The sequence below is a fragment of the Ignavibacteriales bacterium genome (assembly GCA_026390795.1).
Taxonomy (GTDB): Bacteria; Bacteroidota; Ignavibacteria; order Ignavibacteriales; family Melioribacteraceae; genus Fen-1258.
In genome coordinates this window covers 1-57,671 of record JAPLFG010000002.1, presented here as the reverse complement: position 1 = coordinate 57,671, position 57,671 = coordinate 1, and the positions used below count along the sequence as shown (strand labels likewise).

Genomic DNA, 57,671 nt, shown 5'->3' with positions numbered 1-57,671 from the left:
GCCGCCGATCTTTGTAACGCCGTCGACAATTTCAGAAATTTCTTTACTGAATTCTTTGGTAATAAAATCAAGTTCTATGTCGCTGTCTTCAACAACATCATGAAGCAACGCGCTTATAACCGATATATCATCAAGTGGAATTTCCCGTGCTACAATCATTGCAACTTCATACGGGTGGTTAAAATAAGGTTCGCCGGAAGCTCGGAAATCATTTTTGTGCGACTCATAGCTCAACTGAAACGCTTTTTTTATAAGCGCTTCATTAACGGTAGGAAGATTTGTTCTGCAAATCTTAAGCAGATCTTCCAGCATCCGCTGGTGTTTTATGCTAATTGTCATTTCCATAATTTTTACTTTAGCAGCATTTTCTATCTTTTTGAATCGGCGGACATTTTACTGTTCCATAAGAACAGAAAACACAGCAATCCCCTTCAAGTGGTTTAATAATTTTGTTGCAACCGGAGCAGAGATAAAAATGTTGACATGCATTCTCCGGCATGATTTCTATTCTTTCGAATCCGCAATTTGGACACTTAATTTTTGATTCAAGTATAACATTCATTTGATAAACATTCCAAAATTCTAGAGTGTTCCAAAAGTCCTATCGCCAGCATCACCGAGCCCGGGCAAAATATATCCAACAGAATTAAGCTGCCTATCTAAAGCTGCTGTATAGATTGAAATTTCCGGATGATGTTCATTCATTTTTTTTATTCCCTCCGGAGCGGCAATTAAACATGCAAGAATACATTTTCCGACACCTTTTTGTTTCAGTGAATTGAAAGATGCAACTGCACTTCCTCCGGTTGCAAGCATGGGATCAAGTACAATGGTAATAGACTCATCAAGATTTTTTGGTGTCTTGTAATAATAATCAACCGGCTGCAATGTTACTTCGTCGCGCTGTAATCCAATATGCCCGACTTTAGCATCCGGGATCATTGCTAGAAATGAGCTTACCATACTGAGTCCCGCACGTAAAACCGGAATAAGAACAATCTGTTTTTTAAAAATGTATCCTTTTGTTATTTCGAGAGGAGTCTCGACGTCGAATTGAGTCAGTTCGAACGATTTGCTGATCTCAATAGCGATTGAATGGGAAACTCGATCCATCGCCAATCGAAATTCATTTTGATTTGTATTCTTATCACGGAGAATTGTTACATCTCTTTTTACAAGAGGATTTTCAACCAAGAAAAAATTTTTCATTTAAGTTCCCTCTCAATTTTTCTACCTAGAACCGAAAGTATATTTATAAAAGGCGAAAGCGGCGGAGTATAGTTGAAATTAACGTTCGCCAATTCTGTTGCTTTTATTTTATTGTGAATGAATGACGAGATTAAATCGCCGTAACCAACCGTTTCAGGTCCGCCAAAAAAATTTGCACCAAGAATGAGTTTTGTGTTTTTGTCGAAAATTATTTTGCCAAATACTTGTTCAGATTGCGGCATCACTTTAACAAGATTTGGTATTACAGTATGTACGGAGGAAAAATTAAAACCATGCTTCTTGGTTTCAACCGAATTTAACCCGACCGACACCAACGACTTTTCGAAAAATTTTACAGCAATATTTTTAATTACCGGCTGAAATGTTACGTTACCACCGGCAGCATTTTCTCCTGCAGTGTGCCCGGATTGATGCGCAATTGTTGCTAATGGTAAATATTCCGATTTATTTACAATTCGGTTTATTACTTCAATGCAGTCACCCGCGGCAAAAATGTTTGGATCGGAAGTACGAAGTTTCTGGTCAACTTTAATTCCACCGGAGTTCCCAATAGCTAATTTAGAAGAAAGTGCCAGATTATTGTTCGGCTCGAATCCAACTCCTTGAAGCACCATATCATATTCTAATACTCTTCCTTCCAGTTTAATACTGAGAAATTTCTGTTCATCTTGATTAAACTTTACATCTTTTGAGCCGCCGTAAAATTCTATTCCATTTTGTTTAAGAAGCTCAGAGATTAAATAGCGCGTTTCATCATCCACACCCGGCATGGGTAAATTTTCTTTCTCAATGAGAGTAATTGAATAACCGAGTTTTTTGAATGCATCTGCAACTTCCAAACTTATATATCCGGCACCTACTATTAGAATATCACGAACTTTATTTTTTTCTAGATAAGATTTAATTGCGATTAGATCGGCAACAGATTTAAGAACGAATTGATTGGAAAGATTTTTTGGAAGAAGCGGAACCGATTTTGCATTAGAACCGGTACAGAGAATTAGTTTATCAAATTCTTGTTCAAATTTGTGACCGGTTTTTACATTTTTGACAATAATAATTTTTTTAGAACGGTCAATCTTTTCCACCAGATGTGAAATTAAAACGTTTACACCTTTCTCTTTTTTGAAAGATTCAGGAGTGAAGAATACAATCTCTTCAAAATTCTTAATCTCTCCCGAAATTATGTATGGAAGTTCGCAAGTCCCGGTAGATATAAAATCTCCCGCTTCTATCATAAGCACATTTGCATCCGGGTCCGCGCGCTTTGCTTTAGCCGCGGCAGCGGGTCCGGCTGCGTTTCCGCCGATGACGATTATATTTTTCCGCGGGTTTAACGGGTACATTTATCTCAAACCATTTTTACAGTAATAAATATAATTAATTTAGAATTCACTCACCCTTTATCCCTCCCCTTTTTGACCACCCACATGATCTCAAAAAAGTTAAAATATTCCGTGATTCTTAGTGCCATCGTGCCTTAATGGCAAATGATGTTTTCCGAAGACTTAGCCACAAAGTCACCAAGTCTCAAAGTAAACGGATTATTAGAAAACCATTGACTACAAATTTCTTTTGGGCTAAGTTGAATCCATCTCAATGGAAATCATGTTTATGCGTAATAATAAAACCGGCAGAAATTCATTTTTAAAATTCTTTTCACTTTTACTTTTAATTCTATTGACAGCATGTTCAAGCTCCGGGTTCTTTCATATATCACCGGTGCGTCCCGTTGATGAGTTAATCGTTGAAGCCTTACGATCAAAACCACCAGTAGAAACGGGAGCATTTAGAAATGCGTCGCTAACGGAAATAATAAGACTTGATTCAACGATTCATCTCGATATTGGCTATGCGACAAAAAATAATTTTTTGAGTACTCCTTTATATAGTCAAGCGCGTGCGTTCTTGCAGCGTCCAGCAGCAGAAGCTTTAGTACGTGTCTCTAAATCGTTAGAATCAAAAGGCTTCGGGCTTTTAATTCACGACGCATATCGCCCATGGTACATCACAAAAATATTTTGGGATGCTACACCACCAGATCTGCATAATTTTGTTGCGGATCCATCCAAAGGTTCCAAACATAACCGCGGATGTGCGGTTGATCTTACTCTCTATGATTTGAAAACCGGCAATCCGGTTACTATGCCGAGTCTGTATGATGAAATGTCTGAACGCGCCTATGCAGATTATAAAGGCGGCACATCCGAAGAAATGAGTTTGCGTGATCTATTACGTTTGGAAATGGAAAAAGAAGGATTCACCGTTTATGAATTCGAATGGTGGCATTTCGATTACAAGGATTGGCAATCGTACGCCGTTCAGAATGTTAGGTTCGAAGATATCACTGGGAAGGATTAAAATCAGCATTTAAATGAAAAAGAACTTGCAGAAGGAAGAAACAGAATAAGAAATTGTGAAAATATTTCTTTTAGAAAAAATAGGAGACACATAATGAATAAAATGAATTTATTATCTAAATGGATTTCTTGGGCACCTCAATTGAAAAGTGTGCTTCGGATTATTTCTGCTTTAATTTTTATTCTTGCAGGAACATCAAAACTATTCGCTTTTCCTGTTGGGATGCCTCCAAACGGCGACACTGCTAAATTATTAACTCAAATTGGAATTGGCGGAATACTGGAAGTGTTCGGAGGTGGTTTGATTTTATTCGGTCTCTTTACACGTCCGGTTGCATTCATTTTGTCCGGCGAGATGGCAGTCGCATATTTCCAATTTCACTATCCTCAAGGATTCTGGCCAACATTAAATGGTGGAGTGGCTGCCGTTCTTTTTTGTTTTATTTGGCTTTACTTTTCTGCAGCCGGTGCTGGACCATGGAGCATTGATGCAATTCGTGATAAAAGAAATGCAAAGATTTCTTAGAACACATGGTTTGAAGAAATCATTAGAGAGTTTAGCAGAAGCAAACTAAAAAACATTTCTTCATTGGTTGTAATTCATTTTTGAGATGAACAAGTGGAATTGTTTTTACTTCTGCTTAAAAGTAAGTGTCATCGGTACGCCCTCGAAACCAAAGATTCTTCTAATCATCTTTTCCAGAAAGCGCTTGTAATGATCCGGTATGTTCCGTGGATCGTTGCAGAAAAACATAAAAATTGGATAATGATCTCCAACCTGCTGAATATATTTTATCTTTACTTCTTTGCCGGTTGGTGATGCAGGAGGCGGCATATTTTCTATTTCTGGAAGAAGAATATCATTAAGCTCGCTGGTCGGAATTTTTTTCTTCCTTTCATCATTTACTTTCTTGGCAACATCAATCAATTTGAAAATTCTCTGCTTCGTCAATGCAGAGACATATACAATCGGCACATAATCAATAGAACCCATCTTTCTTTGAATTGCATCTGTATATTGTTTTGCCGTGTTGGTTTCCTTTTCAATCAAATCCCATTTGTTAACGGCAAGTATTAAACCTTTCCTCCGGCGAACAGCTTCATCAATTATTTTCTGATCTTGATTTTCAATTCCTAGATTTGAATCGAGCAAAAGAATTGCAACATCACAGCTCCATAATGCTTTATATGTTCGAACGTTTGAGAAAAATTCAATATTCTCTTTCACTTTTGATTTTTTGCGTAGACCCGCGGTATCAACAAGAACAACTTCCTCACCGTAATATTTTAAAATGGAATCTATACTATCTCTTGTAGTACCGGGGATGTTAGTTACAATAGTCCGGTCGTAACCGAGCAGCGCATTAACAATAGAAGATTTACCAACATTTGGTTTTCCTATAATCGCAAGACGCAAACGGATTTCGGTATCAAGATCATCTGCAAATGAAAGATGCGCCATAAGGTCATCAAGAAGATCACCGAGATTTCTTCCGTTCAACGCCGATACATCATAAACATTTTTCAACCCGAACGAATAAAATTCAGCGGCATTAACGGCAAAAGCAGGAGAGTCGCATTTATTTACAAGCAAGTAGCTTGGTTTATTCGCGCGGCGGAGTAATTCGGAAACTTCTTTATCGGATGGAGTCAAACCGATTCTGCCGTCAACAACAAAAAGAATGGCATCGCATTCATCCATTGCAATTTCAATCTGTTCACGTATAGCTGTTTCAAAGAGATCTTCCGTATTTGGAACGTATCCGCCCGTATCAATGACGCGGAAATATTTTCCATTCCAATCAACGTCCCCGTAAATTCTATCACGTGTTACACCGCTGACATCGTCAACGATTGCAGTTGTACTATTGGTAAGACGATTGAATAAAGTTGATTTACCAACGTTCGGTCTTCCGACAATTAAAACTAAAGGTGTGCTCATTCTGGTTTGTTGTTCCTAAAATCTATACTGCAAATTTAACTGGGGGTAATATACGGTAATAAAACCATAGTCTCGTCTTTCAATGCTTGCATGCATATCTAAATTTTTGTTGTAACTGTGCGCGGTCCAAGCTGCATCAACGGCGCTGACGATATGGTTTACAACCACAACAAGCACTGCTTTTGCGGCAACGTTGTAAAAATTATTTGCTTTTCCCCGTTCTTCTGCATAATAGAGAAATTTTTGTGTAAGAGGATCGCCGTAAAAATAAGGTGTGTTTACATCTCCAAAATCATCCCAGCCAACATTGAATTGCGGATATTTACCGATAAGTTCAAAATACTGCTGCTCGCCATATTTTGGCAGACGGTGTGAATAATATGTACCGAGATCACCTTCAAGCCGGTTCAACTCAGCCCAATCTACTTTTCCATTTACGAATACATTGTACTTCGTTGGATCAACACTGCCGTTAATTGAAGTCGCATGTTTGATTGTCCATGCCGCATACCGGTCAACAGACCAATGCTGGTCAGCGTAATTTTGGAAAAAATCAGTTTGATCATTCCCCTTTTTATCGTAAATCAACCCAAGCGTTATTGCAGCTGCTTCGACTGCAATGAATGCGGCAGATTTTATATAACTCTCTGAATAGAACTCGCCTGCACCGGGTAACACAGCCGATAAACCAACCGCAAGCCAAACAGATTTTTTTTGATCATCAATATTTGATAAAGACGGTGTTATTATTTTTTCAGATTTATCATACGCAATTTTCGAATCAAGATTTAATGAACCGCTTAATAAATTTCCTACTTCATTCTTAACAACTTGCTGACCGCTGATAACTGACAACTGACAGCCGATTAGAAACAACACAATTATTTTTTTCATTTATACCCCAAATAATTAGAAACTGAAATCGAATAAAATACCGCCGTAAAAACTCCATTCTTTTCCATATGTAACGTCTTCACCTAAAATTTTTCTTGAAAACTTGTCGAATGAATAAGCAGCGTTGAAAAACAAACTTGTTGGAAATAGATAAAACGAATTCATCTTTATTCTGATTTCAGCACCGGCTCCTTTTTTGAATTCGTTCAACGAAGGGAAATTTCCCGTCCACGCGTTGCCGAAATCTCCGTAAACAGATAGAAAAATTTTGTCAACATAGAGTTGACCGATCCGCGTATCAATATCTCTAAAAAGTGGAAACCGGTAAGTTAAATTTATCCAGCCAATTTCATTGCCGCTGACTGAATAGAACGGATAACTCTTCATTCCGATCAAGCCGCCGAGGTAATAATCAAAAAAGTCTGGCACAGCCGGACCTAATATGGAACCGCCTCGAAACTGTGCGGTTAATGTTTGTCCGTTTCCTAATCCGAAATATTCTTTCCAGTTCAATTCGATCCGGTGAAAATTAAAAACATTGTAAAGAGGTTCTAAAAATCCATTCTCAACAGTATAGTTACCTTCATTATTAAACCGGTTGGATTCATAATTGTATTGAAGTGTAACTTTTCTACCAACTGGATTGATATCGGAATCCGTCTCAGGTTGAATTATCTCATGAGTAAATTTGAGTTGAAAATTTTTGCCGATGAAATATTTATCGTCTGAAGCCGGATATAAATAATTACCGCTTTCAGGCAGAATGAAACTGCTTAGCGTTGAAACATACTGACTGAAAATAAACCGTGCTTCAACATTATTCCCATCTGCAAAGATTTTATGATGGGCAAAAAAATCGACTTCAAACAAATTGTAAGTAACATCGGCAGGAATTCTATAATCAATTCTAACCGGGACAAAGGTTGAATCAATACCAAATGGTATATCAATATTACTTTTTCTGCTGATGCTGTAAAGTTCAAATCCGATTTCCGGTTTCAAACCGAGATTATAAATCAAAGGAAGTTTGTTCCGGTAATCGAATTGTAAAAATAGATCGCGTTCCATCCTTCTATTAAGAGAAGCTCCGCCGAAGATTGAAAACCGGTTTAACACATCACTCGATGAGATATACAATCCCGGTTTAATTCTATCCAAACCTGAATTTGATGTATTGTAATTATCGTAGCGGATAAATGGAATTATGCTCAGCTTGGAAAAAAAGCCGGAATACTTTTCGGGTTTGTAATCGGCAAGATCCTTATCATCATAATTCCGGAGTGCATTAATTTTGAAATTTCCAATATCACCGTTTGGTTTGTCTTCTCCTAAAGGAGGATTGCCGATCCAAACATATTTTTTTGTAGTATCAACTTGTACACTTTGATCTTTTGGAAGAAGAAATATTTTATATCCATCAGCTACATAACCGGAATAAACAAGATCACCGTTGGCATTAACCATAGGCATAAAAGCGCCGCCGGTAACGTTTGTTAATTGTTTCTTCTCACCGGTTGAGAGATCGAGCGAATAAATATTAAAGATGCCGGTCTCATCGCTAGAGTAATATAATTTGCCATCCTTACCCTGGAACGGATTACGCTCATCAGCCGGAGATGTTGTTATAAGCTTATACTCCGAACCGTTAACATTGACTCTTGCAACATCGCGGTTATTGCTGTACGAATAATCAAAAATTAAATATGAATCATCGGCTGAAAATCTTGGATTGTAAAGTTGTTCCCCTTTTTCAAAAAATGTAAGCCGTTTGAAATTTTTTCCATCAATATCAACAATTCCGAGATTCACAGTCCCGTCATTTTGAAAAACAAAAACAATTTTTTTGCCGTCATTCGAGACGGAAGGATTGTTGGCTCTTAATCCGTGCGTAAGACGGGTTTCATCGTCTTTATCTATATCATAAATATAAATGTCATGAATGTTTACTAATCGCGGGTTATCGTCGCTTAATTTTGAGTAGATAATTTTATTAGTGCCGGGAATAAAACTCACATTCGACCGGATGGGAGATTCTAATTTTTTCTCTTCCTTTGTCTTCAAGTCCATTAGATATAGAGAAGATAAGGCGAAATAGTCATTCGATTTGTTGGAGATATACAAAAGTTTGGAACCATCCGGGGAAAATGTAGGATAGAAATTTCCAAATCCTTCTTTTACAATCATTTCACCCGTAACTTGATTCGACTCTACATCCGCCATTCTTTTTTTGTAATCTGACTTTAGGTAGCCGGTCCATTCATCATAAATTTCATTACCGTCTTTACCGAGCACATCTTTAAAAGCCGCATCAATTGTAAAGTTAGTAAGTTTGCCTAGTTTATTATTTATAAGCCGAAGTTTGTCTTCACCGTACTTTTGAGAAAGATATCTTACAAGAGCAAAACCTGAATTGTAAACAGATTCATTGCCGAGCGAAGTCTTATCAAATACTCCCATTTGATTCCAGGTAAGCATTTTATTCTTCAGCGCATAACTTCTCAAAATCATATCTCGATGAGTATCCCAATTATCATAGTTAAATTCTTTACGGTTGTATTGAGCTGTTCCTTCTGCAAACCAGGCCGGTACATTAATTCCCGGAATGGGATATGAAGCAATAACATTTGGAAAACCGAAAAGAATATCCGGGCGGCGCTTATCTTCATAATTCATAAACTGAAGATAGAATACCGGAATAGTTCTGGAAAGTTTCATTGATGCTTGAATCTGCACCATATGCGTAAACTCATGTGAGATAACATTACGAAGCCAGTTGTGTGTTCCCCGAAGATCAAAATCGAGCGATGAAGCCCAGATCTCAATCTTATTATCAAAAAAGTATGTGGCGCCGTTGGAGTAATCATCAATGTCTTTAATAACAAAATCAACCACATCCGGTTCGTATTGATAAAGTGATGTTATTGGTCCCCAAACTTCATCTGCAATTTTGGCAACTGTTCTTGCCGTGCGCTCTGCTTCTTCATGGTAATGAACACGCACATGCTTCCCTTTTATTGTCAGCCAATTAAAATCCGGATTGTAATTAAAATCCTGCGCGAAAGTTTTGGATGCAAAAATCAGTAATGATATAAAAATTATTTTTTTCATTTAGAATTTGGATTATGCTGAGAAAAAATTATTTAATGACCGCAATCTTTATAATCTTATTGGCAGAATTTCCACTGACACCTTTAACTTCAAGCCGCGCAAAATAGATACCGCTTTGAACTTTACTTACATCCCAAATTATTTCACTATCAAAGCCGCCGTTAGCATGTCCGTTCAATTCACTGACTAGTTCTCCGGCAAGATCAACAATTTTAATATTCACATCAGCATCTTCCGAAGTGTAATACCTAATGTTGGTTGAATTGCCGTAAACCGGATTTGGCCAGTTGTATGCTTTATCCATAGGAAAAAATTCCGTAATCTTATTTGTGCTGGATGGTCCCGGAACAAATGAGGTATTCATTGCATCTCCGAATTCCCCGCTCCAATATGATTTTCCTTGCATAGGCGAAAGGTTCCAAACATATAACTTGTTTGTTTGATCTAATGCTGCGAGATACGGTTTATATGTTGAGATTGGACCCATTGTTGGCAATTCTTCTGCAAACAAAATTGGATCTACTGAAAATTGCGCACCGGTAGAAATCGGGAATCCATTTTCAACTTTTCCAGTGATTGGATTAATTACATAGATACTTCCCTTGTCTGTAAATGCGATAATTTTAGTTACTCCATCATGATTTAAATCAACTGCTAATGGAGTTCCTATAAAATTTTCTCCGGTAGAAATTGCAAAAGGAAAATTTAATGCACGATTTCCGGCTAGGTTGTATGCATCAATCATATTGCTGTTTGAAAGAAGAATATAATTTTGCCCATCGTTGAACAGATCCGCAACAGAAAAATTATTAATCACGTTGTTCGATTTGATTCCGAACATAAAGTTCTGGGCGCCAAATACACTAAAATAGTTATCATCAAACAATACTATTGATTCATGTTTACCATTAGAGTCCATTGTTAAAATTGATTTTTTCGCATTAGCAGAAAATGTATTTACAATATCCTGAGGTGAGTGAAAAATAAATTTTTTAGATTGAAGTATTGTGTAGTAATTATTATCAATTCCGAATTGAATTATTGCATCATCTCCTTTATAAATTAAATAACTACTGGGAGTAAATTGATTCATCCCTAATATTAGATCAAGCTGAGCCGCATATGCATTACCGTTGCTTGTACCAATAAATATTTTTGGAATTGCGGAAGTGACTTTATCAACAGCGAGAGCTGTTACTTTAGATAATATATCTATCGTTTTCAAAGATTCTTTGCCGGAAACAATTGAATAAATATTCAACAACTGCCCTTTCGATCCAATCAAATAATCAGAACCGTTATAACTGAACGAAACCGGTTTTACTTCCGTAAAATTTGGTAATGTTTTAATCAGCTTACCATTAATATCATACTGATTTAGATTAGTATTCTCAATTACATAAATAAAATTTGTAAACGAATAACTGTTTGATGCAAATATTTTTTCTGATTGACTGAGGTTAAGATTTGTTGAAGAGATCAGCTTAATTTCATTTTGGTTATAGCTCAGATCGAACGACATCTTGTTAGAGATAGCCGAAAAATTTTCAAATGTAATTAAACTGTTTGCGCCGGAATTACTGTTAGTACTTGGTTTTGTATCATGCGAGAATCTGTTTTTGTAAAGCTGAGCTGGATTTCCGGAATACCAAAAATCTTCATTAGTTCCTTCACCGATCGAAGTGCCGAAAATTGAATTAAATATTTTTCCAATATCTGGTATGCCATCGGCTTCTTCAACATAAACACCTTTTTTAGTTGGATCAGCATTTATTTTATTTTCGACAATATTTTGATTTATGATATTCTCATCAATATGCCAAATGACAATCCCATTTCCCGGAACTGCTGCATCGTATTCATCAACATCAACCACAACACCGCCGTGAATTTTTTCTGGAAGAATAGTATATAAGCCGGTTGTATCCGGTAGAATCGTCGTTGTATAAGTCTGTCCGCCTTTCTTGTAAGTAATTTTAACTTTGTCTTTGTTTGCGTCCTGCTGACGGTTTTCAATTAAATAATATTCTGAAGAGTTTATCGGCACTTTCAATAAAGTAGTATCTTGAAACACTGAAGATGATCTTGCGGCAACGCTTTGATGTGAACTTAATTTAGAAATAGTTATGGGTGTCTCCCATCCTAAAAACATTTTTTCCCATGGAGAGGGTTCAGGTGGAAACATTCCATTATTCGCAACGATTGCTTGCCCATCCATCAAACCAAAACGACCGATAGCACTTATACCGGTATCGGTATTAAACAAATCCGGCAGTCCAAGAAAACTTGCAATGTTCGCAACTAAAGCACCGTTTATTGTTATCTGCATCAAAATAGTTGAATTATCAACGGCAGATACTTCTCTCGACTCGGTTTCGGGAAGTATGATTGAGTTTGAAATTTTACCATGTTTTGTTGGGAACCCGGTAAATTGATTTCCGAAAATTTTTTGAAATGAATTTTGCCCCATATAAAGAGACGGCATATTTCTATCGATAGAAAAGATACCCAAATCTAGACCGCTGCTTACCCCGGCATGAAATATTACAAATAGATCGTAATCTGAAAATTTTATATTAGAAAATTTGTTGTCGGCAATTGCCCAAACTTCTTTTGCAAAATTTGCAAGCGGAGTTAAATCTTTAGATTGATATTCCTGAACATAATTTCGTAAGGTTTGTGATACGGTGATTATCTCCGGTAAAACTTTATAATTAATATTCAGTTTACCACGAGAAATTTTATTAAAATAATTTTTCGCAAATAGAAGATGATCCGAAAAATAATTTGCATTATGAGGAAGCGGGTCTAAAATTGTATCACCGTAATCTTGAGTATAATTTGAACCGAATTTACCAGTTCCAATAGTTGCATCATATTTATCTTCTTGAAAATCTACCATCACGGCAAGAATTTTCAGCGTGTCCGAAGACGATAAATTTTTCAGAATCGGAGACGGATCGTGAATTGTCCTTTCGACAAAAGATTGGGCAGATGTACTGCCCAATCCAATAATCAATGCAAGAAATAGTTTTTTCATTTCAGTTTAGATTCCGCGTGGAAAACCGAGTGTTGGTTTTGATACCGATCCCCACCCAACTAGTAATGTGAAACGCAATGTATTAGAAAGAGGATGGTTCTCTGTTCCTTTGAAAATATCAGTTGTTATGTAACTAAAATCGAATCCATATAAATCATAACGGATTCCGGCGCCTAATGTTACAAATTTTCTGTTACCGTGATCCGGATCTTCATAGAAAAATCCCAAACGGAGAGCAAACATAAAATCTGAAGGAATGCCGTACCAATATTCCATTCCCATAGCTGTATTAATAGTCTTTAGAACTTCTGTGAACGGGCGGTCGGTCCATGATGTAAAGAGTGCTTTATAAAATTCCGGACGTCTGCCGGAACTATCCGCAACACCAATCAAGAGTTTACTAAAATCCAAAGTGTATGTAAGCGAATTATATTCATCTTGGAAAATTCTTGCTGCAAGACCAACACGCAGATCTGTTGGAATAGGATCTGATTGCGCCTGATCTATATAATAAATTTTAGGACCAAGGTTGCTCAGATTGAATCCAAGACTAAATGAATTTCCAAGATCGCCAAGGAAAGGAACTTCGAAATGTTCCGGGCGGTACATTGCACCGATATCGAAACTAACAGATGTTGCAACCCCTGAACCTTGCTCGGCTTCAGTCGGTTTATCTGCAAGACGGCTATGTATCAATCTAAAATTGAAACCCATTCCCCAATTATTACTTAACTTGGTTGCGTAACCAAGCGTCAATGCTGCATCGAAAGATTTGAATGTTCCGATCGGATCCGGAGAATTCGAACTCGTTCTAACAAATTCACCAAAGTTCATATATGTTATACTTGCCGTTATACTACCGTTTAAATCGTCCATGTATTCACGGTAAGTTGCATAATCGTAAAATAGGTCGAGTTGAAATTGCGGAAGCCAATTGCTATGCGTAAAACTAAATTCGGAACCTGTTAAGAATGCTATTCCTGCTGGATTCCAAAAGATTGCGGCTGAGTTATCAGCCAAACCGGTTCCGGATTCACCAATACCGCCGGCACGAGAATCTGGTGCAAGAAGGAGAAACGGAACTGCCGATTCGCCTTGTGCTTCAATTCTATTTCCGAACGACATTATCAATGCGCACACTATAAAAAGCATCGATATTTTTTTCATTTTTACTACCTCCAATAAAAGATATTTTTATTCATGATTTATATTCTATCTAACTACTGCTAACTTTCCAAGCACGTTATCTTTAAACAAACCATCCACCGACTCAACAATCAGTTTGTAAAGATAAGTGCCGTTTGCAATTTGATTTCCATCTTCATCGCGTCCATCCCAATCAATCTTTACAAATTTATCCAGCAAGTCAGTTGCTTCAATTTGTTTTATCAATCTTCCGGCAATGGAATAGATTTTTATCTTGGCATTAATCGCACTGCTTATATTATGTTGAAATGTAAATGTTGTATTTGATGAAAACGGGTTGGGATAATTAACTACATCGCGAAGTACAATTCCATTATCAGCCGAAACAACTGTGAATGAAGCATCTTGAGTTGATAAGTTGTTGTAAACATCCCAAGCTTTAATTGTTAATTTATAATCGCCCGGACTCATATTTGTAAATTTGTAATTAATGGTACCCGATTTACCGCCGGAATTAAGATCACCGACAAAATTATTTGAAAAATCTATCGCGTTAGTTTGATCATCATTCAAGATCCCTTCCAGTTTATGCCCAATACCGGTGCCTGTTGTATTCAAGCCGGTTTGATCTGAAAGTTTTGCAATCAATGTAAAATCCGGATTAACCAAATAAGAGCTCGTAAAATTTACATTGTCAAAATAGATTGCGATATCCGGCCCTTTACCATCGCTCTTCGCATCCGGATTTGTTCCACCGACAATAATATTATTTGTAAACCCAACTCCATCAATGCTGCTGTTGGAGATATATGAGACAATCTTTCCATTTTTGTTTTCATATGAAATATCTTTTGGAACAACAAACTCGGATTGGAATTCACCATTTGTAACTGTTGCTCTTCCTTTGTAAATCAATCCTCCGGGAAGAGTAATTGTGTAATTCATTTCTTTTAATTCAAGAGAGCGCTCCGAATCGAATACACTTACAACCGCTTCGCCATTGTATAAATTCTTTGTCCCGTCCGGATTTCTTACAGAACCTTTAATAATCACCGGGCTAAGTGCATTTAACTGAACTAACGCTTTTAAACTTTTACCATTAACTGAATCAATTGCGGTTTTCATCTGAGGTTCATCAAGACGTAATGCAGGATCGCCAAACAAGTGATACTTATCATCATTTTCGTAATTGAGAAATTGTTTTGTAAGAAAATATGCTTTCCCAATTCTTACAGGCAAGTTATTTGCGTCCCGCACTCTGAAAAGATTTGAATATAACGAATCGTTTATCTCGGCATTGGAAGTTGAAAAAACGACTCGTGCCGCAGTAAAAGCTGCTATTGAACCACCATCACCTTTATTATTCATTAATTCGGTTGAACTTTGAGTTGACGGATCATCATATTTTCCGAAGTCGCAGGTTGCTGCAGTTAAGAAAAAATAATTTTGATTTACTAATTGCGGAATTGTTGTTGTTTTTTCAAAGACACTTTCATGCGCCCAAACACCGGGATTACCATGCCCAATCCAATTTAAAATTAGAGTTCCATTATTGACAGCATCAACTATAGCTTTATTAACTCCAGGTTTTCTTCTGCCGGATCCGGTAAAAACAGTTGGATAAGCAGCAAGATAAATTTTATCCAAATCAAAATATTTTGGAATTTTATTGTTAGCTAAATTTTCCGATTGAGCTGTATGGGTGCTGCCGTCATCCTGTCCGGCAGCAGCAGGTCCGTCATCTGCCGCAAGTGTAATTGTATTGCGCCAAATTCCTTTCTCCAAACCGGTTTCGTATTTGATAACTTTAGCAATCACAACATCGGCATCTTGAGTTGTTTGAATATTCATTCTACCGATTGCAAGATCAATTTTTCTATCGTCACCGGAAACACGGGCAAAGTAATCATCCATTGGATATGAAGAAATTTCATCCAACGATTCCGCCGTTTGATAAGTAGGAATAAAATTTACATTTAATTTTTCGCTATTGAGATAATCATAATCACCGTCGCCGAATAATAGAAGGTAAGATGGTTTGATCTGCCAGTTGTCATATGCAAATTTTACGAAATCTCTGATAGCTGTAGGATCAAGCACTCCGCCGGAAAATTCATTCATTATATCATCTACATAAAAAATCTGTGTGGATAATTTATAAGGTGACTGACTTGAACGGTAAGATGCATATTTTTCGGCTTGGGTTTTGAAATCGCGCGGAGCTATAATAATCATTTCGCTGCCGGCCAAATTACCTCGAAGATTCGAGTTGGTAATTTTTATCCCGTTTACCGGTACCTTAAAACCTGACTGCCCGACAGAAAGATATTTGCTCACGTTACCTTTAATTTCGCTTGCCTCAAACTTTAACTGACCGCCGCTGATTGCAGCCCCGCTGATAATTTTAACATTTGCGTAATCGGTCACATCAAATGCCTGAATCGTACTATTCGAAAAGTTACTAAGAGTATATTCAATATTAGTAGTGGTATCTTTGGAGAAAAATAAAAGATTATCCGAAATAGAGTTTAGTGCTCTCTGATAATAAATTTCAAAATAATCCAGATATAATCTTTGCGCATCTGAACTCGATGTAAGTGAAATCTTTAGATTGCTTCTTTCTTGAGAAAGAGTACCACTATATGTTGCAGTTTCTGACCCCGAATCTTCATAGCCATAAATAAAATCGACAGTACCTCTAATAGAAGTATTGTAGATCTGAGTACCACTCTCCTGAACCAAAACTGAAACCGCAGTAGTGCCGCCGTTTATAAGTCTGAATTTGTAATTGATCTTACTTGAAGGAAGAATTCCGGTTAATGTATTAATATAAGTTCTACTTTTTGTAAAGGAATCAAATTGGTCTCCTAAATAGTCTCTACCGGATTTACCAATGTTAGTACTGTCTTTATCGTTACTTACAAATGCAAACGTTGATTGCTGTGGGTATGCGTTTGAAATATTTAACGAAGGTTTTTCAGTCATCCGCTTTCCATTTGTAGAACTGATGTTGAGCAGATAATAATTCTTTTTTGAATATGGCTGTTTCAAACGGATAATTTTTTTCAGCAATGTACTATATTCCCAAAATTCTGGTTGTCTTCCGTAAAAGAGAATGTAATCACTCGCATCAAACTTGCCGTCTTGCTCTCCGGATATATAGATAGCATTTTCAATTGGTCCGCTGCTTTTAGATAAACTAACAGCTTCCGGTAAAGAATAACCTCCATAACCAAATATCTTTATCTTCCTAGGATCAACGTTGTTAACATCAACACCCAATGCCTGCAGATAATTTCTGTCTATTCTGTAAATTCCTTCTCCCGGAGTTTCAATGCGATACCAATCCCCGTCTGCAAAAGCCGAGCTGGATATTTTTTGGAGTTTCTTTTCTGCAACACCCCAATTTTTAGCAACATCCCAATTAAGAACAACTGATTGAAGCAAATCGTCTTTTACTGGTTGAGCGGCTGCACGAGATGATGAAAAGGAAATCTTGAAAATAATTTTCTTATATACTTTAATTGTATTTGATTTACCGTCAAATTGAATCGGGTAAATATTAATTGTTTGTACTGGAAGATTTCTGACTAACCCAAATTCTCCAAAAGAAACTAAATCCGGCTCTGACGTTGAGGAATAATTATCACCTTTTAAATATTTTTCAACTGCACCAACCGAATATTTTTCCAAACGGGGATTTGGCAAATATTTTCCGCTAAGTATAGAAAAATCTGAACTTAGAACCTGAATCGTATTCCCTACTTCAGAAGGAACGCCAATATTTAATGCACGGACTTGAAGCTGCGGTAATCCTTGTTTTGCAAAATTTGCAACAAACCCACCGAGCAATTTTATTTTAAAAAATTGTTCGCCCTGCGATGAAATTGCAGAAGTGTCGCCGTAAACCGGGTGGTACTCTAGGATGATGGAATTTAAATCTGATGAAAGAATTTTAATGTCCTGGGCAGACAAGACCAGATTTAAAACAAAAAAGAGAATCATTAAAGAGAATTTAGTTTTCATCGCGCTATTGAGAATAATGTTAAATTTTTAAAATTTTATTGCTGAATATAGTATTCAAAAGCGGTAGACAAACTCTCTATAATTTTTCTCCATTTTTACGAGGCAAAATTTAGGGAAGATACCATCGCTTGTCAAGTCAATTAAGAATATTCTCACATTTTTATATTGATGTGTGATCTATCCGGTTTTCCTAACCACCCCGGTTAATTATCTAAAATCTCGTTCATACCAAGCAGCAATCAAGCAAAAATAGAAACTGCATACCATTTCGAAAATTTTTATTCACACTTTTACTAGGAAAAATACCGCAATATTTTTTTTATAATCCCAGAGCCATTTTATTATTTTTCATCGCATTAATGCAAAATTGAATATGCGCATCTAGTGCAATACCAAGCACTTCAGCACCTTTTGTAATATCATCGCGATTCACTGCACGCGCAAAAGCTTTATCTTTCATTTTTTTGATGACGGATTTCAATTCAACCTCATCAATACTTTTGCTCGGGCGAACATAAGTCACTGCGGTTATAAATCCGGCTAACTCATCACATGCAAAGAGGGTTTTCATTAATAATGTCTCTCTTGGAATATTTGAGTAATCCGCATGAGACATAATGGTATTCCGGAATTCATCATCAAATCCTCTCTCTTTCAAAATTTCACTTCCTTTAAATGGATGTTCTTCTGCTGTTGGATATTTTTCATAATCAAAATCGTGAAGCAGTGCAACATTTCCCCAATACTCAATATCTTCATTAAATTTTTCTGCGTAAGCCCGTACACATGTTTCTACCGCAAAAGCATGTTTTAATAAACTATCGCTTTTGGTAAATTCATTCAAAATTTCCTGGCAGAAATTCCGGTCTCTCATTTTTTCACCGTTCATTTTTTAACTCCACTCTTTGGATTGAAGGAAGGACAAATATCTGCCAGCACACAAAGATGACACTGCGGTCGATTTGCAAAGCATACAATTCTTCCATGTGTGGCAAGCCAATGCGATGCATTGATCCAATAACTTTCCGGCAATAATTCTTTTAAACGGAATTCAATTTTTTCCGGATCCGATGTTTTCACTAAGCCAAGCAAGTTTGATAACCTTTTAACGTGAGTATCAACTGCAATTGCCGGAATTCCAAATGCATTTCCCGCAACGACAGATGCGGTTTTTCTGCCTACACCGGAAAGTTTTGTGAGCGCATCAAAATCTTTTGGCACTTTACCATTATGTCTTTCAATTAGCTCCGCACAACAATTGCGAATACTCTTAGCTTTCTGCCTGTAGAATCCCGTAGAAAAAATATCTTTCTCAAGTTCCGTATTTTCAACTTCTAGATAGTCTTCCGGCTTTTTGTATTTCTTGAAAAGAGTTTTTGTTACGATGTTAACCCGCGCATCTGTACATTGTGCGGAAAGAATGGTTGAAATTAATAACTGAAATGGTGAAGTATAATCCAGTGCTGGTCGAACAGCGGGATATTCTTTTCCGAGAAGATCGAAAATTTTTTTTGCATATTTTTTATCTGTTAATTCACTCATCTCTTAAAAACTTCTTATCCTTAATTAATAATCTTTCAACAGGCTTATCATTAATTAAATGATTCTGAATTATTTCTTCTACATCATCAACCTTTACCCCGCCGTACCAAATTTGTTCCGGATAAACTACAATGCTAGGACCAAACGCACAAGCATCTAAACAACCGGTGCCGTTTGCACGCATTTTTTTGTTGAGTCCCAATTCTTTCAGACGTTTTTTAAAAAGATCACGGATTGCCAACGAATTCTTTTCGGAACAACAACCGCGGGGATCACTAGGATCTCTTTTATTTTCGCAAATGAAAATATGTTTTTCGTATCGAGACATAAGATTCGTCCAAAATGAAAATAGAAATTTATTTACCGGTTAATATTAAACAAAAAAGGGAAACAAATAATTTCCCTAATAGTAGCGCGTACGGGGGTCCTCCGTAGGAGTCCCTTCGGGAGAACCCGTGATCTCCGCTTTATTTAAATTATCCCCTTCTCTTTTAGCCAGTTATATCCATCTATCGACTTGAAAAATCTTTCTCTTTCAAAAGCTTCTTTCCTTGAGGTGAATTCTTCAAAATAGTGCAATTTATAAGGTCGGTGCCCCTTTGTATACTTAACTTTTCCATTATTATGTTCTTTTAATCTACTCTCTAAGTCTTTTGTTGATCCGTAGTAGTAGGTACCATCCTTAATACTTCTTAATAAATAAGCAAACATCAACATAACCGACTATAAAAAAATGTAGCGCGTACGGGGGTCGAACCCGTGATCTCCGCCTTGAGAGGGCGGCGTCCTGGACCACTAGACGAACGCGCCATTTTATTTTACGCTGTGCAAAAATAACTCAATGAGCGCAATAAACAAAAGATTAGTTGAACCCTTGTGTAATTTTTGCTTTTATGAGTACATTTATCCCAAGGTAAACTAAATTGGGTTAGTTTCAGTTGGAGGTCTCTTCATTCAATACTTTTACAATTGCTGCATTTTACTTGGTTAATACTACGATATGGGAAGTCGATGGACTATTTTTTATCTCTCTAACAATTTTTAATCCCGTTCTTCCGGCGAGACCGCCAATCCCCTTTCCGGCAAGATATGATTTGAAATTTCTGTAATGTTCTTTACCGGCGGCAAATTCAACAAATTCATTTAAGAATGACCAGAAATTATTTGGACGAGGGTACAAATAATCTACGACTATTATTTTGTTAACTGATTCGGAAAGTGCAAGTAAAAGATTCTCCCTTTTATCTTCATCCACTTCGTGTATGACATAGGAGATTACGGCAAAATCAAATTGCTTATTTTGAGATTGCATGAAAGTCTTAGCGTCCGTGTGATGAAATGAAATTTTTTCGGATGGGCTTTTGGAAAGATTATTTAACGCCAACTCAATATTTTTTTTTGAAGGATCAATTCCTTCATACCTACTGAACTTTGAAACTAATTGAAATGCTAATCTGCCTGTTCCGCATCCGACATCTAGAAGTGAGCAATTATCTGATAAGAGTGATCTGACTATTCGATAAGCTTTATCTTGATTCGGCGCGATTATTTTATCGTAGAATAATCCGTCGTACCAATGATCTTTATTTTGAAATTCCATTAACCTTTTTCCAAAAAAATAATCTTTTTTATGATATACACAGAGTAAAAACTTTTTTCATATCAGTTTTCTAGCAGAGAAACTAAGACTGAACTCTTCTATTTTTTTTATCATCATTTCTTTTTCAATCTCATCAAGGAAGCTGGCAATAAAAGAATTTTTGGCGAGCTGATAAATCTCTTCTCTTGTCAAGCTCAATGATTCTGCCAATGCCAAATAATTTTCACTTATATATCCGCCAAAATATGCCGGATCATCCGAGTTGAGAGTTACAAGTAATCCTTTCCTCATCATTTCTTTTAATGGATGTTCTGTTAAGTTCTTCACCACTTTTAATTTTAAATTGGAAAGCGGACAAACAGTTAGCGGAATTTTCGTCTGATATAAGTATTCTACCAAAGATTCATCATCAAGAGAATGATTGCCGTGATCAATTCTTGAGACTTTCAATAAATTAATTGCTTCCCAGACATATTCAGCCGGACCTTCCTCACCCGCATGGGCAACTGTTAAAAATCCTTTATCACGGGCGCTATCAAACACTTCTTTAAATTTTGAAGGAGGATTACCAATCTCTGCAGAATCAAGTCCGAATGCAGTGATCCAATTTTTGTATGCACATGCTTTATTAAGAGTTTCCATTGCCGAGTTTGAATCCATGTCTCTTAGAAAACATGGAATTAACTTGCTTGTGATTCCAAATTTCTCATTGGCATCATCAAGGGCTCTATGGATGCCTTTGATAACTGTGTGGAAGCTAATACCGCGATTCGTATGAGTCTGGGGATCAAAAAATATCTCTGCATGAAGAACATTTTGCGAATGAGCTTTCTCTAGGTAAGCCCAAGTCATATCATAAAAATCTTGTTCGGTGATTAGAACCGAAGCGCCTTCGTAATAAATATCAAGGAATTCTTGTAGATTGTTAAAGTGGTATGCGTCGCGAAGTTCTTGTATCGATTTTTGTTTTATCTTTATGTTGTTTCGTTTAGCAATTTCGAACATCAGCTCCGGTTCCAATGTTCCTTCAATATGCAAATGCAATTCCGCTTTTGGAATCCCCTTAATAAATTCTTCTAAAGATTTATTTACGCTCATTAATTCTCAATTTGGTTGTTTAAGCAAATATTGAATTCTGTACTCTCAATTTTCAATTTACACTTTTTTAGGTAGGTTCGGAAAACTTTGATTCTTCAAATAATTAAGATGAGATTTATATTTTTGATATTCCTATTTCATAATCCCACTTCTCTACTTTGTAAAGTAAATATTTGATTAATTAATTCCAATTTTAGACGCTGAATAAATTCTTCTTCACTTATTAAGAATCGAACATTAATTTAAGAGTAAAAATACACCGCCTAAAATGACAAGAATCCCACAGATTCTTTTTATCCAAAGAATAGTTTTAGATTCTTCGCTCCAGTTCAAATACTGCTGAACTTTTTTGGTTAATGTTCCGGCGCCTACAATAACTGAACAATGTCCTATTCCGAAGGCAAGTAAAAATACCATCGCAAGGAAATAATTTGTTTGAGCAGTTTGAAATACTATACCAAGAACCGGTGCCATATAAGCAAATGTACAAGGTCCAAGCGCTAAGCCAAATAGTAACCCAAGTATCAGTGCAGCCCATAATCCTTTCGCTTTTGTAGGCTTTAACCCTATGTTCCAATTAAGTTTTATTATATCGAGAAGATAAAGCCCAACAAGAAAAAATATTCCCGCAACAAGATAATTCCCGATCTTCCCGACATCACCCATTAGTCTTCCAAGCGACGCAGTTATAATTCCGATTATTGCTATCGTGATTAATATCCCGACAGAAAAAACAAGTGAGATGTAAAACGTTCTTCTCAAAGAGATTTTCCCTTGAGAACTGATAAATCCAACAACAAGCGGAATGCTTGACAAGTGGCATGGCGAAAGAAGTATTGATAACACTCCCCACGCAAATGAAGCCAGGACTGCAATCCACACAGCACCGTTCATAGCATCGTACAAAATTCCGAATATTTGGTCAATCATCTATTCTCCCTTCTCCGTGCGACTCAGTACAAACTCTTTGTTTCTCCGTGTAAGTTTTTTGTTACACAGAGGAACGCAGAGATTTCGCAGAGAGCCATCGAGTTTATTTTTTCACTTTCAAACCTTTCCCTTGCAGAAGTTTATCTATTTCTTTCTCCGGATAAAATCCTTCGTGACGGAAAAATTCCTTCCCTTTCTCATCAAGAAATACCTGAGTTGGAATAAGCTTTATCCCATATTTTTCAGCCATTGGTTTTTGCTCTTCTGTCCAGACATCATAAAAAATTACTTTTACTCTTTCACCAAATTTTGCTTCAATTGCCTTCATAACCGGCTGCATTTGTTTACACGGTATACAGTTTACAGAACCGAGTTCAATAAATGTTACTTTTGGTTTTGATTGACCGAATGTTACTCCAGCAAAGATAAAAACAATAAATAAAAATGCTCCTCTTGAATATTTTCCCGCTAAACGGGATCTCGTTTCACTCAACATTTTAATTTTCCTTTAACCAGTTTATAATCTGTTTGTCTTTTGGAATAATTCCGAAACTTTTTACTTTATCATTTATGACCAAGCCGGGCGTCATCATTATGCCGGACTTTACAATTTCTTCAAGATCAGTAACCTTTTCAACTACAGCATCAATATTATTTGAAGATATTAATTCTCGGACTTTCGCCTCAAGTGTCTGGCACTTTTTGCATCCGGTGCCAAGAACTTTTACTGAAACCATTTCTACTCCTTTAATAAATCAAATTAAAAAGATAACCAACAATAATTATTCCCGCGGCTACAACTCCGACAAAAACAAAAATCAATTGCAGCTTGAGAACTTTTTTAAGAATTATAGTTTCGGGGAGCGACAAACCGATAACGCTCATCATAAACGCAAGCACAGTTCCTAGCGATGCGCCTTTTTCCAACAATGCTTGAACTATCGGAATTATCCCCGCAGCATTTGAATACATAGGAACGCCAAGAATAACAGCAATCGGGACAGACCACCATGCTGATTTACCCATCAGCGAAGCCATAAAGTTTTCCGGCACATATCCGTGTATTCCCGCGCCGACAGCAATTCCGATTACTATATATATCCAAACTTTACTAACAATTTCTTTTACGGCATCAATACCGGCGGTTATTCTTTGAGAGAAAGGAATTTTTTCTTCTTCCATTTCAAGATGTCCAGCTTTAACTTCATATACCCACGGTTCAACATACCTTTCTAATTTTAATCTGCCGATTATATAACCGGAAATCATCGCTATTAACAAACCGGTTGACATATATAAAAGAGCTGTCTTCCAACCGAACAAACCGAAGAGCAAAACAAGTGCAACTTCATTTATCATTGGCGCTGCAATTAGAAAAGAAAACGTTACACCAAGCGGAACTCCGCTTTCTACAAATCCGAGGAAAAGAGGAATTGCTGAACATGAGCAAAATGGAGTTACAATTCCCAATAGACTTGCCGAAACATTTCCGGCAAAAAGCTTTTTACCGCCAAGCAACTTTCTTGTTCGTTCCGGAGAGAAGTAGCTTCTTATTATTCCAACACCAAAAACAATTAGCGTAAGTAGTAGAAGAACTTTCGGCACTTCGAAGATGAAAAACCAGACAGCATCTGTAAGATGGGCGCCTTTAGATAGGTTCACGATTTCATAAATCAAAAAGTTTGTGAGGTTTTCAAGATTCAAATAAAGAATAAGCCACACCGGCAACAACACTAGTGGAATTAGGAATTTGGTTTTTTCTTCGTTCAATTTATTTGAGAGATAATTCATTTTAATACCATTCATTATGGACAAACATTAGGAGCTTTGACAGTTCCTTCCTCTGCATTTTTAAAATATTTTTTCTGAAACCATAAAGCTACATTCACCAACGCAATGAGAACCGGCACTTCTACAAGAGGACCAATAACAGCAGCGAATGCTTCTCCGCTGTTTATTCCAAACACAGCGACTGCTACTGCAATTGCTAATTCAAAATTGTTACTGGCAGCAGTAAAGGAAAGTGTTGCTGTTTTTGAATAATCCGCTCCGATCTTTCTTCCCATATAGAAAGAAACAAGAAACATTATCACAAAATAGAATAGCAGCGGAATTGCAATGCGCACAACATCGAGCGGTATTTTTACAATGTATTCACCCTTAAGCGAGAACATTACGATGATTGTGAAGAGCAGAGCAATTAGAGTTATTGGACTAATCTTTGGAATAAACTTCGTCTGATACCATTCTTTGTTTTTCAGTTTTATCAATGTGAAGCGAGTTATTATTCCGGCTATGAAAGGAATTCCAAGATAAATAAAAACACTCTCCGCAATTTGTCCGATTGTTATATCAACTTTGAATGATTGAAAACCGAACCAATGAGGTAAAACTGTTAAGAACACATAAGCATAAACCGAAAAGAAGAGCACTTGAAAAATTGAGTTGAACGCAACCAGACCGGCAGCATACTCAGTATCACCTTTTGCAAGTTCATTCCACACAATTACCATTGCAATACATCTCGCAAGTCCAATCAGTATTAAACCAGCCATATAATGCGGGTAGTCTTGTAGAAAAATTATTGCAAGAAAAAACATTAAGATTGGTCCGATAATCCAGTTCTGAACTAGCGAAAGAGAAAGTAGTTTTACGTTTTTGAATACATCTCCCAACTCTTCATATTTAACTTTTGCAAGAGGAGGATACATCATAAGAATCAAGCCGATTGCAATAGGTATGTTTGTGGTGCTTTCTGGTGATGATTTAAGTGACTCCCAAAATTTTGCTATTCCCGGAAAGAGATAACCTGAAAAAACTCCGATGAACATTGCAAGAAATATCCAAAGAGTTAAATATCTGTCTAAGAATGAAAGTTTTTTTGTAAGTGAGCTCATATCATTTCCTTTTTATTGTTTCTTTTTTCTTAGTACACAAAGACATGAACCGCTAAGCATTTCTTTATTATTTATTTTCAGTGGCAACTCATCCCTGTCCCATTCAAACATACCTCCGATAAGATTACCTACATTTGTAAATCCTTTTCCAATTAGGAACTCTACAATCTCTCTGCTTCTTAATCCTGCATTGTCAGCAATTATAACCGGAATATCTTTGGAAATATTATCATAATGATCTCTAACTGATTCCGGTCTACTGTAAATAATATTAGGAACGTCAAATTGTTTATAGAGGTATTCGAATTCCCGTCTCAAATCAATCAGTAATGCGCCTTTTTGACATTCTTCCAAAACTTCTCTTGGTGAAAAATGCCGAATACCGTTAATAATATTTCCTTTATTGCAAAACATTTGATCTGCCTACAAATTTGACAATCAAGGTTTCTATCAGACCTTAATTATTCTCTTTGGCTAATTCATTTATCAACAGATGTGCTAATGTTGATTTTGTCGGGAGCTTACCGTTGTGAACAACTTTACCGTTTATAACCAGGCCCGGTGTGCTCATAATTCCGTAACTCATTATGTCTTTGTAATCTGTTACTTTTTCTACTTCAGCTGCAATATTATTTTCTGATATAACTTCTTTGCAGAGCTTTTCTAAATTGATACAGTTCGCGCAGCCTGATCCAAGCACTTTGATGTTTAGCATTTTTTTAACTCCTTAAATTTTCTTCGTAGAATTTGTAAAAGTCATTTTTAATTTCATCTCTAATTTTTCTGAACTCAGAAAGAATTTCTTCCTCCGTTCCGGTTGCGTCCGCCGGATCTTCAAAACCTATATGCAATTGCTTTCCAACTTTTCCAATAAATACCGGACAAGTTTCTTTTGCGTTATCGCATACAGTAATAACGTAATCGAAAGAATCACCTAAGAATTGATCAACCATTTTGGGATGGTTTTTTGAAAGATCGATTCCTACTTCTTTCATTACCTGGATCGCTTTCGGATGCACTTGTTTGGATGAATTCGTACCTGCTGAATTAACTTCTAATTGTGAATCGTGGGAATCAATCCCTTTGGAAAAAGATTTCAAGAATCCTTCAGCCATTTGACTTCTGCAGCTGTTTCCGGTGCAGAGTATCAAAATTTTTTTTAACATTTTTATTTTCTCCTACTTCTAATTCGCTTTTCACCGAATTGTTGAATCAAAAAAAATTATAACCCGCAAACTTTAAAACGGTCAACAACTTTAACTTTCTGTTTATCATTTTCAATCAATTGATTATCGCCTAACCAAAAATCCAATTGGCTCAAAATCGCAGAAATTCTTTGATCTCCGGGTCTCTGGTTGATAAGATAGTTCACCCATTTCCCTTCTCTTTCTTCCAATATAAATCCTTCTTTTTTTAATACACTTAGATGCTGCGAAACAGTGGAGGCGGCAAGTTGAAGAATATCAGTAATTTCGCAAACACAAAGAGGTTTTATTTGAAGCATTTTTAAGATACGCAGACGATTCTTATCAGAAAGTGCTTTGAATATATTTGTCGATTCTTCCATAATCTCATTTCGTTAACGACCGAAATATATGGCGGGTTTATTTGAAAGTCAATTTGAGACTACGATTATATTTTTGAAAAAGATAATTCCATCAAAAGCGATAACGAAGAAGTTCAAACTACCGTCCAATCGCTCGATGAAGAGACAAAAAAAATAATCCGGAAAGCTCTTAAGTTGGCCGATGGGAAGATTTACGGTAAGGATGGTGCCGCATTCTTGCTCAAAATGAAACCGACAACATTGCAAAGTAAAATCAAAAAGCTTAAGATTATTTTATAGTTTCTTATATAGATTTTAATTGATCAAATAGCTAGAAATATAAAACTATGCATTTAGGAGGCGTTTCATATTATTCTTTTCAGTGATTTTAATTTGGTTATACGAAGGAATTTTCTTTTAAATATTGCAGACCAATTTTTCTTAATTCCTTCAATTCATATAGAGTGTGGGCGTCACTGTTTACATAAACCTGGTTACAATTTCTCAACATCTTATGAAGGTTTTTAATGTTTGTCCTTTTGTTTACAAAATTAGCGCAATTAAATTCCATCGGTTTTTCGTATTTGTTACATAATTCAATAATAGCATCTATATCAATATATTCTTCAAAATATGTTGAACATGGATGAGCCAAAAAAGATATTTTTTCATGAAACCGTTCTATTGCATTTAAATATCCTTCCGTTATTTTCTTCGGGTAACTCGGATAGATCGGTGCAGGATGAGACGAAAGCAAAATTGTATCCGAAGTTGCACCCTGTATATCCATGCATATATCACCGTCTTCATTTAATAAATCTGCTTCAATGCCGAAAGTGACTTCAACATTGTTATGTACGTTTTTCCAACGTTCTATCATTGTATAATGATTTTTTTTTTACAAATTTTCTTATATCAAGATGCATTTGACAATGATCTGTAATGGTGATTTTAGTAAGTCCGATCTCTCCGGCAAATTTTACAATCTCATCAACAGTATTCATTCCATCAGAATAGTTAAGAGAATGAATATGATAATCCTCATTACCCGGGTTAATTATTTCCATATTTCCTCAACAGAGTAAAACTGATTTATTTTTTAAAATTAATTTTCGTTAACGGGGATTTCCAATTTGAAACCTTGTCATTTAACATCAAGGATTAAAACGCCAAAACTTTTCAAATTCTTTTCGCCATTTATTATTCCGGCGGTATAGACCCGGTGAGTTCTTTCATCAAGTGCAATTGTCTTGGCGCCTTTCACAGTTACTATATTTGCCAACACTCTATATTTATCGGGAGAATCTTGTTTAATAACCGTGATAGTTCCGTCGCCATTTGAACAGAAAATAAGATGCAGCATTGGATCAAATACGCAACCATCAACACCGCCGCCGATAGGAACTGTTTTAATGACCATCCCGGATTCCATATCAATAACTGCCATAAAATTATTTCTACCGGCTGAAAATAATCTTTTGTTTTTCCTATCTATTGCTAGTCCCGTTGGTATTTTGCATGGTTTAACCGACCATCTCGAGATTACTTCAAGAGTCTTCGGGTTGAATATGTTTACAGCATTCGTGTCTTCTAGATTCACAAACATTTTTCCAATCAAATCCGAGACGGAAGCTTCAGGAGCGCCATCAAGCTTAATTGTTCCAACAATTTTATTAGACTCGGCATCAATAGCCGTTATATCCGCACTTTTATTGTTTGATGTAAAAATTCTTTTTGAAAAAGGATCATACGTAATCGCGTCCGGTTTTTCACCTGTTACTTTTATTTTAGAAATTGGCTTCAGTGTTTTGAGATCAAATACTGTAACAGAATTACTGACGCCTTCGCTTATAAATCCTTTACCAAATGCAAATGCCACACCGTGAACACCTTGCAAATCTGAGATTTCACCAATCAAGGTATTGTTATCCAGATCAATTACATGAACTCTAGTTTCATGTGCTACATACAATCGGTGCATGGTTGTATCAATAGAAAGATAATCCCATTTCCCCTCGCCGCCAATGTTAATTGCACCAACAATTTTGTAAGCTGATTTTTGAGAAAATAATTTTGCCGGTTGCAGTAATATCATACCTAAAAAAATGTACAAAACATATCGCACTAACATTTTCATTTTACTCACCTCATATTTTTACCGTCCACACTAAACAAATCTTAACTGAACTGATATGATTCACTTTTCGGATCGAATTAATTTCATTTCTAAAAAAAATACCCGAATTAGTTGATCTTAGATAAGCGATGAACTTCTATCTCATATAATCCATCAATTTTAGCAAAGCAATCTTTAAATCGTCTTGTATACATATGCGCATCCAGATCCTCAACGCTTTCCCAATTTTCATAGAGCATTATTACCAGCGGATTTTCCAGGTCTTCATAGAAGATATAATCAACGCATCCTTTTTCTTTCCTGGTAGGTTCAACAAGTGTTAATAATTCTCTGCGGACTTCTTCGTTTGCATTTTGCTTTATTGTGAATTTAGCCATGATAGTCAATAACGACATGATTTACTCCTTAATAAGAATAGAGAAAGGGATTAAAAAAATACTTTTTGAATATGCCGTTCGTATAAATTTTGAATTACATTTTCCGCAATTACTTCTTCATATTTATCTAAAGCATTTAGATAGCGGTCGCCCATTTCTGAGGCAACTTTGTAACCCACATGAAGCAGCTGCCGGAAATTTAAATTGTACTCTTCATTTGATTGATTATGCCGTAATGTTGCGGCATATTTCTCTCCTGTCCAATTATCAACTTCTTCCGGAATAGGAAGTTTTTTTGTATCAATATCAATAACCGTTTTGTATGGACCGCAAAGTTCATCATACCGGTTATATGCACTTTTATAAATTTCTTTCGCTATCTGCAAACCTTCACCTCCGGCTGAAGCTAATCCAATTAATTCCTCAAGCCATGTAGTCCCTGCAGTTTTAAGGTGAATGCCCGCATCAAATTTTTTAATGGCTTTGTTTATAGGTGAGTAGATTGAGAATTTATCGCTGCCGGAGTGAACGCTTAGTTTCAGATTTTTAGGAAGATTAAACTCATTTACAGCAAATTTTATAACTGCTAGATCTTCTTCAAATTCCCGGCTGAACAACTCAACATCTCCTACGTAATCTACACCCTTATTAAATCTTCCGGAGAACTTGGGTGCAATTGTCTGGATTGGTATCTCTTCTTGAGCAATTGCCGCTAAAATAAAAAGCATTTCAATAGGAGTTTGAGGTTCGTCGGTTTCATCCATGGAAACTTCAACAACAAAATTATTCTTCCCTTTTTTATCTAATAGATGCCGGTATACCTTGCCTGCTTCTTCAACTGCAAATAGAAATTTTTCGGCAACTTTAAAAATTAGTGTTTCATTGATTTCCACTTTTTCATTTATACCGGGTATATCTAATACACCGCAGTAATTTCTATTTTTCTTTACGAGCGATTCGATTTTATTGTCATCGGTTTTTTTACCGATATAATCTGCTACATCAAGAGTAAAGAAATCACATGAATCAATAAAGTGATCAATGGTTTTCAAACCAACATGATCAGCATCAACAAAATAAGGATGGTTCCACTTCAATGATTTGACCGCAGAATCTGCTTCAACACGTGTATCTTCAGGACGGCTGTGAATTATTTGATGTTCTCTAAAAGATTTATTCCAAACCGGAGTAATTAAAATACCGGCATCTTCTGCTTTTTTAATTGCTGCAAGCTGGGCTTTTGCTTGATGCGTAAATCGATCTCCAACCCCGATTGAATATTTTGTCAATTCCATTGTTAGTCGCTATATGATGAATAAAATAATTTAAGTACTTTATTTTTTATTGCTTTTAGGAGCAGTCTTTAAATCTTTCCCAGCTATATCTGCCCATGAATAAAATTGGAATGTTTTGTTATCAGACATTGCAACGAACATACCGCCTGGAAATTTTTCATTTACAACAACATTCGTAACCTCAGATCCGTCACTGTTGTTAGTCATTACATTTACAATTTTGACTAATTTATGATTATGTGGTTGTGCGACTATTTCTTCTTTTGGATCTGCCAGGACACCTTCTCTAGTATAAATACGGAATCTGTTTGCGCTTTGATCTGATACCAGCACGTAGCCGGTAGTATCATCAACTTCATAAATCGAAATCCCTTCATTATCTTCAAGATAGTCTGAAGTACAAATTATACCCAACTGTTTATCTGCATCTTTAGCGTCCGGATCAGCATAATATTTTCTGACTCCGACTTGTTCGTCGCTGTAATAGACATATCCCAATTTATCATCAACCGCGATTGATTCAATTTCTTTTTTGCCGCTGTAAGCACCAAACTTACGAACTAATGTTCCGGCAACATTTCCTTTACCATCATCTTTCAATAAATATTGCCATAAGTATCCTTCGGTTGGACCGCTCTTTCTACTTACGATTGCAAATACAGAATCATCTTTTAATCTTTTATAAATTGAAATTCCCATTGGTGCGCGCTGGCTTTCTCCGGAAAAAACTTCAATGCCGCCATTATCAATTGCCTTCATATCGGGAAGACTATAAATACGAATTTTGTTTGTTTCCCTTTCTGTTGTTACTGCTATATCAACAGGCTTTCCATTAAGAATAAGTCCGTATTCAACATCAACATTATTCGGGCGTTTTAGATTCCGAACCGTTTTCTCTTCAATTATTTTTCCATTTAAATCAAATACAAATAAGGCGCCGTCGGAATCTTTATCGGTTCCAATAATTAAACTCTTTGAAGGATCTGCAGGACTAATCCAAATTGCAGGATCATCTGTATCCCATTTAACAGTATCTGTAACTACTACTGGCTTAACTACATTCGATTGATTCTGGTCTTGACTTACAACTTTTTGGCATCCAATTATCAAAATGATAGTAACAAACGCACTCATGTTCATAAGGTATTGAATAACTTTCGTTCTCATAATTATAACTCCAGATTAAATAACTCTTCAATTCTTCTAGCTCTTTATATTTTATGGAAAATGGCCGCTGTAATCATACAGCGGCCTGGAATAAGAGGTACTTTTTTTATTTATTACATCTTGTACTTAAAGCCAAAATGCATCCATGAAGCATACCATTCTTGTTGTAATGGATGGTTCTCATCACCTTGATAATAAATCATTGGTGCATCATTTACGTTAATCCACTCAAAATAAATTTGCAATCCGCTGATAATGTCCTGGCTGGCTGAGATGTCCATTTGTGTATGTGCTTTGTAAATTCTGTCGTATTGAGAAGATGTTCCAACTTCCTCAACAAACTGACCGTTGTAACCAATACTGAAGCGTCCCGTGAATCCGAATTTTTCATAACTTACTACGAAGTTGGCAACGTTTGCTGCTTGACCTGGTAACTCTGCGCGCTCTAATCTTCCACCAACATCTGCTGATGAATGTGTATAAGCGTAGTTGGCTGCTAATCCGAATCCATCTAAAAATCCTGGTAAGAATTTTAATTGGTATTCAAAATTTACTTCCGCACCTACAAGTGTTGAAGTTCCTCCGTTAACCGGCTGTGTATGCCAATACCCATCATATAAACCGCCAGAGATCTTTGAGGTTTGCATAAAAATAATATCATTTAATTTTTTATAAAAAACACCGCCTGAAATCAAACCACCTTCTTCAAAATAGTACTCTGCTAATAAGTCGAGGGCTGTAGATGTAGTTGGTATTAGAGAAGCATTACCTTCCAATACTGTAAGACCGTCAGGATCAACTTGTTTGTAAGGAACTAGGTCGAAAAAGTTCGGTCGTGCAAGTGTATTTGTATAGGAGAAGCGTATGTTGCTCATCGAAGAGACTCTGTAACGGACTTGCAACGAGGGTAAAAAGTTGTTGTAACTTAATGTAGCTTCTCTTGGAGTGGTCGATAGATAATCACCGTTAGCATCTAACTGAATTTCGCTACTCTTATTTGTAAGGTCTGTAAATTCATGTCGAACTCCGGCAATTACCATCCAGTCATCAAGTTTCCATGTATCCATTACATAATATGCTATCGTGTTCTCATCCGCAGTAAAACTGGACCCTTCAGAATTTATGTGGTCAATTTCGCCAACGAAACCACCAGCCTTATTTTTCATAGATTCGAAAAATGGTCTAAACTTAGTGCCGTCAATAATTCGACCAAGCCGGTAAGTTCCGTCGTAAATATTTACATCATCTCCAACAAATTGTGTCAATAATAAATTACTTGCACCACCCCATTTATAGACATAACGATCTTGAGTTTTTACTTTTTCACGTAAATGTATTTTACCACCTAATTTTAATGTGGAAGGATAATCAGCAAGTTTAAAATCATATTTCAAATTGGCACCAGCCATATAGTCCCGGTCTGTTGCATTGTCGTTATTATATTTTACCTGGTCCATTTTAAAGTTGTCGGAATTAAACTGATCTGCGGTAGCACCTGTACTTGTAATTCTATAATTAGGTCTTTGCGGATCGCTTAAATTTAGTGCCATGTTCAGTGAAGATGTCATAACAAACTGAGGATCGGTTTCGTCGTTCTTTTTTGTTCCACCTTCGTTATATGCAACTGTGTAATCCAAAATCAAATCGTCAATTTTGTTAATACCGCCGGCAGAAAGAGCGAATATATTCTGTCTCTCAAGGCGATCTTTGAGCCCTTGATAAACCTTTCCCTTTGTAATAGTTGTTAAGTCTGTGAATGTACCCTTGGATGGTCTAATATAAAGATTTCGTCTATACTCGTAATCGTCCCTATTGTTATACATACCGCGTATGAAGAAAGTATTATCTGTACTTGGCTGATATTCAAGATTTGCAGCCACATTAATTCTTTCACGAGATACATTATAATTTCTAAAATCTACATCTGTTAATGATTGGGGTCTATCAACACCACCAATTGTTAGGTCGTTATAAGTGCTTTCAAGATCCCATGTCTCCCTTTCCCACTTATCGTAGTTGCCAGTAATGGCAAAGCCGAATTGATTTTCGTCACCAAATTTTGAGCCGTATGTAAAACCGCCCTGCCAAAGTGGTTTACCCATAATATCGCTTGTACCGGTACCGGCAGTTATATTGAAGAATGGTTTATCGGAATCAAAAGCACTTTTCGATTTTATATTTACAGATCCACCGACTGCGTCACCATCCATATCGGGTGTTACAGTTTTAGAAACTTCTATTGAAGCAGCCTGGCTTGCTGAGATAACATCCATTCCGACATAACGCTCACCAGGATCCGGAGCGATGATTTTTTCTCCGTTTACAGAAACGGAAGTGAGTCGTGCATCCGTACCACGGATTTGAACATAACGTCCTTCACCCTGGTCGCGAACAATTGAAATTCCGGAAATACGCTGTAAAATTTCAGCGGTATTTAAATCAGGTAAGCGCACCATTTGCTCTTGAGAAACGATATTAACAATCTTGTCTGAAGTTTTTTGGACGTTCATTGCTTTGGTTTGACCTTGTCTGAGTCCAGTTACAACAACTTCTCCCATTTTAACTTCTGTCTGGCTAATGGCAACATTCTGTTTTACAGTAGCTCCATTTGTACCAACAGTTATATTTATTGTTTGATCAACATATCCAATGTATGTTACAACAAGTTCGTATGCACCGGGAGGTACATTCGAAATTTTGTAATTTCCTACTTTATCGGTCGCATCCCCAAAACGAGTCCCTTTTAGAACAACATTTGCGCCCGGTAAATATTCTTTTGTATCTGCATCCGTTATACGACCGGTAACTTGTGCAGTCTTTTGTGCAAAGATTGAACTCGTTGTGAAAAACCCTATTAATGCAATACAGATCAGAATTAAATGGGCGTTTTTCCGAATTATGTGCGAAAAATTAATAGCCATCTTCCTCTCCTATTGATAAAATTAATTTTGCTTCGTTGATTAAAGTATAATTGAATGTTTTTAAGCACCTCCTGTTGAGAAATATTAGAATTATTTAAAAGTTATTTATATAGAATTTGAGTAAGTCCAAATAAATAATTATTAGTAAAATCCTTGCCACCATATTATTTTGAACCAAATTCTCCCATCTTCGTAAACCTATTTCGTCCGTTTATACTGATAGATAATTTCACCGGCTTTGTTCACAAAAGTGATAATCAATTCCGTCTCATTTATGGTACAAAGAGTGAAACCGGAATCCGAACTTCCGAATAACTCACCTTGAAGTGGCGATACTTTCCTTGTTAGTGAAGCTGAACTATTAACAAAATAATCTACATTGGAATTGGTTGCGTGTATATGTTGAAAATTATGAACATGCCCGCCCACCGAAATATCTACTTTGTTTTTATCGAGCAGGGGCTGAAGCCGTTTTTGAAGATCTACACGTTCGGCTTCTTCTTTGCCGGTTCCCGCGTAAATAGGATGATGACCGAGAACGATTTTCCATTTAGCTTTGGAGGCACCCAGAGTGGAGTCTATCCACGCTAACTGTCGTTCCATGGATTGTTTGCCTGCATCCGGATATTCTTCAGAATCGATACGGTACTTATCTATTATTGGTGCGGTATCAATGAAGAGAAGTAGTACTCCCACATTTTTAGCCGCAGAAAAGGTTTTAGCATAATAACGGCTAGGCATTATCCAGCGTCGGCTTACGTTGGAATAATCTATCACAGCCTGTGTGTTACCACGGTATTCATGGTTGCCCATTACCGGATACCACTTAATCATCAATTCGGGATGTTTATAAATCCACTCGAAATTAGTCTGCCACAAGGGATCCTGTACCGACTTTACACCCAGAAAATGGTGTACATCGCCTATTGCAGCAACAAATTCCGGCTCAGCAATTGTGGCAACCTCACCCATCATTTCCGCCACGGGCTTTTGATCATAATACCCGTTACGCCCTAAATCACTTGCAATCATAAAAGTAAAATTCTTTCCCAACTCTGACAAAGCTTGCGCACTTTTAGGAACAACATTTTCATTTTGACTATAAAGTATACTCTGTTGCGAAATAGCAAGAACAAAAATTAACACCGAGAGAAACAGAGATCTAATTTTTATGTTTTTCATGGGGCCTTCTGTTATAATATTTTATTAATCTTAAATGTTACTTATATAGTACTTGAGTATGTTTTAATTCATAATTTCCAAAAAAATCTTTGTCTCTGTAAATTTCCAAAATGGCACTATTTCCGTGAATTTTAATTTTCAGGAATGTACTTGGTCTCCAAATAGTGTTTTTCCAAAATAACTGTGAATACCTTTGTAATTCAGATTTGTCTCTTAAGCAATTGTCAAAAAACTCATTAAAATGTTTCCATGTTTCTTCATCTGTCAAACTTTTGTAGTCCGTCCCTTTGCCGTCCCCGAATCCGAAATTAAAGACAACTTTTTTAATCTCTTTGAGCTGAGATTGGAAGAACACCTTTATAGCATCTTGTTGTGAGACTCCAGTTGACTTAGCTTTTTCAATTTCCGTAATCAATCTTGCGTACAATTTTTCTGCTGTGTAATTATCTTCCTGTCCATAGATATGTCCAGAATTGAGCAGCCATATTCCATTAATGCTTGAATATGAAGCGCAGTGCACATGTCCGCTTAAATATGCTGTGACTTTATATTTCTGAAGCACTTGTTCAAATTTTAATGTGTTCAAAGGATATTTATCTAATGCATCTCCTTCGTGGCGGACTGTTCCTGTTTCCATATCCAGAACCGGAAAAAGCGGTTCGTGCCCAAAGACAAAAACATGTTTTTTCTTGTTCAGTTTTAAATCATTTTCAAACCAGCTAAGAAGTTCAGGTGCAATATTTCCATCTGCTGCATTATCAGCTTTCCCATCATAATAAACGTTCAACACAACAAAATGAACATCCCCGTAATCAAATGAATATGTTGTTTCTTCAGATCCTGCAGGACCTTTTCTAACAATATTCGGCAAAGATATATTGCCTCTATTCATTGCTCTTAAGTATTCAATACTCTCGGGATTTTCAATATCATGATTTCCAACAACTGCATACCTTTTGTAGTCTTTACCGAGTATATTATCAATTAGGTCAAACGTTGCTTGAGGTGGATCGAGGTCTCCGAGAACAATCATAAATGAGCCCTTGCCCACTTTCTTTATCGCTTCATATCCTCCCATCGTGTATTCGTGCGAACGAAACGCTTCAGTTGCATGAGCTCTTTGATCACTCGAAACAATAAATGAAAAATCCTTTGTTATATTTTGAGCGATTGATACTTGGCATAGAACTACGGAAAAAAGAAGTGATACAAATCTTGATAAAAATTTATTTCTCATTGTTGAACATCCTAAGTAAATTCTAAAGCTTTAGTTCGAGCTATGTATTATTATCCTAAATACTTTTCCTCTATTAATTTCTTTATTTCTTCGATGCTTCTTAGGAAAGGTCCCTCAACTTCCATTTTAAGACTAGTTGTTGCAGCCGACCATTTTATAGCTATTTCAGGCGGTGATGTAAGCCGTTTAGCCACATATGAAGCGATGCAAGTATCACCTCTACCGCTTCTTCCTACTAAGCTGTTTGAATAAAACTTTGCTTCGTAAAATATTCCATAAGCTAGGACTAGAATTCCATCTCGGTGGGTAAGCACAACTTCTTTAGGACCCATATCCGCAAGAATTTTAGCTGCTTTTCTAATATCATTTTCACCTGTTAAAGATTCTGCTTCAACAGCATCTGTTTTTAAGATATCCAGCAATGCAAGAAATTTTTCTTTTTCCGGCCATGGTGCATGAAGCAATTTGTTGTCTAAAGCAACGATTCTAATAAATCCTTGCAAGTCGCCTACAAGGAGAGCATTTTTTTTGCGAAGGTATTCAACAACATCAAAGGGAATCTCTCCACGAATTGATCCGTTCATCAAAAAGGCTTTTGCTTCCAAATCATAAAATTGATCTGGGGTAAAAGAACCTGCTGTTGCCGGGCTACTTAATATTCTATCATCAGGATCTGAAGTTGGATAATCTAAAACCATATGTGTAGAAGAAAGGGTATAAAAAGGAAATACATCAACACCAATTTTTTGTAATTTATCTACAACACGTTTATCATCTTTATTAAGTCTTGTTACGGCGGCAACACTCATTCCGAGCATCTTGGCTGCGTGTGCGCCATAATTAAATCCGCCGCCATCCAGGTATCTAGTCCCGGTAGAGGTAATTATTGTGTCTTTAGTATAATTGCCAAGAAAAACTATATCGTACTTCTTTAATTGTTCAGTCATTATTACTCCAATATTTTTAGTCACTCACCTTTGCTTTCCAGAGTGAGGTTGCAAGAATTAATGAAACAACGGAAGCACCTACCCAAAAAATTGTCACAGTACTAAAATCGTAATGTCTTACACCATCAACTATTGTAGTCCCTTTTTCAATCAAAAACCCGCTTATGCGTTCTTGTGTTGCTGCTGCCAGATAACTGAAAACTCCGATAAAACCCATTGCAGCACCCGCAGCTTTTTTGGGTGCAATGTCAGTGGCAAATAATCCACCTAAAGTTGTAACTAAACCATTAAGTGAAAAACCATAAAAGAGGAATGCAATTGTTAATAAAGTAGGATTTCCAGGAGGTGCGTAAAAGATTATTAATAATGAAATGATTTCTAAAATACCAACTATTAACGTAACCGGAGGACGTCTTGCATGAAACAATTTATCGGATGCATAGCCATATGCTAAGCAGCCTAACATACCAGCAATGGTTGTTAATCCAAGCATACTTCCGGCTTCGAGAAGTGAATATCCTTTTTCTTCCTGTAAATAAAGAATGCCCCAGCTATTGATTGCGTACCTAGTTACATACATAGTTGCACTTGATAGTGCAAGAACCCAAATCGCAGGTATTTTTAATATCGAACGTTGAAGAGTCCAAATGCTAGGTTGTTTTCCATCACCACCTAATACAGGAACACCATGGTCATTCCTCCAATCTGCAATAGTTGGCAATCCTAATGTTTTAGGTCGATCTTGCAAATAGATATAGAGCAAAACTGCTACAATTACGCACGTCAAACCTGGTCCAATAAAACCAGCCCGCCATCCAAAAAGACTTACAAGACCCGCAACACCTACAAAAGTCAATCCTTCACCTATTGAATGTGCAGTACTCCAGATCCCATATTTGCGACCACGTTCATTATTGCTAAACCATTGAGTCATTGATACTATACCGGCAGGTGCTCCAAAACCTTGGAACCATCCATTCAAAGCCCAAAGCACAACCCAAACCCACAAGAGTGGTGTCCATCCCATAGCAAGATTGATTAATGCGGAGATGAGTACACCAAAAGAAAAAAACCGTTTAATGTTGGCATGGTCTGCAAGAAATCCGTTCGTCAGTTTTCCGAACGCATATGTATAAAAAATAGCTGAACCAATAATTCCTAAGTCATCGGCGGAAAAAATCCCACCATCAATTAATGGTTTTTTTACAACAGATAATGCGAGGCGGCAAGTATAAACTACACCATAACCTACAGTGATTGCCATCATCACTTGAAATCTATATTTCTTATAAAGAGAATTTACGAGCTTTTCATCTTCAATAGGAGCTATATCTGGGCCCGTAGCGAAAAATTTAAATATTTTTTTCATTAATTCCTCTAATAACAGCAACTTGGATTTAAGAAAACAAGATGCTTCTAATTGCTATGGTTTAATTACTATCTTCATAGCCTGTTTAGGAATATGTTTAAGTGTTGCCAGATCTAGTCCTAATTTACCAAATGAAGATACTCCATTCTCCAATGGGATAACTTCAGTAAAGAAAGGTTTCATATTTATTTTACCTGACTCTAATATTTTAATTGCCGGAACTATTGTATTCTGGCCTATATATGTACCCAATATTTTTATCGCCTTCCTCGTTATAGTATTTGGAATTACGGTAGCTTTTATACTGCTGTCCATTCCAAAGGCTAAAATCTTTCCACCAGGTAAAACATATTTGATTGCATTTTCTAATTGACTACCACATGCATCAATTACTACATCCGCACCTTTACCGTCAGTGAAAGCTAATATTTCTTTTTCAAGATCAACTTCGTTAGGATTGAGAACCGGAACTCCTAACTGTTTAGCGACATTAATTCTAAACGGATCAATTTCCGTAACCAAAACTTTTGCAGCTACATTTTTTGCAAGAGCTGCAAACAGATATCCTATCGGTCCGAACCCAAGAATAACAACGGTATCCCAGCATTGCATCTGGACGGTATTCATTCCATTCAGAACGGTTCCTAATGTTTCAACTTGTGTTGCAGTAATGTCATCCATTTCATCCGGGATTTTAAAGCAAGCATTCTCTGGCAACAAACAATATTCTGCATAACCACCATTTTGGAAAATACCGATTGATTTTGTTTTCAACCATTCACATTGAGGGCTGTTACCGGTTCGGCAAGCTTCACATAAACCACATCTCAGACTATTATCAACAGCTACTCTATCGCCAACCTTAATGGAAGTAACATGACTTCCTATTTCTTTAACGACTCCACAAAATTCATGTCCGATTGCAATATCATCACCAACGACATGTTTACCTTCCATAATTTTTACATCCGTTCCGCAGATTCCACATGCAAAAACTTTTATAACAACTTCAAAAGGTTCAGTTACTTTGGGAATCGGTCTTTCTTCAAGTACTATTTTACCAATATCCTTATAAGCTAATGTTTTCATCATTTTCATTTTTTCCTCCGTATAACTTTAATATGATTGAGAATAGGAAAGAGCCTAAACAAAGTTTTTGTCCATTCATCCATTTGTCTAATTGTCTATACTATAATAAACAGATGAGACACGAACGTCAAGGATTATCTTTCCATTATAAATTTAAATCGACTAATTAAAACCTATTGTCCTATATGAAAAATCAATATTTCAATTTCTAAGTATCATTTAAATGCAGTACTAATGTTGAAATGATTGGTTAATCAGCACAATTGGATGAATAACTTCCAGACCGGTACCTTGCTTAATTTGAATTTGACAAGTCCCGCATCCAGAAAGAGCGTAATCAACTTTTGTTTTTTTTATTTCACTAAAAAGTGTAGATCCTATTGCCATAGAAAGTTCGAAGTTTTCTTTTTTCATGCCGAATGTTCCGGCGATTCCACAACAGCTATCTTTTATTTTGACTAGTTCAAGACCCGGGATCATTTTTAATAAATCAGTTGGACCGTATTTATTTTTTTGTGTCTTGAGATGACATGGTGCGTGATATACAATCCGCTCGTTAATCGGTGCGAAAGAATTTTTATATTCTCCTTCCGCAAATATCTCTCCTAAGAATTCGTGAATATCGTAGCTTCTTTCGGCAATTTTTTTTATATAATTATTTTCCGGGAAAAAGATTTTGTGTTCGTGCATAAATGCATAACCGCAAGATGCAGCAGTAAAGACAATTGGGATATTTTGATCACAATACGGGAGTAATGTTTTGATATTAAAATCAATATCTTTTTGGCAATCTTTAAAATTACCATATGATAATTTTGCGATATTACAACATTCCCATTCAGGTGAAATTATTTCGAAACCGAGTTTGTTTAAGATTTGAATACTGCTTTCAAGTTCTCCATCAGGATCATTAAACTGTGCGGCGCAACCGGTCCATAAAACTACTCTTTTACTTTGAGTATTACTCTGCAATCTTTTTTCCGCTCGTGCAAAATTTGGGAAATTCCTTTTGCTATGAATCCCCAAAGTAACATCCATAATTTTTCTTACCGAAGAATACGATAAGGATTTGTTACTTAATTTTGGGACCAATGAAGCAAGTCCGCTTACAGTCTTCCCTCTTTGAAGAATAATCTCGTTTAATTTAAATGCTCGTTCTTCATGAAGTTTCTCCTTTGCGAGTACGGCAATTCCGGGTATGTTTACACCGGTGGGACAGTCGGTCAAGCATTGACCGCAATTCAAACAGTTATTCATAATTTTATAAAAGTGATCGGAGTTGATTTCGGAAGTGGAAATTTTTCCAGAAATAATTCCGCGAAGAATATTTGCTTTGGATCTGGCTGTTGCTTCTTCTTCACCGGTCGCTTGAAATACAGGGCAATATTCACGGCAAGTTCCGCATCCGTGACATTTTTCAATTTCTGCTCTCCAATTTTCACTGTTCATTCTTTGAGATATTTCAACGTAACTGTATTCAGGTGTATATCTTAAATTTTCATTCCATTTATAATTTTTAAGCGGAACAAGAATATCCGGGTTCATTATCCCGGCGGGATCAAAAAGATTTTTAATTTCTTTAAATAATTGAATCAGCTTCGGAAATATTTTCTCCATATATGGAGTTCTCAATCTACCATCACCATGTTCTGCCGTCATAGTCCCGTTATATTTAATAACCAGATCAACAAATTTTTCCATGAAATCTTCAGCATTCGCGAATGATTTTTCATCTTTCAAATTCAGCAATGGTCTGATATGCAAATTTCCATCGCCGGCATGACCGAACATTGCATAACGAAACGGGTAATCATCCATAATTTTAGAAACATCAACTAAAAATTTTGGGAATAGGCTTGGATGAATTGCGCAATCTTCTGCAAATGGAAGAGGTTTTTCTTTTCCTTCAATTTTATTCAGAATTACGGTGGCTGCTTTTCGAACACGGAAAATATTTTCGATCTCTTCTTCATTTACTGAATAGGAACCGAGCTCGGCTAATTTCTCATCGAGGCAGATTATTTTTTCACACTCTTGTAAGACTTTACCGATACTCGCTTCGTCATCATTTTCAAATTCAACGTAAAGTAAAAATTTTACATGCCCTGGTAAAAATTTTTGAAGTTCCGGTCGGAAAGTCAGCGCAAGATGTAGAAATGATTGATCCACATATTCTATGGCAGAAGCGCCTAAAGATCGTAAATGGCTTACAGCAATTCCCATCTTTTCTAGATCTGTGAAATACAAAGAGATCATTCCGCGACGTTTTACAATTGGAATTGTTTTGAGCACTGCTTCAGTAAAAACACCTAATGTTCCTTCACTTCCAACAAATAGTGATGCCATATTTAGATGGGTCTCGGTTAGAATATCCCATACTTGGTAACCGGAAGCACTCTTTGTTGTATGAGGTCGGCTGAAATTTATTTTTTCAGAATATTCTTCAAGAAGTAATTTTACTTTTTCATAATATGGTCTATGAAAGTCATCTAAAGTAGCAATTTCATTCAGCAGAATATTTCTTGCATTAAATATTTTGCCGTTCGAAAGAATGACATTAATTTCTTCAACGTGCCGGTACATATTTCCGTGTTTTAGTGTGTGCGGACCGCCGCTGTTATTCCCCAGCATTCCTCCAATGACACAAACATTACCACTGCTTGGATCCGGTGCAAATTTTCTGTTATGTTGTTTCAATTCGGCTTGCAAATTATTTAGTACAACGCTAACACCGCTTCTTACTAGTTCATCATTTATAATATTTATTTCTTTGAAGTGATGAGTCAAATCAAGAATTACAGCTTCACCAACCGAATTACCGGATAGACTTGAACCTGCACCACGAGGCAGAATAGGAATTTTATATTTATTACAAATATTGATTGCGGTTTTAATATCTTCGATATTTTTGGGGATTACAACAGCAAGCGGTACTATTTCAAATATACAAGCAGCGGTGCTATACAATTGCTTTGTAACTTTATCCGACTGAACTTTCCCCTGTAACTTTTCTTCAAGCTCATTCAGCCATGGTGCTTTGTTGCTTACTATCTTAGTATCACTCCACATTATTTCTGTAACCTGTCCTTTGTTATTAATTCAATTCGAACCGGAATTTCCGTAGGGATTTTTTCACCTTTAATAACTTTGAAAGCATTTTCAACCGAAAGTCTTCCCATCTCTTCAGGATGTTGTGCAATTGAACCGTTCATTTGATCGTTCATGATCGCATCTCTGCTGTCTTGAATCGCATCGAATCCGACAACAATAATTTTATGTTTCTTTTTTGCAGCCGAAATTGCTTCAACTGCACCGAGAGCCATCATATCGTTACATGCAAATACTGCTTCCACGTCCGGATGTGCCTGAAGAATATTTTGAAAAACTACATAGCCCTGATCTCTTTCCCAATTAGCTGTTTGTGTTGCAATAACTTTTATCTCTTTGTTATCTTTTATCACTTCATAAAACCCTTTCAATCTTGCATCACCTGTTTCATGACCGGGGATTCCTTCCAGTACTACAATATTCCCTTTACCGCCAAGTTTATCGACAATAAATTTTCCGGCAATTCTTCCGCCATCAATATTATCGGAACCTATAAAAGTCACAATCTTTGCTTGAGCTTCTGTTAAAGTTTGTTTATCAATTCTTGTATCTACGATTAATACAGGAATACCTGCCTCATTGGCTTTAACTATTGCCGGGACAATTTCTTTAGATCCGCTTGGAGTAATACAAAGGGCAGAAACTTTTCTCTGAATCAAATTTTCAATTATCTGCATTTGTTTTTCAACATCAACTTCTCTGTCCGCTGCTTGAACCACTAAATTTACTCCCAATCTTTTTGCAGCTTCTTCGGCACCTTTTTGCATTTCAATAAAATAAGGATTGTTCAAAGTTTTCATTACAAAAGCAATTGTGGGTTTTCCATTAATCTCTTTATCCGACTTTCTGCATCCCGCAAAAAAATAGACCAAGCTTGTAAGTAGTACTAGAATAAATATTTTTTTCATCTATTCAATCCTTTTGAAATTACATTCTTTTCTTTTTCAAAGTCATATCGATTAATACTGCACAGATAATTACTAGTCCTATTACAATCTGCTGAATAAAAGATGAAACCCCCAGCAAATTTAATCCGTTTCTCAAAATGCCCATGATTAAAGCACCAATCAGAGTTCCGGATAATTTTCCTTCCCCACCTAACAAGCTTGTTCCGCCGATTACAACTGCGGCTATAGCATCAAGCTCATACATAATACCGGCAATCGGTTGTGCAGAATTTAAACGTGCTGTTAAAATCAATGCGGCAAATCCGCTTAATAACCCGCTGATCCCATAAATAATTGTTTTAATAAATTTTGTATTTATACCGGATAAATGTGCGGCTTCTTCGTTTCCGCCTATAGCGTATGTGTATCGCCCTAATTTTGTCCTGGTCAGAACAAAATGAGCAATCAGATAAATAGAAATCATAATAAGTACAGTGATTGGAATCTTAAATATTTCACCGGTAGCTAAAAATCTGAATCCGTTTGAAAAGCCTGATATTGGTCTTCCTTCCGTATAAAGAAGTGCGGCTCCCCTTGCAACGCTCATCATTCCTAATGTGGCAATAAAAGGAGGAAGCCGACCATAACTTATTAACAGTCCATTGGACAATCCGCAGATTAACCCAACCATTAATCCCAGTAAAATTGCAAATGGTTCTGATACTCCCGCTTGCAAAAGACCTGCTAGTACAACTCCGGAAAAAGCAACGATGGAGCCAACAGACAAATCAATTCCTGCAGAGATAATTACAAATGTCATCCCTACTGCAATTATTCCGTTGATGGAAGTTTGCTGAGCAATATTTAGAATATTAGATACAGTAAAAAAATAAGGGCTCAAAATGCAGAAAATAGCCGAGACAAAAACTAATCCTATCAGTGTTCCAAATTGTCTGCCGTTATTTAATAATAAATTTTTAGCAATCATTTATGTCCCTACAGCATATTGCATTATTTTTTCTTGTGTTGCATTTTCTAATATTTCGCCTGCAATTTCATTTTGATGCATAACTAATATTCTATCACTCATTCCAAGGATTTCTGGTAATTCAGATGAGATCATAATAATTGCGACACCTTGTTCCGCAAGCCGATTCATTAAATGATAAATATCCACTTTGCTTCCAACATCAATCCCTCTTGTCGGTTCATCAAAAATGAGAATATCGGATTTACTACTGAGCCATTTAGCTAGAATCACTTTTTGCTGATTACCGCCGCTAAGATTTATTGCTTTTTGATTCAACCCCGGTGTTTTAATACGCAAACTTTTTTGATATTGTTCTGCCTCTTCTTTTTCTTTTTTAAAATTGATTACACCGAGCTTAGAAAAAGAGTCAAGATTCGCCAAACTTATATTTTCTTTCACCGTCAAGATTAGAACCAAACCTTGAGACTTGCGGTCTTCGGTTAAGAATCCTATACCGTTATCAATCGCATCACTTGGTGATTTAATATTTACAAGTTTTCCTTTTATATATATCTCTCCGGAATCAATTTTATCAACTCCGAATAATGCCCGTGCAAGTTCAGTTCTTCCCGATCCGACTAAACCTGAGATTCCAAGAATTTCTCCGCAATGCAAAGAAAAATTTATTTTCTTAAGCGATCCTTTTATAGAAAGATTTTCAACTCTTAAAATTTCATTTCCAATCTTCGAATTATGTTTAGGGAAGAGTTCTTTTAATTCTCGGTTCACCATCAAACTTATTAACTCTGCATTGGATGTTTCATCAATTCTTTTTGTATCAATCCATTTACCGTCTCTTAGTACCGTAATCCAATCACCTATTTCAAATAGCTCTTCTAATCTGTGGGAGATATAAATAATTGAAACGCCTTTCTCTTTCAATTTTCGGATAGCATCAAAAAGTTGTTTTATTTCCGTCTTAGACAATGCTGATGTTGGTTCATCCATTATCAGAATTTTTGTTTTGAGGGATAAAGCTTTTGCTACTTCGATCATTTGTTTCTGAGCAATTCCAAAATTTTTTATAGGAATATTGCAGTCGAGATCAATCCCAAGTTCATTTAATATTTTTTGTGAAGAGGAGATGTGTGATTTTTGATCAATAACCCCAATCATATCTGTACTTTCGCGACCAAGAAAAATATTTTCTGCTGCCGTAAGAGATGGGATGAGATTTAATTCCTGGTAAATAATTCCAATGCCAAGTTCTCTGGCGTGTTTCGGAGATTTGATATCAATCTTGCTGCCATACAAGAATATTTCGCCGCTCTCCTTTTGTGAAGCTCCGCTTATAATTTTAACAAGTGTTGACTTGCCTGCACCGTTTTCGCCGAGTAATACATGAACTTCACCCTCGTGAAGTTTAAAATCAACATTGTCCAAAGCAACAACGCCCGGAAACGATTTTCGGATATTGCATAATTCTAAAATTGGGCTTTCTTGCATGAAATTAAATCAATGTTAATCAATCTGTACATAAAAATATTTTTATTGCTACTCAATTTTTATTATTCCTCCAAACATCATCGAGTCGTTTCATCCGGTATCTGAAAACTATGCAGAGTTACATTTTTATCGTTAATGATCTTAACCTGCAAATCATTCACCGTAACCGTAATAGAAAGAAAACCTAAAGAACCAGAACCGAACACAACATCTTCGCGCGGATCGACAGTACCGAACTTAGCGCCGCCTCCACAGACGACGAAATCGGTTTTGCCGTTTTTAAGATGCTGTAACACATGATAATGTCCGCAGATATATAATGGCACTCTGTGCTTTGTTAGTATTGGAAGTACATCATTAATCAATTCTTCTGTGTTTCCTTTATTAGAAGCAGCCGCGTAAACAGAATGATGACCTACTACAATTGTCCATCGTGCAGTTGTTGCAGTAAGTACTGAATCCAACCAAAAAATTTGTTTTTTAGTATTCTGTCCATCCAAATGATATTGAATAGGTCCTTCGCGGTACGCTTCAATAAACGGAGATGTATCGAGGTGAACAATAAGTACAGAACTTGAATCGTCGATCTTTTCTGTCTGTGCATAATAGCGCGCAGGAAGTTTCCAACGGGTACTTAATTTGGAGTATTCAATTTCACCCCCAACGTTTCCTCGATAATCATGATTACCTAACGATGGATACCATGGAATCTGTAGAGATGAAAAATCATATACATCTTCAAATTCAGTTTTCCATCTCGAATCTGTTGCGCTTGAGATACCATCAACATGATAGTTGTCCCCGACAGTGACAACAAATTGAGCCCCAATCTTATCCGCCTCATGTGCCATGGCTTTTGCAACAGCTTTTTGATCGTTCGATGCAGATCCTCCCCAATCGCTAACTACAAGAAATCTAGATGAATTACTTTTGCTGTTTTGTGAAGATACTGTATTATAGTTAACAAGGAGAAAAGTGAAAATAATTAGAAATGATAAGGGGTTTTTTTGAATAAATGAAACGAATGTTTTTTTATTCTTATATGAATTCATCGCAAATTCTCTTTTTGACATTATGGAGCTTCATTTATTTCAGTTAATTCGATGCAAATAAACAAGACAAATTTCATTTACCTGTTCATCGATAACTCTTGCAGAAAATTAATAGTCCTTTTAGCCGCCGTATCGGAATCCGGCAGAGGCATAATTTCGGCGGAGACAAATCCGGTATATTTTATTTTTTCGAGCGTTTCTAGAATTGATTTAAAATCAATATGACCCGCACCCGGATACCATCTGTTTGAGTCTGCAACATGAAAATGAAATAATTTTTCTCTCGCATTTTTAATGCTTTCAATAATTAATGGCTCTTCAATATTCATATGAAAAGAATCAAGTAATAATCCCACATTTTTTTTATTCAATTTTTCGAGGAATAGCATTCCTGAATTAACGGTATTGATTATATTAGTTTCATATCTATGAATTGGTTCAATTGCTAATTTTATTTTTTCATTCGATGAAGCACATTCATCAAGCGCTTCAATCAACCAATCTTCAACTTGCTCATAATTTAGTTCCGCTTCTTTTTTACCTCGTACTAAACCAATTATTACTATTGCATTAAACTGTTCGGCAAACTTTAGCTGGGATTTTATTCTTTCAACTGCTTTTTTTCTTATTTCTTTATCAGGATGAGTAAATGATAATCCTTCTTCACCATAAGCTTGACCCGTTCCTATAGCAGGAACGGGCAAGTGATTTTCTCTTAAGATCGAATTGAGTTCAACAAGATCCAAAAGCTTTGGATCTCTCACAGCTAGTTCTACTCCATCGTAGCCATACATTTTTATTTTAGAAATATTTTCGGATAATTTTCCTTTGTATGCAAGAGCCGAAAATGCTGTTGGTTGTGTTGATAGAACTATGCTGAACTTCATATCAATTATAATCCCATTTTGTTGATTGCATAAATTGGCCGCCATCCTTCAGTAAAAGGTTCTTTCATGAACGGCTCCATCTCTTTTGTGGTACGCATTGTTGTTTTTTCAATTGGAGGAACTTTGCCTGATGGATATGCTTCAAAAATTTCATCATGAACAAGTGTTAAATAAGAAAGCACCGCCGCAATTGTTCTTTTTGCTTTTTGTGCTGTTCCAATCGTCGGTCTTCCGACAACACCTTCTGGAATTGAACCCATCTCTGTTGGAAAATGTCCTTGTCCTTCAGACCAGCGGCACGGTCGTCCAAATGGATCAACAGCCTTATCAAAATGACCATCTGGTAAATATGGTACTACCTTTGTTTCTTCCGCATAATTCATTTCTACAAATTGTTTTGCTAATAATAGAAGAACTGAAGTCTCTGCTTCGTCAGCGTGAACAAAATCATCATCCCAATCTCCACCGCGATCTTTCGTTCTGAAAAACTCACGAACAGATCTGTGCCAATCAATTGTTCTGAACATACCGGGAAGATTCCAAGTCTTTTGCAATTCTTGAATTGCGGCTTCAAGCAGCCATGAATGACCGTGGTTATTAATCAAAACGATTTTTCTAAATCCGTCATTCCAAAATCCAACCATTACATCAATCAGCATTCTTTTTAGAACTTCATCTTCTAGGTGAATTGTTCCAGGCATTCCAATATGATGATGCGGATGTCCGCCAAAATTCAGAGGGGTCCAAGAAATATTTACAGGTGCACCTTTCTTTGCTGTATAACGTCTCACACCTTCAAGAATTTGAGTAACCATGAAAGTATCAAGTCCAGTTACAGTATGCAGACCATGTAATTCTGTGCATCCGATCGGTATGAACAGAATATCGTTCTTTTTTCTATTTTCAATAACATTTTTACGAATTGTAGTTTGAATATACGTGCCAGGTTTTGCTAACTCTGATGGAGATGGGATTTCGTATTCAGCTAATATTTTATCAATCTCTGCATCGCTTGCATCCCAGATTTTCTTTTTCAATCTGCCAACGCTGGTGTCTTCAAAAAGAATATCTCCACGGTCTGCTTTAATCCATTTAGGCATAACTTACTCCTTTATTTTATTTTTTCACTCAAAATTTGTTAAAGTTATTTTTACTTCATCTCTATCGGTCTGAAGCATTTTTAAATTTGCTTCTACTTCATCCAACTTTATTTTTTTTGTAATCATTGGAGAAACATCCATTCCGGATGAGATACAGCTAATAACATTTGGAAAAACACCGTGACCAGAGTGACCTTGAGCACCGACAACATTCGCGCGTCTTACTTGTAAGACTTCTCCTGTTAAAGGAATTTTAGCATCAGCGCGGGCAACAACCACAACAGTTGCATTTACTGCTCTTCCTTCCCAAATAATTCTTTCTACATCTTTCCAAACTACGCCTGGTAATCCCGTAGCTTCTAGAATTAATTTCGCACCATGACCATTTGTAATTCTCAATACCTCATCTGCAACATTTTGAGAATTAGGATCGATTACATGTGTTGCGCCAAGTGCTAGTGCCATTTTTCTTCTTGCTGCCGAAGGTTCCGAAAGTATTACACAATTTGCACCTGCTCTTCTTAAGATTGCACAAGCAGCCGCACCAACCGGACCGGCACCGAGTATTACAACATTTTCTCCTGGAAGAATTCCACCGCCTCTTGTAATTACAGCATGGTATGCAACCGATGTAGGTTCAACCAGACTTCCAAGCAGCCACATTTTTTCTTCACCATATAATTCCTTGAAACTTTCTATACTCCATAAATATCTAGCATCAACAACAATGTATTTTGCATAAGCACCGTCGCAAGAGAAACCGATTTCATGAAGGTTTTCGCAATGGTTTGGATATCCGTCCGCGCATGGGCGGCAGTAACTGCACCACAACATTTCTTCAGAACAAACTCCTTCACCAATATCATATTTTTTATTTGTTCTTTTATTAATTGCCTTCTCACCAGCTTTTACAACAACACCGCTGAACTCATGACCTAGAGTTGATGGAAAAGCAGTTAAGCCAGGATAAAAGATGTAACCGTCTTTGTCGGTTTGGTACATATGAACGTCGCTGCCGCAAATGCCGCATGCTTTAACTTCGATCAAAACTTCTGTTGGGCCCGGTTCGCGAACTTCTTTATCGACAATTTTAATTGAAGGATTGCGCCATACTTTACTTCCCAGGTATGTCAACTTTCCATCAATATCTTTTTTGCCGAGAACGAAGTCCGGCTTTGGTTCCCAATTTGCAAATAATGATACCGTTCTCATTTAATCTCCAATCAATTTTATTTTTAGTTAAGTTTTCTTAAAAATCTTTCACGTTGACAATTTTATTTTGTTGCAATGAAGCGTTTGCAGCAACTGCAACTTGCAATCCGGCAATTCCGTCTTCGATGGTTATCATTGGTGTCAGGTTATTAGTTAAGTTGTTCAAGAAATCATTTAGCTGAGTTACATAAGCATCGCAGAATCTTTCAGGGAAGTAAGGAACAACATCGTGAGTGACTCCTTCTTTTGTCAAAACAAGAATTGGCGTTTCCCTCAAGTAACCTGCTTTAATAGTTCCTTTCGTGCCAAGAATTTCTGCTCTAATATCATAACCATAAACACCGTTTCTGCTTATATCAATTTCTCCCAAACAACCGCTTTCATATTTAAATGACATGATTACATTATCTGTATCGCCGGTTGGCTCTACTTCAGGAAATGCTAAAACACCTCCGATAGAATAAACAGTTGATATTTCTCCCATGCACCAGCGCGCAATATCAATATCATGAATTGCCATATCTAATATTTGTCCACCACTATTATGCGGATATAAATATTCAAGTGTTGGTAAATAAGGATCTCTTGATGAACCTCTAAAAACAACCGGTCTTCCAATTACACCTTCATCAATTTTTCTTTTCATCGCTGCAAATCCGGTATCGAATCTTCTCATATATCCCTGTTGATAAAAAACGCCGGATTTTTCTATTGCGGCTTTCATCTCTCGGGCATCTTTCAATGTTAGAGTCATTGGTTTTTCACAAAAGACCGGTTTCCTTTTGCCTGCCGCATCAATAACAATTTCTTTATGATTCATTGTTGTTGCAGTTACAATTACAGCATCCAATTCTTTATCATCATTTATTTCCTGATGGCTAAAGTATTTTTTGGGAATACCAAATCGTTCAGCACATTTAGTAGCTCTTTCCGGAATAATGTCCGCTACCGCAACAAGGTATGCCCCAGCTACTCTAGTAGTCAAGAATTCAGCGTACATAGTGCCTAGTCTGCCTGCACCGATTAATCCAACGTTGATTTTTTTTCTCACTTTGTTTTCCTCTTATGATTAATTCTTGAGATTATTTATAAAAAAATATTAATAACCCTTATTGTCTTATTATAATATTCTTCTATTTACTTTAGGTAATATCTCTCCTCGAGGTTTTTAAGACCTTATGCTTCGATGATTAATATTTCCTTTTTTAATTTACTTATACGGCCTCATAATTTGTTCAGCAGAACTGATTCACGTTCCACTAAAAATGAATTAAGGATAACAGATTTTTGATTCTCCGATTTACCGCCAATCCTTGCGTTAATGAGTTTCATGCTTTCAACACCCATTTCATATATTGGCTGATGCATCGTCGTTAAGGAAATCATCTCTAAGTTCAAATCATCGTAACCAACAATTGAAAGATCTTCCGGGAAAGAAAGTCCCATATCCCTTGCAACCAAGTAAAATGTAAGTGCAATCCGATCGTGTCCTGCAAATATTGCAGTGATCTTTTTTCTCTGTTTTAAAATTGAAGAGGCATACTTTGAGAACTGTTCTTCGTTAAATGGTCCGGAATGGCTTATAACTATATTCTGGTCATATTGTATTCCATTCTCTTCCAATGCCTTTTTATACCCATCAAATCGTAGTCGTTCCGTGCTAAAAATATTGCTATACACAAATGCAATCTTCTTATGTCCTTTTGAGATCAAATGATTTGTTAACTTGTATGCGCCTTCAAAATTATCAGTAGTAACAAAATCCGACTCTATATTGGCTATGGTGCGATCCGCAAGAACTACATGAATATTTTTTTCCCTAAACCTTTGAATCAAAAGTTTATTCTTATTATCTGAAGATGAGGTTGGTACGAAGATTACGCCACTGACATTATTTTCGATCAATCTATTTGCATGAAACTCAGCTTTGACATATAAATCATCGGAGCTGCAAAGAATTAAACTGTGCTTATTTTTAGCTGCCTCATCTTCTGCCCCTCGCGCCAATTCCGGTGCATAACCGCTTCGGATATCGGGAACAATAATTCCAATAATAATTTGCTTCTCTGGATTAATTTGAGGAATAGTAACAAATGTCCCCAGACCTTTTTTGCGTACAAGATAACCCATGTTGGATAGGTTTTGAATTGCCTGTCGAACAGTAGCTCTAGCCAATCCAGTTAGCTGTACTAATTCTTCTTCAGTCGGTATTTTATCATTAAGTTTAAAAATGCCTTGTTGAATCTGTTCTTTGAGCCAAGTCTGCAATTGGAAATATGAAGGAATTGGGCTACTTTTATCAACAATCATGTTTTTCTGAACTCGCTACTTTGTATAGACAATTATACAAATGGTTGCGGCTTTTGTCAAGTTTTATTTTTACGAGAATAAACTTATTCAGCAAAAAAAATACTCGTGTGATATTTACTTGAGATTATCCCGAATTTTGGACACAATCGAATGATTCATGATAAATTATAGCAGCTAAAATTTAGAAAATGTATTGCCCCAACGAATAGAAAAATCACTTTCCCAAAATGGTGTATATTTCCCCATCCTTTAGTTGTGCAACTTCCTTCATATTTATTTTTTTTTGCAGTTCATCAATTGTAAAAAGAAAACTTCGATTAGTTTTATTGAACCATATTAGACATGCATTTTTTTCATTTTTCCAAATCTCATTTTGATCTGCACTAACGTTAAAAAGTTGAGGAGAATTGTAAAATGTCTTGGCCGGACTACGCTCAGTATTTAAATTTGTTAGGATATAAACAGCTTCAGGTTCATTACTATAAAAAGCAAAATTTTTCCATAACGATTTGTGTTGGTTAAGAAATTCAACGGTTTCACTTTTCTTCCATGACTCACAGTTATATCCCCATCCGGAAAAAGTTATATACTCATCAATTATGTGAAGCGTATTTTCAGCAGGAGATTTTATCAACCATACTATTCCTATGACAAATAAAACAGTAATTAATTTTGAAGAAAAAAATGTTATTAACCAAATACGAATTCTATCAAAGACAAAAAATGAAATTAAAATTATTGGGATGAAAATTGGAGAGAGCAAGCGATCGGAGATCCGGTCGTAAGCAGTAGTTGTTGAAGAAATGACAATAACACCCACATAAAGTGACACGAAAAGAAGAATTGGTCCAATCTGATTAAATAATTCCGCAAAAGATGATCTTGATCTATCTAATCCAAAGAAAAACCAAACTGCTGTAATCAATATTATAAACGTTAAGTAGATATTCGTTGAATTCAACGGTAAATACCAATGCAAAACGGTGCTGTAGAAAAATTTGATATTATCGAAAAGAGTATATGAAGATTCCGCTCTTTGCCCAACGAGAGTACCTGAAATTAAAATATTTCTGATAATCCAAATAGAGATTGGTGCAACAGTAATAATTAGAAAAATTAGAGAATTCCAAAATTTTTCTATAACATTATTTTTATTCAAGAGAAGGATACAAATCAGACCAGTTAAAATAAGAACAACACCAGTGTAACGGGTAAGACATGATAATGCCACAGAAACCGAGAAAAGAAAAAAGGAAAACGAATTCCCTTTTTTTTGATAAGTCCCAAAAGAATAAAGAAATAGAAGTACAAGAAAAATAAAAAGAAGTTCAGACAATGCCATCAAAGATGATTGAACGAGTGCAAAGGAAATTAGTACAGATACGGTTCCTAATATGATTAAAGTGAATGATTTCAGATATCTTACCAATAATAATCCGGATAAATATATTATCAGCCCGAAAAGAACCGCATTAACGTAACCAGCTGATATAAGAGGATCTAATAATGTTATTTTTTTTATTACAGCCAGCAGTATAGGATATAGCGGAGGTTGAACGACCAGGTAGAGTCCATTATAAGTTAGAAATCCATGTCCCTCGGCTAAATTTCTTGCGGCAGATATGTATGCAACCGAGTCCGGTGATACTCCCGCACCGAAGTTGCTTGTAAGCAGAATGACCGCACATGTTCCAATAAATCCAATTGCGGCAAGAGTTATTTTATGTATAAGTTTTATTTCCAAAACAATTATCTAAATAGAAGGAATGTTTTATGATGAATTTGGAAATCTATTCCGAGCGAAGAAATATAAATTCATTGACCGTAACGATATAATTTCGAGAATGTGTTTCCAGATGCATTATTATTATAAATTGAGGATATGAAAAAGTAAAAACACCGCGATTAATGCAATCAACTATTTCAGTCTAGACTCCATTCATTATTCTTGTTATACCTACGACAATATCATACCGCAAAATCATTACTATCAAAAACTTATTTAAAATATTTGTACTCACTCTTTTGTTGTTCAGTCATTTAGAATAAATTGATAGCAATTGTTCTTTTCAACGCATCAAGTATAAAGGTCTTGCGATAGCTTTAATACGTTTTAATTGTTTGCGAGTTGAAGATAATATAATCTACATTATGGAAAATTATTTCACAAATGGTTGTTATGTTTTTTTAGATGAACTGTATTCGCAAATTTTTCAATCACAGAACGCACTTCTCCTTTAGTTTTCCCGAGCTTTTGTTGAAGTTTTCCTAACAATTCTTCTTCTTTACCTTCTATAAGGAGTAAATCATCATCCGTTAGATCCGCATATGTATGTTTAAGTTTCCCCTTAAGTTCATCCCAATTTTCTTGAATTTCCAGTTTATCCATTTTAGTTATTCCTCTCTCAAAAAGTGAAATAATAATTTTTCAAGTAGTTTTTTGGCACTCCATCCGTAGGCATTACATGATAATAAAATGAGGGAATACAAATCGTTCATGACCTTAATATTAAGCTGAGTTTATCTGATCTTTACAAACAAATAATAAATAAAAAATTTTGGTTAAGATTGATACCATCTCACAATCTCATAAAAAATATTTTTTTAAAATGAGTAGTGGTTTGAAATAATGCCGATACCTATCGACAAGGAAAATCAAACCCCTACACAAATAACATTACCCATCCTCCAAATACTTAACAGTAATCTTAATCTTTCTATTCTATCACTTATGTAAAAATGTTAATACATAGAATGACTGAATTATCAAAAGAAATATCTAGCTCCGATAGCGGCATCGAGAGCAAATCCGGTTGAAGGCGTAAATTCAAGTGATGGAGCCAATTCGATGAAAACATCAATTGGGGTGTCGCGCGGTAACCATGCAATGCCCAACACACCTCGAACTGCTAGTGTACTTTCATTTCCTGCACCTCCTCTAAAACGTCCACCGATGCCATAGTATAACGGAAACCGTTCGGTAGAACTTATTGCATTAAATGAATGCCAAAGGTAATCCATATGAAAATGAAAGCTATTCCCAGAATCGTTGCGGTTGTTAAAGACGGACCATCCAAGACCAAAGTCAAAAGCGTTATTATCAGAGGTCCATAATTTTGCACTAATTCCGCTCGGCTCACCTAGCATCACACCAAGTCCAAAGGAACGTTTTTGCGCAATGGATTCATTAACTGCGGTCAAAAGAAAAAGCACAATTACTAAATGATAAAAATGTTTCATGAATATATTCCTTTTTTATAATGTGAAATTGTAAAAAATACTATATGGATTAGTCGCTTTAGATTTATATACTCTATAAAAAATCCCTGTAACTTTTAGTTACAGGGATATATGAATTGCTAAAAGAAGTTATTTAATAATTCTAAACACAATTCTTCTGTTCATCGCCCTACCTTCTTCTGTCTTGTTGTCAGCAATCGGATTGCTTTTTCCAAAACCGATTGTTGTAAGTCTGTTTTCAGCGATACCTTTTGAAACGAGGTAATTTTTAACTGTTTGAGCTCTCTCTTCTGAAAGCTTTTGATTGTATTCTTGTGTA

General features: G+C 36.3%; 52 protein-coding genes and 1 tRNA gene (1 of these 53 running past the window's edge). 2 read left to right on the top strand and 51 right to left on the bottom strand.

Annotation, left to right across the window (positions count from 1 at the left end; all coding sequences use genetic code 11):
* The 3 genes from NTX65_02485 to NTX65_02475 all read right to left on the bottom strand — a co-directional run.
* Positions 1–345: the 5' end (the start) of a bifunctional (p)ppGpp synthetase/guanosine-3',5'-bis(diphosphate) 3'-pyrophosphohydrolase gene (locus NTX65_02485; protein MCX6168179.1), read on the bottom strand. The gene continues 1,833 nt to the left of window position 1, outside the view; only the first 345 of its 2,178 coding nucleotides appear in the window; its start codon is at positions 343–345; its stop codon lies beyond the left edge, outside the window.
* A 237-nt stretch (positions 346–582) separates the two neighbouring features.
* On the bottom strand, positions 583–1,209 hold the full coding sequence (gene upp / locus NTX65_02480; GenBank protein ID MCX6168178.1) for a uracil phosphoribosyltransferase: 627 nt from the start codon (positions 1,207–1,209) through the stop codon (positions 583–585).
* Complete coding sequence (locus tag NTX65_02475) at positions 1,206–2,576, bottom strand: FAD-dependent oxidoreductase (protein MCX6168177.1); 1,371 nt, start codon at positions 2,574–2,576, stop codon at positions 1,206–1,208. Before NTX65_02475 ends, upp begins: the two co-directional genes overlap by 4 nt.
* Before the next feature lie 268 nt (positions 2,577–2,844).
* Here NTX65_02475 and NTX65_02470 point away from each other — a divergent pair, with 268 nt between their 5' ends.
* Together NTX65_02470 and NTX65_02465 are read left to right on the top strand one after the other, a co-directional pair.
* Positions 2,845–3,591, top strand: coding sequence for a M15 family metallopeptidase (locus tag NTX65_02470; protein ID MCX6168176.1), 747 nt, complete (start codon positions 2,845–2,847; stop codon positions 3,589–3,591).
* Between the two features lie 93 nt (positions 3,592–3,684).
* Positions 3,685–4,116, top strand: a complete 432-nt coding sequence (locus NTX65_02465) for a DoxX family protein (protein ID MCX6168175.1) — start codon at positions 3,685–3,687, stop codon at positions 4,114–4,116.
* A 105-nt stretch (positions 4,117–4,221) separates the two neighbouring features.
* Here the strand turns inward: NTX65_02465 and der are convergent, their stop codons facing one another.
* From der to NTX65_02225, 48 genes are all read right to left on the bottom strand, one after another.
* Positions 4,222–5,532 carry a ribosome biogenesis GTPase Der gene (gene der, locus NTX65_02460; GenBank protein ID MCX6168174.1) on the bottom strand — a complete coding sequence of 437 codons (1,311 nt, stop codon included), beginning with the start codon at positions 5,530–5,532 and terminating at the stop codon, positions 4,222–4,224.
* A 15-nt stretch (positions 5,533–5,547) separates the two neighbouring features.
* Positions 5,548–6,426 carry a hypothetical protein gene (locus NTX65_02455; protein MCX6168173.1) on the bottom strand — a complete coding sequence of 293 codons (879 nt, stop codon included), beginning with the start codon at positions 6,424–6,426 and terminating at the stop codon, positions 5,548–5,550.
* A gap of 15 nt (positions 6,427–6,441) precedes the next feature.
* A complete protein-coding gene (locus NTX65_02450) occupies positions 6,442–9,534 on the bottom strand; it encodes a biopolymer transporter Tol (GenBank protein MCX6168172.1) in 3,093 nt (1,030 codons plus the stop codon).
* A 28-nt stretch (positions 9,535–9,562) separates the two neighbouring features.
* A complete protein-coding gene (locus tag NTX65_02445; GenBank protein MCX6168171.1) occupies positions 9,563–12,574 on the bottom strand; it encodes a T9SS type A sorting domain-containing protein in 3,012 nt (1,003 codons plus the stop codon).
* Positions 12,575–12,580: 6 nt separating this feature from the next.
* Positions 12,581–13,741, bottom strand: coding sequence for a type IX secretion system outer membrane channel protein PorV (gene porV / locus NTX65_02440; GenBank protein ID MCX6168170.1), 1,161 nt, complete (start codon positions 13,739–13,741; stop codon positions 12,581–12,583).
* Positions 13,742–13,786: 45 nt separating this feature from the next.
* Positions 13,787–17,746, bottom strand: a complete 3,960-nt coding sequence (gene porU, locus NTX65_02435) for a type IX secretion system sortase PorU (GenBank protein ID MCX6168169.1) — start codon at positions 17,744–17,746, stop codon at positions 13,787–13,789.
* Positions 17,747–18,065: 319 nt separating this feature from the next.
* Positions 18,066–18,635: an HDIG domain-containing protein gene (locus NTX65_02430; GenBank protein ID MCX6168168.1), complete on the bottom strand. Its 570-nt coding sequence runs from the start codon at positions 18,633–18,635 to the stop codon at positions 18,066–18,068.
* Positions 18,632–19,288: an endonuclease III gene (nth, locus tag NTX65_02425; protein ID MCX6168167.1), complete on the bottom strand. Its 657-nt coding sequence runs from the start codon at positions 19,286–19,288 to the stop codon at positions 18,632–18,634. Before nth ends, NTX65_02430 begins: the two co-directional genes overlap by 4 nt.
* Positions 19,281–19,616 (bottom strand): (2Fe-2S) ferredoxin domain-containing protein, encoded by a 336-nt coding sequence (locus tag NTX65_02420; GenBank protein ID MCX6168166.1) that lies wholly within the window; start codon positions 19,614–19,616, stop codon positions 19,281–19,283. The genes nth and NTX65_02420 overlap by 8 nt, the downstream gene beginning before the upstream one ends.
* A gap of 143 nt (positions 19,617–19,759) precedes the next feature.
* Entirely contained in the window at positions 19,760–20,005 is a 246-nt protein-coding gene (locus NTX65_02415; protein MCX6168165.1) for a GIY-YIG nuclease family protein, read from the bottom strand.
* Between the two features lie 19 nt (positions 20,006–20,024).
* A tRNA-Glu gene (locus NTX65_02410) sits at positions 20,025–20,098 on the bottom strand.
* 169 nt (positions 20,099–20,267) lie between these two features.
* Complete coding sequence (locus NTX65_02405) at positions 20,268–20,888, bottom strand: class I SAM-dependent methyltransferase (GenBank protein ID MCX6168164.1); 621 nt, start codon at positions 20,886–20,888, stop codon at positions 20,268–20,270.
* Positions 20,889–20,945: 57 nt separating this feature from the next.
* Positions 20,946–21,986: an adenosine deaminase gene (locus NTX65_02400; protein ID MCX6168163.1), complete on the bottom strand. Its 1,041-nt coding sequence runs from the start codon at positions 21,984–21,986 to the stop codon at positions 20,946–20,948.
* Between the two features lie 237 nt (positions 21,987–22,223).
* Positions 22,224–22,916: a cytochrome C biogenesis protein gene (locus NTX65_02395; GenBank protein MCX6168162.1), complete on the bottom strand. Its 693-nt coding sequence runs from the start codon at positions 22,914–22,916 to the stop codon at positions 22,224–22,226.
* Positions 22,917–23,019: 103 nt separating this feature from the next.
* Positions 23,020–23,412 (bottom strand): thioredoxin family protein, encoded by a 393-nt coding sequence (locus tag NTX65_02390; GenBank protein MCX6168161.1) that lies wholly within the window; start codon positions 23,410–23,412, stop codon positions 23,020–23,022.
* 1 nt (position 23,413) lies between these two features.
* Positions 23,414–23,653 carry a thioredoxin family protein gene (locus tag NTX65_02385; protein MCX6168160.1) on the bottom strand — a complete coding sequence of 80 codons (240 nt, stop codon included), beginning with the start codon at positions 23,651–23,653 and terminating at the stop codon, positions 23,414–23,416.
* A gap of 10 nt (positions 23,654–23,663) precedes the next feature.
* Positions 23,664–24,707, bottom strand: a complete 1,044-nt coding sequence (locus NTX65_02380) for a permease (protein ID MCX6168159.1) — start codon at positions 24,705–24,707, stop codon at positions 23,664–23,666.
* Between the two features lie 14 nt (positions 24,708–24,721).
* Entirely contained in the window at positions 24,722–25,813 is a 1,092-nt protein-coding gene (gene arsB, locus NTX65_02375) for an ACR3 family arsenite efflux transporter (protein ID MCX6168158.1), read from the bottom strand.
* 12 nt (positions 25,814–25,825) lie between these two features.
* Positions 25,826–26,227, bottom strand: a complete 402-nt coding sequence (locus NTX65_02370; protein MCX6168157.1) for a rhodanese-like domain-containing protein — start codon at positions 26,225–26,227, stop codon at positions 25,826–25,828.
* 43 nt (positions 26,228–26,270) lie between these two features.
* Positions 26,271–26,528 carry a thioredoxin family protein gene (locus NTX65_02365; GenBank protein MCX6168156.1) on the bottom strand — a complete coding sequence of 86 codons (258 nt, stop codon included), beginning with the start codon at positions 26,526–26,528 and terminating at the stop codon, positions 26,271–26,273.
* A 4-nt stretch (positions 26,529–26,532) separates the two neighbouring features.
* Complete coding sequence (locus NTX65_02360) at positions 26,533–26,979, bottom strand: arsenate reductase ArsC (protein MCX6168155.1); 447 nt, start codon at positions 26,977–26,979, stop codon at positions 26,533–26,535.
* A gap of 56 nt (positions 26,980–27,035) precedes the next feature.
* Complete coding sequence (locus tag NTX65_02355; protein MCX6168154.1) at positions 27,036–27,380, bottom strand: metalloregulator ArsR/SmtB family transcription factor; 345 nt, start codon at positions 27,378–27,380, stop codon at positions 27,036–27,038.
* 376 nt (positions 27,381–27,756) lie between these two features.
* Positions 27,757–28,239, bottom strand: a complete 483-nt coding sequence (locus NTX65_02350) for a hypothetical protein (protein MCX6168153.1) — start codon at positions 28,237–28,239, stop codon at positions 27,757–27,759.
* Positions 28,211–28,426: a PHP domain-containing protein gene (locus NTX65_02345; protein ID MCX6168152.1), complete on the bottom strand. Its 216-nt coding sequence runs from the start codon at positions 28,424–28,426 to the stop codon at positions 28,211–28,213. The genes NTX65_02350 and NTX65_02345 overlap by 29 nt, the downstream gene beginning before the upstream one ends.
* Before the next feature lie 77 nt (positions 28,427–28,503).
* A complete protein-coding gene (locus NTX65_02340) occupies positions 28,504–29,496 on the bottom strand; it encodes a YncE family protein (GenBank protein ID MCX6168151.1) in 993 nt (330 codons plus the stop codon).
* Positions 29,497–29,603: 107 nt separating this feature from the next.
* Positions 29,604–29,891, bottom strand: a complete 288-nt coding sequence (locus tag NTX65_02335) for a putative quinol monooxygenase (GenBank protein MCX6168150.1) — start codon at positions 29,889–29,891, stop codon at positions 29,604–29,606.
* 32 nt (positions 29,892–29,923) lie between these two features.
* Entirely contained in the window at positions 29,924–31,168 is a 1,245-nt protein-coding gene (locus tag NTX65_02330) for a tagaturonate epimerase family protein (GenBank protein ID MCX6168149.1), read from the bottom strand.
* Between the two features lie 39 nt (positions 31,169–31,207).
* Positions 31,208–32,335 (bottom strand): phytase, encoded by a 1,128-nt coding sequence (locus NTX65_02325; protein ID MCX6168148.1) that lies wholly within the window; start codon positions 32,333–32,335, stop codon positions 31,208–31,210.
* A 113-nt stretch (positions 32,336–32,448) separates the two neighbouring features.
* Positions 32,449–35,256 carry a TonB-dependent receptor gene (locus NTX65_02320; GenBank protein MCX6168147.1) on the bottom strand — a complete coding sequence of 936 codons (2,808 nt, stop codon included), beginning with the start codon at positions 35,254–35,256 and terminating at the stop codon, positions 32,449–32,451.
* A gap of 198 nt (positions 35,257–35,454) precedes the next feature.
* Complete coding sequence (locus tag NTX65_02315; protein MCX6168146.1) at positions 35,455–36,438, bottom strand: metallophosphoesterase; 984 nt, start codon at positions 36,436–36,438, stop codon at positions 35,455–35,457.
* Positions 36,439–36,475: 37 nt separating this feature from the next.
* The gene (locus NTX65_02310; GenBank protein ID MCX6168145.1) at positions 36,476–37,675 is read right to left on the bottom strand and encodes a metallophosphoesterase; all 1,200 of its coding nucleotides are present in this window, start codon (positions 37,673–37,675) and stop codon (positions 36,476–36,478) included.
* A gap of 50 nt (positions 37,676–37,725) precedes the next feature.
* Positions 37,726–38,622: a PfkB family carbohydrate kinase gene (locus NTX65_02305; protein MCX6168144.1), complete on the bottom strand. Its 897-nt coding sequence runs from the start codon at positions 38,620–38,622 to the stop codon at positions 37,726–37,728.
* A gap of 16 nt (positions 38,623–38,638) precedes the next feature.
* Positions 38,639–39,991: an MFS transporter gene (locus tag NTX65_02300; GenBank protein ID MCX6168143.1), complete on the bottom strand. Its 1,353-nt coding sequence runs from the start codon at positions 39,989–39,991 to the stop codon at positions 38,639–38,641.
* Positions 39,992–40,045: 54 nt separating this feature from the next.
* Entirely contained in the window at positions 40,046–41,089 is a 1,044-nt protein-coding gene (locus NTX65_02295) for an alcohol dehydrogenase catalytic domain-containing protein (protein MCX6168142.1), read from the bottom strand.
* A 222-nt stretch (positions 41,090–41,311) separates the two neighbouring features.
* Positions 41,312–44,149, bottom strand: coding sequence for an anaerobic glycerol-3-phosphate dehydrogenase subunit C (locus NTX65_02290; GenBank protein ID MCX6168141.1), 2,838 nt, complete (start codon positions 44,147–44,149; stop codon positions 41,312–41,314).
* The gene (locus tag NTX65_02285) at positions 44,149–45,096 is read right to left on the bottom strand and encodes a sugar ABC transporter substrate-binding protein (GenBank protein MCX6168140.1); all 948 of its coding nucleotides are present in this window, start codon (positions 45,094–45,096) and stop codon (positions 44,149–44,151) included. Before NTX65_02285 ends, NTX65_02290 begins: the two co-directional genes overlap by 1 nt.
* Positions 45,097–45,115: 19 nt before the next feature.
* On the bottom strand, positions 45,116–46,063 hold the full coding sequence (gene rbsC / locus NTX65_02280; GenBank protein MCX6168139.1) for a ribose ABC transporter permease: 948 nt from the start codon (positions 46,061–46,063) through the stop codon (positions 45,116–45,118).
* A complete protein-coding gene (locus tag NTX65_02275) occupies positions 46,064–47,551 on the bottom strand; it encodes a sugar ABC transporter ATP-binding protein (protein MCX6168138.1) in 1,488 nt (495 codons plus the stop codon).
* Between the two features lie 77 nt (positions 47,552–47,628).
* The gene (locus NTX65_02270; GenBank protein ID MCX6168137.1) at positions 47,629–48,624 is read right to left on the bottom strand and encodes a metallophosphoesterase; all 996 of its coding nucleotides are present in this window, start codon (positions 48,622–48,624) and stop codon (positions 47,629–47,631) included.
* Positions 48,625–48,680: 56 nt separating this feature from the next.
* Complete coding sequence (iolO, locus tag NTX65_02265; protein MCX6168136.1) at positions 48,681–49,490, bottom strand: 5-keto-L-gluconate epimerase; 810 nt, start codon at positions 49,488–49,490, stop codon at positions 48,681–48,683.
* Between the two features lie 5 nt (positions 49,491–49,495).
* Positions 49,496–50,590 (bottom strand): 3-dehydro-scyllo-inosose hydrolase, encoded by a 1,095-nt coding sequence (iolN, locus tag NTX65_02260; GenBank protein MCX6168135.1) that lies wholly within the window; start codon positions 50,588–50,590, stop codon positions 49,496–49,498.
* 24 nt (positions 50,591–50,614) lie between these two features.
* On the bottom strand, positions 50,615–51,802 hold the full coding sequence (gene iolM / locus NTX65_02255; GenBank protein MCX6168134.1) for a scyllo-inosose 3-dehydrogenase: 1,188 nt from the start codon (positions 51,800–51,802) through the stop codon (positions 50,615–50,617).
* 37 nt (positions 51,803–51,839) lie between these two features.
* Positions 51,840–52,853, bottom strand: coding sequence for a Gfo/Idh/MocA family oxidoreductase (locus tag NTX65_02250; protein MCX6168133.1), 1,014 nt, complete (start codon positions 52,851–52,853; stop codon positions 51,840–51,842).
* 173 nt (positions 52,854–53,026) lie between these two features.
* On the bottom strand, positions 53,027–54,112 hold the full coding sequence (locus tag NTX65_02245; protein ID MCX6168132.1) for a GntR family transcriptional regulator: 1,086 nt from the start codon (positions 54,110–54,112) through the stop codon (positions 53,027–53,029).
* Between the two features lie 214 nt (positions 54,113–54,326).
* A complete protein-coding gene (locus NTX65_02240; protein MCX6168131.1) occupies positions 54,327–55,856 on the bottom strand; it encodes a glycosyltransferase family 39 protein in 1,530 nt (509 codons plus the stop codon).
* Positions 55,857–56,276: 420 nt separating this feature from the next.
* A complete protein-coding gene (locus tag NTX65_02235; GenBank protein MCX6168130.1) occupies positions 56,277–56,501 on the bottom strand; it encodes a CsbD family protein in 225 nt (74 codons plus the stop codon).
* Positions 56,502–56,878: 377 nt separating this feature from the next.
* Positions 56,879–57,352, bottom strand: a complete 474-nt coding sequence (locus NTX65_02230) for a hypothetical protein (GenBank protein ID MCX6168129.1) — start codon at positions 57,350–57,352, stop codon at positions 56,879–56,881.
* Positions 57,353–57,481: 129 nt separating this feature from the next.
* On the bottom strand, positions 57,482–57,671 hold a 190-nt coding region (locus NTX65_02225; GenBank protein MCX6168128.1), incomplete at its 5' end, for an OmpA family protein.

Bases quoted from the DNA above. Each gene is read 5' to 3' on its own strand.
- NTX65_02230 (MCX6168129.1), bottom strand. From the start codon at position 57,352: ATGAAACATTTTTATCATTTAGTAATTGTGCTTTTTCTTTTGACCGCA.
- NTX65_02400 (MCX6168163.1), bottom strand. From the start codon at position 21,986: ATGAGCGTAAATAAATCTTTAGAAGAATTTATTAAGGGGATTCCAAAA.
- iolO (MCX6168136.1), bottom strand. From the start codon at position 49,490: ATGAAGTTCAGCATAGTTCTATCAACACAACCAACAGCATTTTCGGCT.
- NTX65_02445 (MCX6168171.1), bottom strand. From the start codon at position 12,574: ATGAAAAAACTATTTCTTGCATTGATTATTGGATTGGGCAGTACATCT.
- NTX65_02455 (MCX6168173.1), bottom strand. From the start codon at position 6,426: ATGAAAAAAATAATTGTGTTGTTTCTAATCGGCTGTCAGTTGTCAGTT.
- NTX65_02290 (MCX6168141.1), bottom strand. From the start codon at position 44,149: ATGTGGAGTGATACTAAGATAGTAAGCAACAAAGCACCATGGCTGAAT.
- NTX65_02360 (MCX6168155.1), bottom strand. From the start codon at position 26,979: ATGTTAAAAAAAATTTTGATACTCTGCACCGGAAACAGCTGCAGAAGT.
- porV (MCX6168170.1), bottom strand. From the start codon at position 13,741: ATGAAAAAAATATCGATGCTTTTTATAGTGTGCGCATTGATAATGTCG.
- NTX65_02405 (MCX6168164.1), bottom strand. From the start codon at position 20,888: ATGGAATTTCAAAATAAAGATCATTGGTACGACGGATTATTCTACGAT.
- NTX65_02340 (MCX6168151.1), bottom strand. From the start codon at position 29,496: ATGAAAATGTTAGTGCGATATGTTTTGTACATTTTTTTAGGTATGATA.
- NTX65_02300 (MCX6168143.1), bottom strand. From the start codon at position 39,991: ATGAAAAAAATATTTAAATTTTTCGCTACGGGCCCAGATATAGCTCCT.
- NTX65_02355 (MCX6168154.1), bottom strand. From the start codon at position 27,380: ATGGAAGAATCGACAAATATATTCAAAGCACTTTCTGATAAGAATCGT.
- NTX65_02370 (MCX6168157.1), bottom strand. From the start codon at position 26,227: ATGTTTTGCAATAAAGGAAATATTATTAACGGTATTCGGCATTTTTCA.
- der (MCX6168174.1), bottom strand. From the start codon at position 5,532: ATGAGCACACCTTTAGTTTTAATTGTCGGAAGACCGAACGTTGGTAAA.
- NTX65_02345 (MCX6168152.1), bottom strand. From the start codon at position 28,426: ATGGAAATAATTAACCCGGGTAATGAGGATTATCATATTCATTCTCTT.
- porU (MCX6168169.1), bottom strand. From the start codon at position 17,746: ATGAAAACTAAATTCTCTTTAATGATTCTCTTTTTTGTTTTAAATCTG.
- NTX65_02245 (MCX6168132.1), bottom strand. From the start codon at position 54,112: ATGATTGTTGATAAAAGTAGCCCAATTCCTTCATATTTCCAATTGCAG.
- NTX65_02475 (MCX6168177.1), bottom strand. From the start codon at position 2,576: ATGTACCCGTTAAACCCGCGGAAAAATATAATCGTCATCGGCGGAAAC.
- upp (MCX6168178.1), bottom strand. From the start codon at position 1,209: ATGAAAAATTTTTTCTTGGTTGAAAATCCTCTTGTAAAAAGAGATGTA.
- iolN (MCX6168135.1), bottom strand. From the start codon at position 50,590: ATGCCTAAATGGATTAAAGCAGACCGTGGAGATATTCTTTTTGAAGAC.
- NTX65_02330 (MCX6168149.1), bottom strand. From the start codon at position 31,168: ATGGAATTGACAAAATATTCAATCGGGGTTGGAGATCGATTTACGCAT.
- NTX65_02320 (MCX6168147.1), bottom strand. From the start codon at position 35,256: ATGGCTATTAATTTTTCGCACATAATTCGGAAAAACGCCCATTTAATT.
- NTX65_02310 (MCX6168145.1), bottom strand. From the start codon at position 37,675: ATGAGAAATAAATTTTTATCAAGATTTGTATCACTTCTTTTTTCCGTA.
- NTX65_02315 (MCX6168146.1), bottom strand. From the start codon at position 36,438: ATGAAAAACATAAAAATTAGATCTCTGTTTCTCTCGGTGTTAATTTTT.
- NTX65_02385 (MCX6168160.1), bottom strand. From the start codon at position 23,653: ATGGTTTCAGTAAAAGTTCTTGGCACCGGATGCAAAAAGTGCCAGACA.
- NTX65_02365 (MCX6168156.1), bottom strand. From the start codon at position 26,528: ATGCTAAACATCAAAGTGCTTGGATCAGGCTGCGCGAACTGTATCAAT.
- NTX65_02415 (MCX6168165.1), bottom strand. From the start codon at position 20,005: ATGTTGATGTTTGCTTATTTATTAAGAAGTATTAAGGATGGTACCTAC.
- NTX65_02275 (MCX6168138.1), bottom strand. From the start codon at position 47,551: ATGCAAGAAAGCCCAATTTTAGAATTATGCAATATCCGAAAATCGTTT.
- NTX65_02285 (MCX6168140.1), bottom strand. From the start codon at position 45,096: ATGAAAAAAATATTTATTCTAGTACTACTTACAAGCTTGGTCTATTTT.
- NTX65_02295 (MCX6168142.1), bottom strand. From the start codon at position 41,089: ATGAAAATGATGAAAACATTAGCTTATAAGGATATTGGTAAAATAGTA.
- NTX65_02325 (MCX6168148.1), bottom strand. From the start codon at position 32,335: ATGAGAACGAAAGTTATTCAATACCTTATGAACATGAGTGCGTTTGTT.
- NTX65_02305 (MCX6168144.1), bottom strand. From the start codon at position 38,622: ATGACTGAACAATTAAAGAAGTACGATATAGTTTTTCTTGGCAATTAT.
- NTX65_02335 (MCX6168150.1), bottom strand. From the start codon at position 29,891: ATGTCGTTATTGACTATCATGGCTAAATTCACAATAAAGCAAAATGCA.
- NTX65_02235 (MCX6168130.1), bottom strand. From the start codon at position 56,501: ATGGATAAACTGGAAATTCAAGAAAATTGGGATGAACTTAAGGGGAAA.
- NTX65_02380 (MCX6168159.1), bottom strand. From the start codon at position 24,707: ATGAATTATCTCTCAAATAAATTGAACGAAGAAAAAACCAAATTCCTA.
- NTX65_02420 (MCX6168166.1), bottom strand. From the start codon at position 19,616: ATGTCTCGATACGAAAAACATATTTTCATTTGCGAAAATAAAAGAGAT.
- NTX65_02270 (MCX6168137.1), bottom strand. From the start codon at position 48,624: ATGTCAAAAAGAGAATTTGCGATGAATTCATATAAGAATAAAAAAACA.
- NTX65_02470 (MCX6168176.1), top strand. From the start codon at position 2,845: ATGCGTAATAATAAAACCGGCAGAAATTCATTTTTAAAATTCTTTTCA.
- iolM (MCX6168134.1), bottom strand. From the start codon at position 51,802: ATGAGAACGGTATCATTATTTGCAAATTGGGAACCAAAGCCGGACTTC.
- NTX65_02430 (MCX6168168.1), bottom strand. From the start codon at position 18,635: ATGAACGGTGAAAAAATGAGAGACCGGAATTTCTGCCAGGAAATTTTG.
- arsB (MCX6168158.1), bottom strand. From the start codon at position 25,813: ATGAGCTCACTTACAAAAAAACTTTCATTCTTAGACAGATATTTAACT.
- NTX65_02350 (MCX6168153.1), bottom strand. From the start codon at position 28,239: ATGATAGAACGTTGGAAAAACGTACATAACAATGTTGAAGTCACTTTC.
- NTX65_02450 (MCX6168172.1), bottom strand. From the start codon at position 9,534: ATGAAAAAAATAATTTTTATATCATTACTGATTTTTGCATCCAAAACT.
- nth (MCX6168167.1), bottom strand. From the start codon at position 19,288: ATGAGTGAATTAACAGATAAAAAATATGCAAAAAAAATTTTCGATCTT.
- rbsC (MCX6168139.1), bottom strand. From the start codon at position 46,063: ATGATTGCTAAAAATTTATTATTAAATAACGGCAGACAATTTGGAACA.
- NTX65_02465 (MCX6168175.1), top strand. From the start codon at position 3,685: ATGAATAAAATGAATTTATTATCTAAATGGATTTCTTGGGCACCTCAA.
- NTX65_02390 (MCX6168161.1), bottom strand. From the start codon at position 23,412: ATGTTGAGTGAAACGAGATCCCGTTTAGCGGGAAAATATTCAAGAGGA.
- NTX65_02395 (MCX6168162.1), bottom strand. From the start codon at position 22,916: ATGATTGACCAAATATTCGGAATTTTGTACGATGCTATGAACGGTGCT.